The sequence below is a fragment of the Streptomyces sp. NPDC006610 genome, assembly GCF_040611575.1.
GTDB lineage: Bacteria > Actinomycetota > Actinomycetes > Streptomycetales > Streptomycetaceae > Streptomyces.
The window spans coordinates 1-56,566 of record NZ_JBEXOP010000037.1 but is presented as its reverse complement, the minus strand read 5'-3'; the positions used below and the strand labels follow the sequence as shown (position 1 = coordinate 56,566).

General features: G+C 69.3%; 46 protein-coding genes and 12 pseudogenes (1 of these 58 cut by a window edge). 29 read left to right on the top strand and 29 right to left on the bottom strand.

From position 1 onward, the window contains the following. Positions 1–786: the 3' portion of a hypothetical protein gene (locus ABZY13_RS25910; protein WP_356634752.1), read on the top strand. The gene continues 96 nt to the left of window position 1, outside the view; only the last 786 of its 882 coding nucleotides appear in the window; its start codon lies off the left edge, out of view; the stop codon is at positions 784–786. 82 nt (positions 787–868) lie between these two features. Here the strand turns inward: ABZY13_RS25910 and ABZY13_RS25905 are convergent, their stop codons facing one another. The 5 genes and pseudogenes from ABZY13_RS25905 to ABZY13_RS25885 form a co-directional block, all read right to left on the bottom strand. Beyond that, positions 869–1,087, bottom strand: a complete 219-nt coding sequence (locus tag ABZY13_RS25905) for a transposase family protein (protein WP_356634796.1) — start codon at positions 1,085–1,087, stop codon at positions 869–871. Then, positions 1,011–1,448 (bottom strand): annotated as a pseudogene (locus tag ABZY13_RS25900) (transposase family protein); the annotation flags it as partial. The pseudogene ABZY13_RS25900 and the gene ABZY13_RS25905, both read right to left, overlap by 77 nt. Next, positions 1,400–1,711, bottom strand: a complete 312-nt coding sequence (locus ABZY13_RS25895; RefSeq protein WP_356634750.1) for a hypothetical protein — start codon at positions 1,709–1,711, stop codon at positions 1,400–1,402. The pseudogene ABZY13_RS25900 and the gene ABZY13_RS25895, both read right to left, overlap by 49 nt. A 44-nt stretch (positions 1,712–1,755) precedes the next feature. Further along, complete coding sequence (locus ABZY13_RS25890; RefSeq protein ID WP_356634748.1) at positions 1,756–2,439, bottom strand: response regulator transcription factor; 684 nt, start codon at positions 2,437–2,439, stop codon at positions 1,756–1,758. Then, positions 2,436–4,781: a histidine kinase gene (locus ABZY13_RS25885; protein ID WP_356634746.1), complete on the bottom strand. Its 2,346-nt coding sequence runs from the start codon at positions 4,779–4,781 to the stop codon at positions 2,436–2,438. Before ABZY13_RS25885 ends, ABZY13_RS25890 begins: the two co-directional genes overlap by 4 nt. Before the next feature lie 242 nt (positions 4,782–5,023). Between ABZY13_RS25885 and ABZY13_RS25880 the strand changes: the two genes are divergently transcribed. From ABZY13_RS25880 to ABZY13_RS25865, 4 genes are all read left to right on the top strand, one after another. Continuing rightward, complete coding sequence (locus ABZY13_RS25880) at positions 5,024–5,473, top strand: DUF5707 domain-containing protein (RefSeq protein WP_356634744.1); 450 nt, start codon at positions 5,024–5,026, stop codon at positions 5,471–5,473. Positions 5,474–6,277: 804 nt separating this feature from the next. Next, entirely contained in the window at positions 6,278–7,117 is an 840-nt protein-coding gene (locus ABZY13_RS25875; protein ID WP_356634742.1) for an alpha/beta hydrolase, read from the top strand. 62 nt (positions 7,118–7,179) lie between these two features. Next, positions 7,180–8,013 (top strand): alpha/beta hydrolase, encoded by an 834-nt coding sequence (locus ABZY13_RS25870; protein ID WP_356634740.1) that lies wholly within the window; start codon positions 7,180–7,182, stop codon positions 8,011–8,013. Positions 8,014–8,222: 209 nt separating this feature from the next. Beyond that, the gene (locus ABZY13_RS25865) at positions 8,223–8,360 is read left to right on the top strand and encodes a hypothetical protein (protein ID WP_356634802.1); all 138 of its coding nucleotides are present in this window, start codon (positions 8,223–8,225) and stop codon (positions 8,358–8,360) included. 318 nt (positions 8,361–8,678) lie between these two features. Here the strand turns inward: ABZY13_RS25865 and ABZY13_RS25860 are convergent. Then, positions 8,679–9,016 (bottom strand): annotated as a pseudogene (locus ABZY13_RS25860) (helicase); the annotation flags it as partial. Positions 9,017–9,645: 629 nt separating this feature from the next. Here ABZY13_RS25860 and ABZY13_RS25855 point away from each other — a divergent pair. Continuing rightward, a complete protein-coding gene (locus tag ABZY13_RS25855; protein ID WP_356634737.1) occupies positions 9,646–9,984 on the top strand; it encodes a MerR family transcriptional regulator in 339 nt (112 codons plus the stop codon). 461 nt (positions 9,985–10,445) lie between these two features. Here the strand turns inward: ABZY13_RS25855 and ABZY13_RS25850 are convergent, their stop codons facing one another. Continuing rightward, a complete protein-coding gene (locus ABZY13_RS25850; RefSeq protein WP_356634735.1) occupies positions 10,446–11,150 on the bottom strand; it encodes a DUF4386 domain-containing protein in 705 nt (234 codons plus the stop codon). Positions 11,151–11,269: 119 nt separating this feature from the next. Between ABZY13_RS25850 and ABZY13_RS25845 the strand changes: the two genes are divergently transcribed. Further along, the gene (locus tag ABZY13_RS25845) at positions 11,270–11,950 is read left to right on the top strand and encodes a TetR/AcrR family transcriptional regulator C-terminal domain-containing protein (protein ID WP_356634733.1); all 681 of its coding nucleotides are present in this window, start codon (positions 11,270–11,272) and stop codon (positions 11,948–11,950) included. Positions 11,951–11,996: 46 nt separating this feature from the next. On the opposite strand, the pseudogene ABZY13_RS25840 reads toward ABZY13_RS25845, so the two are convergent. Beyond that, positions 11,997–12,187: pseudogene (locus ABZY13_RS25840) on the bottom strand (IS5/IS1182 family transposase); the annotation flags it as partial. A gap of 208 nt (positions 12,188–12,395) precedes the next feature. Further along, positions 12,396–13,301, bottom strand: coding sequence for a helix-turn-helix transcriptional regulator (locus ABZY13_RS25835; protein ID WP_356634731.1), 906 nt, complete (start codon positions 13,299–13,301; stop codon positions 12,396–12,398). Between the two features lie 158 nt (positions 13,302–13,459). On the opposite strand from ABZY13_RS25835, the gene ABZY13_RS25830 reads away from it, so the two are divergent. From ABZY13_RS25830 to ABZY13_RS25815, 4 genes and pseudogenes are all read left to right on the top strand, one after another. Continuing rightward, entirely contained in the window at positions 13,460–14,242 is a 783-nt protein-coding gene (locus tag ABZY13_RS25830; RefSeq protein ID WP_356634729.1) for an SDR family oxidoreductase, read from the top strand. A 43-nt stretch (positions 14,243–14,285) separates the two neighbouring features. Then, positions 14,286–15,208 (top strand): annotated as a pseudogene (locus ABZY13_RS25825) (SDR family NAD(P)-dependent oxidoreductase). A gap of 29 nt (positions 15,209–15,237) precedes the next feature. Further along, positions 15,238–15,468, top strand: coding sequence for a 4-oxalocrotonate tautomerase family protein (locus ABZY13_RS25820; protein ID WP_356634727.1), 231 nt, complete (start codon positions 15,238–15,240; stop codon positions 15,466–15,468). A gap of 1,246 nt (positions 15,469–16,714) precedes the next feature. Next, entirely contained in the window at positions 16,715–17,062 is a 348-nt protein-coding gene (locus ABZY13_RS25815) for a hypothetical protein (protein WP_356634724.1), read from the top strand. 1,179 nt (positions 17,063–18,241) lie between these two features. Here the strand turns inward: ABZY13_RS25815 and ABZY13_RS25810 are convergent. The 5 genes and pseudogenes from ABZY13_RS25810 to ABZY13_RS25790 form a co-directional block, all read right to left on the bottom strand. After that, a complete protein-coding gene (locus ABZY13_RS25810; RefSeq protein WP_356634722.1) occupies positions 18,242–18,496 on the bottom strand; it encodes a hypothetical protein in 255 nt (84 codons plus the stop codon). Positions 18,497–18,617: 121 nt separating this feature from the next. Beyond that, positions 18,618–19,838, bottom strand: coding sequence for a glycosyltransferase (locus ABZY13_RS25805; protein WP_356634720.1), 1,221 nt, complete (start codon positions 19,836–19,838; stop codon positions 18,618–18,620). 282 nt (positions 19,839–20,120) lie between these two features. After that, positions 20,121–20,363 (bottom strand): annotated as a pseudogene (locus ABZY13_RS25800) (hypothetical protein); the annotation flags it as partial. 54 nt (positions 20,364–20,417) lie between these two features. Then, on the bottom strand, positions 20,418–20,900 hold the full coding sequence (locus tag ABZY13_RS25795; RefSeq protein WP_356634718.1) for a hypothetical protein: 483 nt from the start codon (positions 20,898–20,900) through the stop codon (positions 20,418–20,420). Positions 20,901–21,747: 847 nt separating this feature from the next. Next, complete coding sequence (locus ABZY13_RS25790) at positions 21,748–23,151, bottom strand: FG-GAP and VCBS repeat-containing protein (RefSeq protein ID WP_356634716.1); 1,404 nt, start codon at positions 23,149–23,151, stop codon at positions 21,748–21,750. 614 nt (positions 23,152–23,765) lie between these two features. Here ABZY13_RS25790 and ABZY13_RS25785 point away from each other — a divergent pair. Further along, positions 23,766–24,012, top strand: a pseudogene (locus ABZY13_RS25785) (transposase family protein); the annotation flags it as partial. Here the strand turns inward: ABZY13_RS25785 and ABZY13_RS25780 are convergent. From ABZY13_RS25780 to ABZY13_RS25770, 3 genes and pseudogenes are all read right to left on the bottom strand, one after another. After that, a complete protein-coding gene (locus ABZY13_RS25780; protein WP_356634800.1) occupies positions 23,954–24,331 on the bottom strand; it encodes a hypothetical protein in 378 nt (125 codons plus the stop codon). The pseudogene ABZY13_RS25785 and the gene ABZY13_RS25780 overlap by 59 nt on opposite strands. 288 nt (positions 24,332–24,619) lie before the next feature. Then, positions 24,620–26,047 (bottom strand): hypothetical protein, encoded by a 1,428-nt coding sequence (locus ABZY13_RS25775; protein ID WP_356634714.1) that lies wholly within the window; start codon positions 26,045–26,047, stop codon positions 24,620–24,622. 618 nt (positions 26,048–26,665) lie between these two features. Then, a pseudogene (locus ABZY13_RS25770) lies at positions 26,666–26,993 on the bottom strand (RHS repeat-associated core domain-containing protein); the annotation flags it as partial. A gap of 221 nt (positions 26,994–27,214) precedes the next feature. Here ABZY13_RS25770 and ABZY13_RS25765 point away from each other — a divergent pair. Continuing rightward, complete coding sequence (locus ABZY13_RS25765; RefSeq protein WP_356634712.1) at positions 27,215–27,427, top strand: hypothetical protein; 213 nt, start codon at positions 27,215–27,217, stop codon at positions 27,425–27,427. Positions 27,428–27,444: 17 nt separating this feature from the next. Then, positions 27,445–27,795: a hypothetical protein gene (locus ABZY13_RS25760; RefSeq protein WP_356634710.1), complete on the top strand. Its 351-nt coding sequence runs from the start codon at positions 27,445–27,447 to the stop codon at positions 27,793–27,795. A gap of 200 nt (positions 27,796–27,995) precedes the next feature. Here the strand turns inward: ABZY13_RS25760 and ABZY13_RS25755 are convergent, their stop codons facing one another. Further along, entirely contained in the window at positions 27,996–28,535 is a 540-nt protein-coding gene (locus tag ABZY13_RS25755; RefSeq protein ID WP_356634708.1) for a GNAT family N-acetyltransferase, read from the bottom strand. 200 nt (positions 28,536–28,735) lie between these two features. On the opposite strand from ABZY13_RS25755, the gene ABZY13_RS25750 reads away from it, so the two are divergent. After that, on the top strand, positions 28,736–28,972 hold the full coding sequence (locus tag ABZY13_RS25750; RefSeq protein ID WP_356634706.1) for a hypothetical protein: 237 nt from the start codon (positions 28,736–28,738) through the stop codon (positions 28,970–28,972). A 19-nt stretch (positions 28,973–28,991) separates the two neighbouring features. On the opposite strand, the gene ABZY13_RS25745 is transcribed toward ABZY13_RS25750, so the two are convergent. After that, positions 28,992–29,495 carry a MarR family transcriptional regulator gene (locus ABZY13_RS25745; protein WP_356634704.1) on the bottom strand — a complete coding sequence of 168 codons (504 nt, stop codon included), beginning with the start codon at positions 29,493–29,495 and terminating at the stop codon, positions 28,992–28,994. A gap of 140 nt (positions 29,496–29,635) precedes the next feature. On the opposite strand from ABZY13_RS25745, the gene ABZY13_RS25740 reads away from it, so the two are divergent. Next, entirely contained in the window at positions 29,636–30,223 is a 588-nt protein-coding gene (locus tag ABZY13_RS25740; RefSeq protein ID WP_356634702.1) for an NADPH-dependent F420 reductase, read from the top strand. A gap of 225 nt (positions 30,224–30,448) precedes the next feature. Beyond that, positions 30,449–30,653 (top strand): annotated as a pseudogene (locus ABZY13_RS25735) (IS5/IS1182 family transposase); the annotation flags it as partial. Positions 30,654–30,801: 148 nt separating this feature from the next. Here ABZY13_RS25735 and ABZY13_RS25730 read toward each other — a convergent pair. After that, positions 30,802–33,444: a cellulosome protein gene (locus ABZY13_RS25730; protein WP_356634700.1), complete on the bottom strand. Its 2,643-nt coding sequence runs from the start codon at positions 33,442–33,444 to the stop codon at positions 30,802–30,804. A 472-nt stretch (positions 33,445–33,916) separates the two neighbouring features. On the opposite strand from ABZY13_RS25730, the gene ABZY13_RS25725 reads away from it, so the two are divergent. From ABZY13_RS25725 to ABZY13_RS25705, 5 genes are all read left to right on the top strand, one after another. Beyond that, complete coding sequence (locus ABZY13_RS25725) at positions 33,917–34,951, top strand: LacI family DNA-binding transcriptional regulator (protein ID WP_356634698.1); 1,035 nt, start codon at positions 33,917–33,919, stop codon at positions 34,949–34,951. Between the two features lie 142 nt (positions 34,952–35,093). Beyond that, entirely contained in the window at positions 35,094–36,335 is a 1,242-nt protein-coding gene (locus tag ABZY13_RS25720; protein ID WP_356634696.1) for an extracellular solute-binding protein, read from the top strand. A 21-nt stretch (positions 36,336–36,356) separates the two neighbouring features. Continuing rightward, positions 36,357–37,340 carry a sugar ABC transporter permease gene (locus ABZY13_RS25715; RefSeq protein ID WP_356634694.1) on the top strand — a complete coding sequence of 328 codons (984 nt, stop codon included), beginning with the start codon at positions 36,357–36,359 and terminating at the stop codon, positions 37,338–37,340. Next, positions 37,337–38,176, top strand: coding sequence for a carbohydrate ABC transporter permease (locus ABZY13_RS25710; protein ID WP_356634692.1), 840 nt, complete (start codon positions 37,337–37,339; stop codon positions 38,174–38,176). The genes ABZY13_RS25715 and ABZY13_RS25710 overlap by 4 nt, the downstream gene beginning before the upstream one ends. 61 nt (positions 38,177–38,237) lie before the next feature. After that, positions 38,238–39,995 carry a trehalase family glycosidase gene (locus ABZY13_RS25705; RefSeq protein WP_356634690.1) on the top strand — a complete coding sequence of 586 codons (1,758 nt, stop codon included), beginning with the start codon at positions 38,238–38,240 and terminating at the stop codon, positions 39,993–39,995. 2,148 nt (positions 39,996–42,143) lie between these two features. On the opposite strand, the gene ABZY13_RS25700 is transcribed toward ABZY13_RS25705, so the two are convergent. The 3 genes from ABZY13_RS25700 to ABZY13_RS25690 form a co-directional block, all read right to left on the bottom strand. Beyond that, complete coding sequence (locus ABZY13_RS25700; protein ID WP_356634688.1) at positions 42,144–43,181, bottom strand: SPFH domain-containing protein; 1,038 nt, start codon at positions 43,179–43,181, stop codon at positions 42,144–42,146. Positions 43,182–43,185: 4 nt separating this feature from the next. After that, on the bottom strand, positions 43,186–43,617 hold the full coding sequence (locus ABZY13_RS25695; protein ID WP_356634686.1) for an NfeD family protein: 432 nt from the start codon (positions 43,615–43,617) through the stop codon (positions 43,186–43,188). 246 nt (positions 43,618–43,863) lie between these two features. After that, a complete protein-coding gene (locus tag ABZY13_RS25690) occupies positions 43,864–44,364 on the bottom strand; it encodes a transposase (protein ID WP_356634684.1) in 501 nt (166 codons plus the stop codon). 333 nt (positions 44,365–44,697) lie between these two features. Between ABZY13_RS25690 and ABZY13_RS25685 the strand changes: the two are divergent. Beyond that, a pseudogene (locus tag ABZY13_RS25685) lies at positions 44,698–45,027 on the top strand (SNF2-related protein); the annotation flags it as partial. 174 nt (positions 45,028–45,201) lie between these two features. Here the strand turns inward: ABZY13_RS25685 and ABZY13_RS25680 are convergent. Beyond that, positions 45,202–45,783, bottom strand: a complete 582-nt coding sequence (locus ABZY13_RS25680) for a DUF488 domain-containing protein (protein WP_356634682.1) — start codon at positions 45,781–45,783, stop codon at positions 45,202–45,204. Between the two features lie 1,739 nt (positions 45,784–47,522). Here ABZY13_RS25680 and ABZY13_RS25675 point away from each other — a divergent pair. After that, positions 47,523–48,368, top strand: a complete 846-nt coding sequence (locus ABZY13_RS25675; RefSeq protein ID WP_356634680.1) for an EamA family transporter — start codon at positions 47,523–47,525, stop codon at positions 48,366–48,368. A gap of 89 nt (positions 48,369–48,457) precedes the next feature. On the opposite strand, the gene ABZY13_RS25670 is transcribed toward ABZY13_RS25675, so the two are convergent. Continuing rightward, positions 48,458–50,236 (bottom strand): radical SAM protein, encoded by a 1,779-nt coding sequence (locus tag ABZY13_RS25670; protein WP_356634678.1) that lies wholly within the window; start codon positions 50,234–50,236, stop codon positions 48,458–48,460. Positions 50,237–50,597: 361 nt separating this feature from the next. Between ABZY13_RS25670 and ABZY13_RS25665 the strand changes: the two genes are divergently transcribed. After that, entirely contained in the window at positions 50,598–50,969 is a 372-nt protein-coding gene (locus tag ABZY13_RS25665; RefSeq protein ID WP_356634675.1) for a hypothetical protein, read from the top strand. A gap of 285 nt (positions 50,970–51,254) precedes the next feature. Here ABZY13_RS25665 and ABZY13_RS25660 read toward each other — a convergent pair whose 3' ends face one another. Next, positions 51,255–52,004, bottom strand: coding sequence for an SDR family oxidoreductase (locus ABZY13_RS25660; protein WP_356634673.1), 750 nt, complete (start codon positions 52,002–52,004; stop codon positions 51,255–51,257). A gap of 124 nt (positions 52,005–52,128) precedes the next feature. Between ABZY13_RS25660 and ABZY13_RS25655 the strand changes: the two genes are divergently transcribed. Both ABZY13_RS25655 and ABZY13_RS25650 read left to right on the top strand, forming a co-directional pair. Beyond that, positions 52,129–52,563, top strand: coding sequence for an Rrf2 family transcriptional regulator (locus tag ABZY13_RS25655; protein WP_356634671.1), 435 nt, complete (start codon positions 52,129–52,131; stop codon positions 52,561–52,563). Positions 52,564–52,678: 115 nt separating this feature from the next. Next, a pseudogene (locus ABZY13_RS25650) lies at positions 52,679–53,615 on the top strand (IS5 family transposase). Here ABZY13_RS25650 and ABZY13_RS25645 read toward each other — a convergent pair. The 3 genes and pseudogenes from ABZY13_RS25645 to ABZY13_RS25635 form a co-directional block, all read right to left on the bottom strand. Beyond that, on the bottom strand, positions 53,569–54,060 hold the full coding sequence (locus tag ABZY13_RS25645) for a GNAT family N-acetyltransferase (RefSeq protein ID WP_356634669.1): 492 nt from the start codon (positions 54,058–54,060) through the stop codon (positions 53,569–53,571). The pseudogene ABZY13_RS25650 and the gene ABZY13_RS25645 overlap by 47 nt on opposite strands. Before the next feature lie 221 nt (positions 54,061–54,281). Further along, positions 54,282–54,647, bottom strand: a complete 366-nt coding sequence (locus ABZY13_RS25640; protein ID WP_356634667.1) for an NUDIX domain-containing protein — start codon at positions 54,645–54,647, stop codon at positions 54,282–54,284. 275 nt (positions 54,648–54,922) lie between these two features. Then, a pseudogene (locus tag ABZY13_RS25635) lies at positions 54,923–55,774 on the bottom strand (IS5 family transposase). Between ABZY13_RS25635 and ABZY13_RS25630 the strand changes: the two are divergent. Further along, positions 55,763–56,263 (top strand): DUF6193 family natural product biosynthesis protein, encoded by a 501-nt coding sequence (locus ABZY13_RS25630; RefSeq protein ID WP_356634665.1) that lies wholly within the window; start codon positions 55,763–55,765, stop codon positions 56,261–56,263. The pseudogene ABZY13_RS25635 and the gene ABZY13_RS25630 sit on opposite strands and share 12 nt — an antisense overlap. Before the next feature lie 152 nt (positions 56,264–56,415). After that, positions 56,416–56,566: pseudogene (locus tag ABZY13_RS25625) on the top strand (transposase); the annotation flags it as partial.

The following is a 56,566-nucleotide window of genomic DNA, read 5'->3' as shown; positions in this document are numbered from 1 at the left end:
ATCTGCCCCGATGCGGAACTCCAACCAAGTTCGTTTGGCAGGGCCTACCCCCAGCCACGCACCCGGCCCTACGATGCGCTCCTCGTCATCAATAGCGGCGGCACAGTCCGGGAACAGCTCCTGCGTGGTGTGAGCTTGCGGGTGACCCGGTTGGACGCGTTGCCCAATGACCGGTTGGTCCTGGAAGGCTCCGGTGACGCGAGGGAGCACAATGCTCAGATATACGGGCCTGACGGCCGACGCCGCCGAAGCTTCGCCATGGGGCGTGCGGTCGAGTACCTGATGGCGGACCGGCGGCACCATGTATGGAGTGCCTACTTCGACGAAGGCGTTTACGTCGACCCGATCAGCGCCGCCGGCCTGGTGCGCTGGGACAGCGGCGGCAACCAGCAGTGGGGGTACACGCCTCCGGAGGGCATCGAGTACATCGACACGGTCTATGCCTTCAATGTTGACGACGGTGTCGCGTGGGCCAGCTACTACCCGACTTTCCCGCTGCTTGAGGCCCGGACCGACGGTCAGATCCGGCTACGGAGGACTCCCGTGGTCGCTCCTGCGGGTATGGCTGTGCACGAGAAGCAGATCGTCATGCTCGGCGGCAACCGGCAACCAGACCGCCTGCATCGTTGCCGCATGACAGAGCATGAGGTTCTACTGATAGAGGAAGCCTGCCTCACCCTCCCCAACGGTGCACCGCTCAAGCGGTACGCACGCCCTATCGGACGAGGCCGGCACTTGTACCTGCGAGGCGCATCGCTCAGGCAGTGGTACGTGATGAGTATCTAGGCTGCTCCAAGTGCTCTCAGGTTTCGGACACTTGCATGATGTGGCAGCGCGCCTTTGTGTTCCCCAAGCCGTGGACCAGTGCTCAGCGGCTGACTTCGAGGTTCGTCAGAACGAGCAGGGCGCGCAGGAGTTGGGTGGCGTCGGCGGCGGCGGTGCGGGGCTTGGTGAGGATCCGCCAGTTCTTGAGGTGGGCGAAGCCGTGCTCGACCGGCGCGCGTCCGACGGCGAGTACGCGGTTGGCTTCCTTCTGGTCGGGAGTGAGCTTGTGAGTGCGGCTGGCGGAGAAGCCGGTGACGATCACGGGCAAGTACGTCGTTGTCCAGGCCGCGAAAGCCGAGGTCCGCGAGGGCGCCGAGGCCGACGGCGCGCAGGTGGGCCAGGATGTGGTCGTGGCGGGCGGCGGTGTTGTCGTAGGCGCGGCCGGGCCGAGTGTCGGATATCCAAACCAGGCGGCCCCTCTCGTCGGTGAGGGCGAGGAAGTGCAGACCGTGATGGCGGTGCTTGCCGGAGTAGTTCCTGCGGTCGACTCTCCCGGTGCGGCGCTGGGTATGGACAAGGGTGCCGTCAATCAGGACGACCTCCCCTCCGGGGCCGCCCCGCGCGGTGTCTGCCGTCAGGTGGCGGAGTCCAGGGTCTTCCCGCGGCGCAGGGCGCGGGCACACCAGCCGATGACCATGGCGTTGATCAGCGCTCCGGCAACGATGGAGAGCAGGAACATCGCGTCGCCCTCGGGCAGGAGCAACAGCAGTACGAGGCTGGACGGGATGGTGGCGAACATCGGGATGACGACTGCCATGGACCCGTCGGAGGCGGCCACCAGCGCCCATCCGAGCAGCAGGGCACAGCCCGTCAGGTAGATGCGGGCGGCGGCAGTACCGAGGACACGGCACACACCGCGTAGGACGGGCAGACCTGGGCCGGTCATGGTGAAGGACTCCTGGAGGGTGGTGGCCGGTGGCCGGTGGGCTGTTAGGCGGGGGAGTGGGGCGGGTTGGGGTGGGCCAGGCCGAGGTCGTAGGCGAGGATCGTCGCCTGGACCCGGTCGCGCAGTTCGAGTTTGCGGAGCAATGCGTTGACGTGGGACTTCACTGTGCCGACGGTGATGCCGAGGTGCTGGGCGATTTCGGTGTTGGTGAGCCCCGCGGCGATCAGTCCGAGGACGCCGCGCTCACGGCCGGTCAGGCTGTTCAGTTCGCGTGGGGTGCTGCTGTCCGGCATCCCGGTAGGGGTTCTGGACGCGTAGTGGCCGATGAGTCGGCGGGTGGCGGACGGGGCGAGGACGCTCTCGCCCGCGGCCACCACCCGGATGCCGTGCAGCAGTTCGCCGGGGTGCACGTCCTTGAGGAGGAATCCGGAGGCGCCTGCGCGTAGAGCGTCGAACACGTACGCGTCGAGGTCGAAGGTGGTCAGCACCAGGACACGGGGTGCGTCGGGACGGCCGGTGATGATCCGGGTGGCGGCGATGCCGTCGAGTTCGGGCATGCGGACGTCCATGAGGACCACGTCGGGGGCCAGTTCCCCGGCGAGCCGTACCGCTTCGGCGCCGTCGGCGGCCTCACCGACGACCGTCATGTCCTCCTCGGCGTCGATCACGGCGGCGAACCCCGCTCGTACGATGCCCTGGTCATCGACGACCAGCACCCTGAGGCTCATCGTTGTCCCTCCTCGTCATCCTGCTGCACAGTCGGCGCCGCGGTCAGCGGCAGCAGGACGCGGACCGGACCCGTCGGGTCGGCGGTGACCGTCCCGCCCGCCACCGCCGCCCGCGTCGACAGCCGTCGGCACAGGACGGAACGCACGGTGTCCGGGACTCCGATCACCGTGATCGTCAATGCGGTGTCGTCCGCGTCCAGTTCCACCGTCATCGGCTCCTCGCCGCCGGCCGCGAGTACCGTTTCGCAGGCATGGTAGGCAGCCAGGTCCACGACGGTGGGCAGCCGTCTCGGTATCCGGTCGGCCAGGCGTATCTCGACGTCGCGGCCGGTGGCCCGGATCTGACGGCCCAGGAGGTCGAGGGCCTGCAGGGTGGGCCGCGGCCGCAGCGCGGGCGTGGTCTCGGCGTCCCGGACCGTGTCGAGCAGGGTGCGCATCGCGGCGAGGGCCTCGCGGGCACGTTCGACGGTTTGGTCGAGCCGGCCCGACTCGGCCTGCGCGACCATGTCGGCGGTCCGCGCCAGCACGGTGGTCTCCAGCCCGGTGGCGATCCGGCGGCGTTCGGCCCAGGCGTCCCGCACCGCCTCCTCGGTCCAGGCCGCGAGCTCTCCGGCCTGCGCACTGCGCTCGGCCCGGCGGTGACGCCCGCGCAGGGTCCCGCCCCACCAGGCCGCGCCGACCAGCAGGGCCGCCAGCCCCGTCGACCCCGCGACGAGCGCCCAGAGAGGGAAGGAGGTGCCCCGGTGCACCAGTGCGGCGGTCGTGGCCGCCGCGTGCACCAGCACGGCCACGACCGGGCCGGCCCCCACGGGCGACAGGAGCGGGCGGCCTTCGGCGACGGGCGGTCCGGTGGCGGCCGTGCGCGCCGCGGCAGAGGCGATCACCGCGCAGGTGGCGGCCGTGCTCAGCAGGGACGGCAGGAGCACCCACCCGGTGTACGCACCCACGGCCGTCGCCATTGGCCAGAGCAGGGCCAGACCCAGGACGACGCCCTGGGCGGCGCGTGGCGCCCGGCGTCGCCACAGCAGTGCGAGCGCCTGTCCTGCGGCCAGCAGCGCGAAGAGCGCGCCTGCCGACGCCCCCGGACCGCTCGACGCGGATGCCGCCCGGATGATCAGTGAGGGCAGCAGCGGTTGCACGGCAAGGCCGACGGCGGCCGTCACCTGTGCCAGGCGGTACTGCCACGGCACCGACCGCTTCACCGAGGCGGCGGCGAGCCGGCCGGGCAGGACCGCGTTCACCTCCCAGCCGCCCTCCGCCGTCGGGCCGCTGGTCAGGGTGCCGCCGGCCTCCCGGGCTCGCGACCGCAGAAAGCTCTGGCCGCGCCCCGAGCCGAGGCCGGCGCCGTGCGCCGGCGAACCGGCCGGCGGTGCGGCGCTGGTGACGACGACCTCCGTGCGGGCGTCGCCGTAGCGGCAGGTCACGGTGGTGCGTGCACCGGGTGCGTGCCGTGCCACGTTGGTCAGCGCCTCGCGCACGATGCCGTACGCCGCGTCCCCGAGGGCACCGTCCGGCAGTGCGTCGATCTCGCACTCCACGTGCTGGCCGAGCTGGGAGAAGCCGGCGACCAGAGCCAGCATCCGCTCCCTGGGTGCTGGCTGCTGCTGGTCCGGTGAGGGTGCCGGCGCCCGCACGGCGCCGAGCGCACGGGTGACCTCACGGCCGGTCTCGGCGGCGAACCGGAGAGCCTCGTCGGCCAGTTCGGGGCGGCGGTCGCGCAGCCCGAGTGCCGCACCCGCCGTGACGACCACGGCCGTCAGATGGTGTGCGCTGACGTCGTGCAACTCCCGTTCCATCCGCCTGCGTTCGACCGCCGGGAGCCGGTGACGCTCGATCTCGGCCCGCTTCAACCGCTGTTCGGCGGCCTGCCGCGCGAGCCGGCTGCGCCGTGCCAGCATTCCGGCGGCGGACGCGGCGGTGTACAGCACGGCCGTCAGGACGAGGTCGAGCCCGTCGCGGTCGCTGAGCCCGTGCAGGCTGATGCCGTACAGGGACTGCCAGGAGACGAGCGTCATCACGCACAACAGGGCGGTGAAGGTGTCACGTTCGTCGGCCACGGTGAACAGGGCCAGGGCCACACCCGCCGTCCCCAGCACCGCCATGGCGCCGACGGGCAGGGGACCGGCGCCCAGCGCACAGGCGGCGGCGACCAGGACGAGGGTGGTCACCGGTCTCGAACGGCGCAGCGAGAGCGTGGCCGTCACCAGCCCGGCGACGAGGGCCGCCACGAAAAGGGCGGACCCCGCCGGGACGGTCCCGCGGATCACATCCGTTCCCGGCCACACCACGGCCTGGACGCCGAGCAGCACAGGGGGCAGAAGCCGGTCGTCGGTGTTCTTCATAAGGGATCAAGATTAGGACCGCAGGTGAGCGGCTGTCCTCGGGCTCGGGGCGGACGGTTCTCTCTACCCTGGGGTGCAGACCCTGCACCTGCGGTTCGACGCGGTGATCATCCCGCAGCGTGAGGATCCGGCCGGGTACCCGGCCATAGTCTCGATCACGTCGGGAAAGCAGCCGACCGAACACCGGTCCTTCCACGCTCTCCCGCCCGTCGACACTCCACTCACCAACAGAAGGATCCATCGTGTCCAAGCGCGTTCTGGTCCCGTCCGTCATCGGCGTCGTCGCCCTCGGCGCCATCGCCGTCGGCGGCTACGCCATGGCCTCCACCACCACGCAGCCGACCGTGAAGAACGGCTCCGCCAGCTACACCGCTCCGTCCCAGCAGGGCGAGGGCAAGCTCACGTACACCGCGGACGTGAGCGACGACTCGGGTGTCCGCGAGCTCAGGGTCATCGCGTGGCCGACCAGTTCCGAACTCGCGCCGACGAAGGCGGAGCTGCGGTACGTGGACAAGGCCACGTGCCACAGCACCTCGGACGAGACCTCCCGCTGCACCTACACGCTGAAGGTGACGCAGCAGGACGCGGCCGATCTCGCGGAAGGCGCATGGCATGTGTCGGTTCTGGCGACGGCGAAGGACGGCGACACCAAGTTCGTGTCCCGCGCGGCCACGCTCGACGTCACCCGCTGACCCGTCACCGGAGCCGGACACCCCGGGGGAGGACCGGCCCTGGTGACGCCCGTCCCCGCTGCCGCGTCGGCTCCGCATCCGAGGGTCGCTGCCACGAGCAGCCCGCCACCCCCTTCCTTCCCGCCGGGCGCCGTCCCCGTCCGTGTGCCGGCACCCCCGCCGCAGTGTCGCGCATCGGGCGGCCTGTCCGTCGGCACCTCGGTACGGGTGCCGCGCGTGGTCCGGTGAGAGGCCCGCGCCCGGCCGGTGGCGCTGTCGCCCGACGCCCGGCGCGTCGCGGAGACGGCGGCCCTGTTCGGCCCGGTCGAGGCGTGGTTCCTGGCTCGCCTGCGAGTTGCCCCTCACCACCGTACCGGTGGGGCTGGAGGACGCCGGCGACAGCGGCTGATGGTGACCCGGCTGCGGGCCGACGGCCCGTCGCCGCCTGCCGCGTACGCCTTTTCCTGCAAACTCGTCCGCGGCACGCTGCTCGCCGACATACCACCCTCCCGTCCTTACGCCGCCCGGACGGCGGTGGCTCGGGTGAAGAGCGGTCGGCGGAGCGGAGGGCCGACCGGGCCCCTTGCCGGTTGCCGCCGCATCACCCAGCAGGGCTGACGTCCGGTAAGGGCTTTCACGTACTCGAGCATCACTTTCTTGCGTGGAGTCCCGCGCGCCGGTTCAGGGGTGGTGGCATCCCAAAAAAGGGTAAAGGCAAGTGATTGCCCACAATTCAGTCGAACTATGTTTTTCCCTCGGAGTCGGGCCCGCCTTGCCGGCCCGACCCGATCAGGGCGACAACCCGCACACAGAAGGACGTTGAAGATGCGAATCACCCGATCGGCCCAGTCCGCTCGGCTGTTCACCCTGCTCGGTGTCGCGGCCGTGGGCCTGTCCGTCACGGCCGTGACCCTGCCCGGCGATGCCGACGCGGCACCCCGCCACCACCAGAGCCGGCCGACGATCGTGCTGGAGCACGGCGCGTTCGCCGACGCCTCCAGCTGGGACGGTGTCGTCCAGCGCCTGGAGCGCGCCGGTTACCCGGTGGTGGCCGCCGCCAATCCGCTGCGCGGCCCGGCGAACGACGCCGCCTACCTGCGCAGCGTCGTCCAGTACATCGACGGGCCCGTGGTCCTGGTCGGCCACTCCTACGGCGGCACCGTCATCAGCCAGGCCGCCGCAGGACTGGAGGACAAGGTCAAGGCCCTCGTCTACATCGCCGCGTTCCTGCCCGACACCGGCGAGAGCTCGCTCGGACTGACGAACAAGTTTCCCGGCAGCACCCTCGGCAACGTGATCGACCCGGTGAACTACACACTGCCGGACGGCAGCCAGGGCGCCGACGTCTACATCGAGCCGGACAAGTTCCACCGGCAGTTCGCCGCAGACGTGTCGGCCGGCCAGGCCCGGCTCATGGCCGCCGGCCAGCGTCCGATCGCCGCCGCCGCACTCGAGGAGAAGTCCACGAAGGCCGCCTGGAAGACCATCCCCTCCTGGTCCCTGGTCACCACCGAGGACCTCAACATCCCCGTGACCGCCCAGCGCTTCATGTCGCACCGCGCCCACTCCCGCACCACCGAGATCGACGCATCACACGCGGTGTCCGTCTCCCATCCCGACGCCGTGACCCGCATCGTCGAGACGGCCGCCCGCACGGTCCGCTGACCCCGGACCGCACCCGGCCTCACCTCCCACACCACAACCCGCACCGAAAGGCAGCCACCACCATGGCGTTCATCACCGTCGGCCAGGAGAACACCACCCCCATCGACCTCTACTACGAGGACCACGGCAGCGGGCAGCCGGTCGTGCTGATCCACGGCTATCCGCTCGACGGCCAGTCCTGGGAGAAGCAGGCCGCAGCCCTGCTGAAGGCCGGCTACCGCGTCATCACCTACGACCGGCGCGGCTTCGGCCGCTCCAGCCGGCCCACCACCGGCTACGACTACGACACCTTCGCAGCCGACTTGAACACCGTCCTGGAGACCCTCGACCTGAACGACGCCGTCCTCGTCGGCTTCTCCATGGGCACCGGCGAAGTCGGCCGCTACCTGGGCACCTACGGCGCGGCCCGGATCGCCAAGGCCGCCTTCCTCGCCTCCCTGGAGCCCTTCCTGCTCAAGACCGACGACAACCCCACGGGCGTCGACGCCGACGTCTTCGAGGGCATCGAGCAGGCCGTCACCACCGACCGCTATGCCTACTTCACCGCCTTCTACCAGGACTTCTACAACCTCGACGAGAACCTCGGCACCCGCATCAGCGAGGAGGCCCTGCGCAACAGCTGGAACGTCGCCGCCAACGCCTCCTGGTACGCCTCGCTGGCCTGCGTGGCCACCTGGACCACCGACTTCCGCGCCGACATCGCCAAGATCGACGTGCCGGCGCTGATCCTGCACGGCACCGCCGACCGGATCCTGCCGATCGGAGCCACCGGGGAGCCGTTCCACCGGGCGCTCCCGCAGGCCGAGTACGTAGTCGTCGAGGGCGCCCCGCACGGCCTGCTGTGGACCCACGCCCAGGAGGTCACCGACTCCCTGCTCGCCTTCCTGGCCAAGTGACCGGCGCCCGGCGGGCTTTGCTGCCGGGGGGGGGAGAACCACCCTGATCCTTGGAGCCGCCAGGAAGAGCAGCTCTTCGAGACGTGTCAACGAGATCGACAATCACGGAGAGTAGGCACACCACAGAAGTCGGCCAGTGCCCCGGTGCTGACAGCGCTGGGGTACTGGCCAGGACAGCATCGGGGTGCTCCTGGTGAAAGGTCCTGGTCATGCCGCAGATGTCCAAGGTCGAGTCGTACGCGGCGATCCGGCGTGGTCACCGTGCCGACATGAAGATGCGCGAGCTTGAGCGCAAGTACAACGGCGTGTCGTGGCGGACGGTGAAGAAGGTTGTGGACTCGGTCTGACCGATGCCGCAGAAGAAGCTTCCGCCGCGGCCGACTGCGCTGGATCCTGCCAAACCGGTGATCGACGAGATGCTGCGGACGGACCTCGACGCGCCACGCAAGCAGCGCCATACGAGCACGCGGATCTTCCATCGGCTCATCCAGGAGCACGACGCCGTGTGTCCTACCAGATGGTCCGGTGCTACGTCTTCGACCGGGAAGCCGGAGATCCTCGCGACCTCGGGCAAGGCCCCGGTCGAAAGCCTTCGTGCCGCAGACCCGCCTGGCCGGCCATGAGGCGGAGGTCGACTTCAGCGACGTGCCCGTGCGCCTGGCCGGCGAGCCGTCCCGGTTCGGGTGGAGCGCGCGGCCGATGTTCTGCACGATCTCGACCTGCGAGCCGCGGGTGTCGGCGAAGCGGACGGCCTCCTCACCCCGCTCGCCGCAGATGTCGACCCCTTCCCCAGAACGCGGCAGCTGGCCAGGAACGCCCGGTGCACCCGCCGGCCGTCGGCGGCGCCTGCGAACTGCCGCAGCACCTCACGCCGCTCGGCGACGAGGTGGTCGCCGCACAGCCACGCCGCCCACACCCGCTCCGGCGGCACCTGCCGCCCGGCCTCCAGCTCGTAGAACCGGGCGCCGATCGACGACGCCGACAACCGGTCCGCGGCCGCCAGAGGGCAAGCCGGGCGATGCGAACGGCCCGTACCGGCGAGCTGCGGACGTCTCAATCGCACGGCACCCCTGAGGGGGGACGCTCTTCTCTGCACCGCTCGAAATCTACTCTCGCCACGATAGACATTCGCTGCTCGGATGGTTATGGTTTCTCTCATCGCCGAGATCGAAGAAAGGCCCGGTAGACACGAACTGCCGGGCCGCAGTACCCGCATGACGGTGCGGTGGTGGAATCCCGAAGCCGGAGTCGCACGGTGGCGACGGGATTGGCTACCGGACCGGGCGGCCCGAAGTGATGAGGGGCCGCCGCGAAGAGGACCGCAGTGACGTGGCCGCAAGACAGATCGGGCGGTCACGTCCCGGCAAGTGATCGGTTCAGGAAGAACGGAGGAGTCGAGCGCCATCAGGATCGCCCGGGCGGCGGAAGCGAGCCCGGGTACCGCAGGACATCGATAGGCAGGTGGTCTCCGGTCACGCATCCGCGATCCCCGCACCCCCGTCGGAGTACCGGGCGGTCGTGCGGAAACAGAAGGCCGGCGCAGCACTAGGGCCGGCAGATGGTTGCAGTTCCTTCGGGGCCTTGGTGCCGTACGGCGCCAAGGCCCCTCCATACGTTCTCCAGAGAGGTGAGATGACAGCAGACGAGGCGCTGAGCCGTCTCGACGACGACGACTACCCCGCCTACACGATGGGCCGGGCCGCAGAACTGCTCGGCACCACTCCCGGCTTCCTGCGCGCCATCGGCGAAGCGCGACTGATCACGCCCTTGCGCTCCAAGGGCGGACACCGCCGCTACTCCCGCTACCAGCTGCGCATCGCGGCCCGCGCACGTGAGCTCGTCGACCAGGGCATGCCGATCGAAGCCGCATGCCGCATCGTCATCCTCGAAGACCAGCTCGAAGAAGCCAAGCGTCTCAACGCCGCATACCGTCGCACCGGCTCCCCGCTCCACCCGCCAACCGCGGCCTGAGACTGCGTCGTGAGCACGAGGCGGCCTGCCGCGGCACGGTGCGCGGCCGGGCGGGACAACGTTCTCGTCCAGATGTTCACGTGGGAGCCAGACGTTCATGTGGGAGTCCCACCGCAGCGCGCACAGCACCTGAACCGTAACCGCGGTTTTCCGGGCCGGGGAGGAGCGACCGTCCCCGGCCCGGTCCACGACGGTGGCCGCCTCAGCGGTACGTAGGGACCCAGCCGACGGAACCCGGCTCACGGCATTCCACAGGCGCCGCCGACCGGTCGACCGGCAACTGCCCGACTGGACCACCAGCTGACCCCGTGCGGGGCTCCTCGCACTCCAGCAAGAACGGGGCACGGGGGAGCGGCCGCTGATGCCGTTCGAGCGCGCGCGTCGTTGCTTCTCGCAGATGACGGTCCGCGCCGGGCTGGTGCGTTCCCCCGGACGGCTCTGTCGTCAAGCTCGGGCCGACCTCACCGACGGACACCTGCCGGCTCAGCCACCTCTCTGTCCGCCCGGGACGCGGCGCCTGAGCCGGGCCCGAACCCCTTGACGATCAGCCACCCGGCCAGCCCCAGCTCCCACGCGAACACCGGGAGTGCGGCGGCCGCTCCCGCCACGGAGAGCTGCGCGTAGGTCCCGAACATCACGGCGACGGCCGAGGCGCAGATCAGTGGCCCGCCGACCAGGCCGAGCAGGGCGATGAAGCGCGGCACGAGCCGTGTGCGGTACGCAAGGTAGGCAAGCAGGACGCTGTTCAGGCCGAGGGCGATGTTGGGCCCGAGCAGGAACGTCCAGTCGTGTACGGCCACCAGCGCGATGTCGGCGCCTGCCGCCGCCTCCGTGTCCCGCCGCAGGGTGACGAGCGCCAGGACGGCGACGATCCCGAGAGCGATGACGGCGGCTTCCAGCAGCCGCCCGAAGGCGTAGCCGAGCGCGAGCCCTTCGCCGTGGCGCCGCAGGACGGGGAACAGCGCAGCCCCGGTACCTGCCACCGCCACCACAAGCACCACCTCGCAGAGCACCCCGAGCAGCGCCCGCGTGTCGGCGCCCTGCGCGAGCCGGCCGTCCGCCGCTTCGAGCAGGGGGCGGTACAAAACGGCTCCGGCTATCGCGGCGGCTTCGGTCAACAGGAACAGCGACCCGGCGGCCACCGCGGTTCTCCGGTCCGGACTCATCTTCTCGGTACCTCTCGCTCGGTGGCGGTGTACGCCGTACACCTGGCGGTGAGCATAGGTGTACGGCGTACACTCGTCAAGGAGAGGGCGCCGTCAAGGAGGGAAGGGGCCTAACCGGAATGACCCGGCAGAAAGCCACGCACACGCATCGGACCCCCCTGAACAGGGACCGCGTCCTGCGCGCCGCCGTCGCGCTCGCCGACGCCACCGGCATCGACGCGCTCAGCATGCGCAGGCTCGCGCAGGAGCTGGACGTCGTACCGATGGCCCTCTACAAGCACGTGGCCAACAAGGAGGAGCTGCTCGACGGCATGGTCGACACAGTGGTCGGCGAGATCGACCCGCCGGCTGCAGGCCCCTGGCAGAGCGCGGTCCGCGGGCGGATCCTCTCGGCCCGGCGGGTCCTGCTGCGCCACCCCTGGGCGGCCCGGGTCATCGAGTCGCGGACCGGCCCCACCCCGGCCGTGCTGGCGTATCTGGACTCCATGGCCGGGAGCTTCCGGGACGGCGGCCTCTCCGCCGATCTCACGCACCACGTCATGCACGCGATGGGCAGCCGCCTGCTCGGCTTCAGCCAGGAACTGTTCGACACCTCGGGCCCCTCCGGCCCGCCGAACCCCGAACTGGCGGCACGCTACCCGCACATCGCGGAACTGGCCGCGACGGCCGCACACGACGAGGGCTCCTCGGTCGGGGGCGGCTGTGACGACCAGTTCGAGTTCGAATTCGCCCTCGACCTCCTCCTGGACGGCTTCGAAAGCCTCCGCCGCCAAGGCTGGACGTCCGCACGGAAGGCGTAGCGGTGCAGAGGGCTCATCCGGCGTCGAAGGGGTCAGGGACGCCCAGGCGGCGGTACTGGTCGAAGTCGTGCCCCGGTCGGCGTACAGACGCCGGGGCTTGCGGCGGGGGCGTCCACGCAGGTCCCGGATCGGCGGGACGGCGTCCAGCAGTAGCAGGAGCCGGGTGACGTTGTAGCGGTTGCCGCCGGTGAGTGTGACGGCGAACGGGGTTCCGTGGCGGTCGACGATCAGGTGGTGCCCGCCCCGGCTCCGTTGAGGGCCTCCCGTGCGTTCGTGCCGCCGGCGCAGGAGGGCGAGCGGCTGCGTCAGCCCCTGGGGCTGATGAGGAGGACGTGGCTGCCCATGGAAGGTGCGCCGGACAACGGAGTCGGGCTGGGAGTCGGTGAAGAAGACGGTCGAGCCGCCACGCCTTGCTGGGAAGGCGGTCCTCCCTCTGCGGTGCGGGTCAGCGCTGCGATTCGGATTCCGCCGCGGACAACCTCTCCGGTGCCACGCCCTCCGCGACGTTCAGCTCCTGGGTCCCTACGACGGACAGCAGTTCCAGCTGCTCGGCTCCCGGGCTTCCGGGCGGGGCGGTGAACCACAGCAGGCGTTGCCGTCCGTCCTCGCTGAGGAGGTTGTAGCAGTCGAGTTCGATGACGCCGAGCATGGGGTGGATGATCCTCTTGTGGTCCATGCGGCGCACCGCGACGTCGTGGGTGTCCCAGAGGGCTGCGAACTCATGGCTGCGGCGGCGTAGCACGGCGACCATCTTCGTGACCTCCTCGTCCCGGCCGCGTCGGGCGGCCGCTGCTTGGAGGTCGGCCACGAATACCCGGGAGTGCTGGGGGTGGTCCTCGGGCGGGTAGATCTCGCGCGCCTGCGGGTCGGTGAACCAGCGGTACACGAAGCTCGCCGCCGGGCCGCGGCGTGCCGGGGACTTGCCGAGCAGGGTCAGGGCCAGGTCGTTTTCCACCAAGGTTTCGTGCAGGTCGGTGATGACGCGTGCGGGAGTGTTGGACAGCCGGTCCAGGAGTCCGAGGAGGGCGGGCTGCACGTGCGCCGATGGTCCGCGGACGGACGGAGGGATCGGCCGTTCGGCCAGGTGAAACAGGTGGTCGCGCTCGTCGCCGTTCAGGCGCAGGGCTCGGGCGAGGGCGGGCAGGGTCTGGGCCGACGGCTGCACCCTGTTCTTCGTGCTGCCGCGTTCCAGCTCGGTGTAGTAGTCGGCTGACAACCCCGCCAGCTGCGCGACTTCCTCGCGGCGCAGCCCGGGGACGCGCCGGCGCGGGCCGTGGGGGAGACCGACCTCGGCGGGACGGATGCGGTCGCGGCGTGTCCTGAGGAAGGCACCGAGTTCTGAAAGGTTCACCCCTCCATGGTTGCTCGTACACCAGTGCACAGCCAGGGGGTGGCATCCCCTGGGTGGACGCAGCCCTGGCTGGGGAGGGGGGGCCGGCCGATCGTGGAGGACGCAGCAGGGCGACGGCAAGGCCGCGGCCCGACCCCCATCCACCACAGGAGTCAGCCATGCCCATCCCTACTCCCCTCGACGGGACCGTTGCCTCGGCCCAGCCCTCCGCCTCACCCCGTGTCGCGATCGTCACCGGTGGCTCGCGCGGCATCGGCCGCCGGACCGTCGGTCGACTGGCCGCCGACGGGTACGCCGTCGTGGTCGGCTACGCCGGCAACCGGGACGAGGCCGAAGCCGCCGTGAAGGAGGCCGTCACCAGCGGTGGCCGGGCGATCGCAGTGCGCGCAGACGTCGCCGACGAACATGCAGTCGCAGCCCTGTTCGACGCGGCCGAAGCAGAGTTCGGCGGTGTCGACGTCGTTGTACACGCGGCCGGGCGGATGCACCTGGCACCGATCGCCGAGCTGGACCTGGCCGTCCTGGACGACCTGCACCGCACCAACATCCGCGGCACGTTCGTCGTCGTCCAGCAGGCCGCCCGTCGGGTGCGCCCCGGCGGCGCGATCGTGACGTTCTCCACGTCCGTGGTGGAGCTGGCTTTTCCGGGCTACGGCGCGTACGCCGCAAGCAAGGGCGCGGTCGAGGCGCTGACGCTGATCCTGGCTCGGGAGCTGCGGGGCCGGGACGTCACCGCCAACACCGTCGCGCCCGGCCCCACGGCCACCGACCTGTTCCTGGACGGCAAGGACGAGGAGACCATCGCCCGCCTGGCCGCCCAACCCCCGCTGGAGCGCCTCGGTGCCCCGGACGACATCGCCGAGGTGGTCGCGTTCCTAGCCGCACCGGCCGGCCACTGGGTCAACGGACAGGTCATCCACGCCAACGGCGGAATCATCTGAGCCGCCCGCAGCCTTCCCCAATCGATCAACGAACGGCCTTGTCATGACGAACGACGAAACAGGGAAGGTCATTCTCGTCACTGGGGCCTCCAGCGGCATCGGGGCGCTGTCCGTGCGTGCTCTGGCCCTCGCCGGTCACACCGTGTACGCGGGCATCCGCCAGACCACGACCCGCAACGCGACCACGGTGGCCGACCTGACGCGCTACGGCACCGACCACCGGGTCGACGTGCACGCCGTCGAGCTGGACGCCACCTCCCAGGACTCCGCCGACGTTGCAGTCGACCGGATCCTCGCCGAGCGCGGCCGGCTGGACGTGGTCGTGCACAACGCCGGGCACATGGCCCTGGGCGCCGCCGAGGCGTTCACCCCCGAGCAGTTCGCGGACCTGTACGACGTGAACGTCCTGGGCACGCAGCGCGTCAACCGCGCCGCCCTGCCGAAGCTGCGGGAGCAGGGCTCGGGGCTGCTGATCTGGATCGGCAGCTCCAGCACTCGCGGCGGCTGCCCCCCATTCCTGGCCCCCTACTTCGCGGCAAAAGCCGCAATGGACGCTCTGGCCGTCAGCTACGCCGCCGAGGTACTCCCGTTCGGCATCGACACCGCGATCGTGGTGCCCGCGCGTTCACCACCGGCACCCACCACTTCGCCAACGCAGGCGCCCCCGCCGACACCGACCGTGCGGAACTCTACGATCGGCCTCACCGACCCCTGACGGACGATCCGGGCAAGCGCCTGGCCGCGCTCGCCCCTTCGGACGCCGATGTGGCCGAGGTCGCTGAAGCCGTCGCGCGCCTGGTCGCGATGGAGCAAGGAACCCGGCCCAGAACCCGGCCCCTGCGCACCCACATAGACCCCAGCCGGGACGGCGGCGAAGTCGTCTCCGCGGTCGCCGACCGCGTCCGCGCCGACTTCTTCCGCCGCATCGGACTGGACAGCCTGCTCACCGCAGGCAGCTCCCTGTAACGCCTCACTGAGAAAAGGAACGACCCGCCATGCCTTTCGCGAACTTCAAGGTCCCCGAGAAGACCCTCACCCCGAAGCAGAAGGAGGAGATCGTCACCCGCACCACCGAGTTGTACGTCGAGCTCTACGGTGAGCGCGCCCGCAGCAACACCATGGTGCTGATCGAGGAGGTCGCCGACGGCGGCTGGGGCATCTCCGGCAACGTGCTGACCCTCGCCATGCTCGGCGAGGCGACACCGACCGACACCAGCGACGCCTGACCGCACCCACCGGTCGTCATTCGGCCGGACAGCACCTTGAACCGAGGGCCGCCGGGGCGAGCGTCCGCCAACACGGCCTCGTTGATCCGGGGGCCTGTGAGATCAGCGAAGCCCTTCATTGCGTCCCCGTACTCGATCGGTCCGCGGTGTCCGCCGGGTGCGGGGACGGGCACGGCAGCCGTCAGCCCCAAGTCGAGCCGCTCAGAGGGCTGCCCTCTTCCACTGAACCCGTGACGTGTATCACCTGAACATGGACAACGCGGCGGTGCCGGTGTTGCGGGTCCGGCGGCGGGGTCGCGGTAGGCGTTGAGGGTTCGGTGAAGGGGGTGCCGCGATGGTCGATGTCGCTGCCGGGGCTCGGCCGGTCAGGTAGGCGTCGCCGGCGGCGTCAGCCAGGTGGCCAGGGCACGCGGCGTAGCCGGCAACGTGGATCCCGCGGCAGCCGACGGGGTCGGCAGCAGGGTTGGCGCCGTGCGCGTAGTGCGGCCAAGCTAGCAATGCGGCGGTCGTGCTCATGGCGCGGCGGCTTCAGGGTGCCAGGCGCTTGTATGGGCGGCTGGACCGGCTCCGCGTACGCGGCGTCCGGTGACGTGGCGTGGTGCGGCCTCGGCGGCCGGGAGCGGGCAGGCGTTCGGCGGCGAGTTGGGGGCGTGGCACCGGGCTGGTGCCGCGCGCGGGAGGTGTCGGCGTGGCCGGGTGGTGCCCAGCGGGCGGCGTTCGGTCAACGCCCGATTCTCCCGGCCCGCACCGCTCCCGCGCCCCGGGACAACCATGGAGAGCACGCGCGACGCGGGCACCGAGTGGTCCTCAACTCTCGTGTGCCGGACTTGTACCGGCAGTACTCGAGGGCCAGAGTCGGCGTCGTCGCAGCACCGCGCCGCTCGCCCGGCCTGCGATGGGGATTGTGGTGACTGGTCCCTGCTGGTCCCTGCTGGTCCTCTGGGGATTGCGGGGCTAACTCGCGCGCCCTGCATTCTCACGCCGTCCTGCCCCATAGACCTCTCATGCCCGGTGGTTCGCCGGTAGGACCGCAGGGGCGGCCAGCTTGGCTCCCAGGCTTCCTCTGCCGGCCCCCAGAGCACCCGGCGCCCGGCGCGTCCAGCAGCAGCTTGCGCCGCTCCATCAGCTCCCCGGCCCGCATCGCCGTCCGCTGTTCACATGTGCCGCAGCGCGGCGGCATGACCGTCTCTGCCACCGCCCGCGTCGCGGCCGTCCGCTGGGCGATGGGCGACGGCGCCATGGTGACGTGCACCGGCCCCGGCACCCCTACCGGGCGAGTGCCGACGCGGCCGCGTCCCCGGACTGCGGGCACCGCTGCACCCGCACCTCCGCAGACCGGCCCGGCGCCCGCTGCGCCGTGCCCGCCACCTCCGCCTGGACCGTCACCTGGCGCGTCGAGGGTGCCGAGACGAACGCCGGCGGGTGGACGGAAACCCGCACCAGCACGCGACCTGTCGTCGTCGGCGAGGCCCAGCAGGTCCTCAACTGGACTCGCGCGGAGTCGTCCGAGTGCGCGGTGCCGGCCTGGTCACGGCGGCTGCTGCTGGAGAGGGCTTTGTGCCGGTGGTGGAAATGGCTTTTGAGTGCGTCGTGAGCCGTCGGTGAAGCTGTGGTGGAGACTCGCCTGCTGAGGCCGCTGGGTTGGTTGCTGCGGGTGTGGGCGGGCTGGTGTGGGTGACTGGGCGCGGGAGGGTTGGGAAACAGCCCTGGGGGTTCTTCGCCGTCGAGTGGTCGGCGGAGAACCCTTTGACGCGTCCGGTGCGGGGACTTGGTCCAGTGCGGGCAGGTGCTGGGTGCCTGGTCGCGGGCAGCTGTAGTCGAAGGGCAGGACAACCGGCCGGGCCGGCGCCGACCAGGCGCTCATCCAGCGCGACCAACTGCCGATGGGGGTGCGGGGCGTGGCCATGTGAAGGATGTCCGGCCGGGCCAGCCGGGCGGGGTGCGAGACGGCTGTCTCCGCCAGCAGCAACGCCGCGTCGACGGCCTTGGTCGTACTCGGGCACGGCACGGCGCGGGTGGCGACGTCGATGGAGGTGGTGAGTTTCGGGCCGAGTCAAGCGCCTGTCGTTGAAGGGCGCGAGAACGTCCAAGCAGGCGGCGTCGACCTGGACTTGTTCGCCGGGCCACAAGGCCGTGGCGGGGGTGAAGTCACGCCCGTCGACGCTCGCTGGCACCTGCCTTACGGGCCCGGCAGCGAACGACCAGTGCGGCCGCAGTACGACCTGGGTGCGGCACACGCAGGCCGAGCGGGAACAGGATCGGGGCCGGCAGCCTGCGGCGCATCGACGCCGATGACGGTTTAGCCGGGGCCGGAGGACAGGCGCCCGGCGAGCTGGCCCGGACAGCGGGGGCCCGCCGCCGCTGTCCGGGCCGACGAGCCGGATCTCCTGGCCGGAGAGGGCGACCACCTGCCATGTCACGCCGCTGAACCGGACGCGCGCACCGACCTTCACGGCCGGTCGGGCACCGCGTGCAGTCACCGGGCGCCCTCTCCGTGACCGGGCTGCCGTTCCGGCCCCGCAGCCCGACGAGGGCCCGTTCGTGCAGCGGCGTCGTGAGGTCGGCCGTCAGTTGTCCGTGCCAGCGGAGGACACCTCGGCCTGCACCCGGCACATCAGAACAGGCACATAGCCACCGGCGCCCCGGACGTTTGCGCCCGCCCCGCCCGAGTGGCGCCGTTCAAACCGAATAGATGCTGCGCTTTTGCGCGCGCCAGGGAACCAGGTCCGCGCCGGCGCGGGCGGGCTCGATGGAGCGTTCGGGGCTCCGGTGGTTACTGGCCGGGGTGAACGGCCTGGACGCCGGTGCCCTCGTACGCCTTCGGTGTCAGGGTGAGCAGGAACCGTCCGCGGGGGTGGGCAGGGGAGGGCCGTGCGGCGTGGATGGCGTGGACGGCGGCCCAGGAGTGCCCGAAGCGCAGCAGCTCGGTGGCGGTGACCGCGGCATCGGTGTCGAACGCCTCGATCCGGATGAACCGCAGCGCTGGGACATGGGCGACGGCGCCACGGTGACGTGCACTGAAGATCAACAGTTTTGGAGCGTTGATGCACCGCAGAAGTTGAGCGAATCCGTTGTTTCGGCAGCACCGGATACGGCGGAGTGCCCGGGACGGCCTCGCACCGCAACACGGTGGTGGGGATTCCTCGGATTCACCTGGCGTCCCCTGAGCCGATATGGGTGAGCACCGCGGCGGCACCGTCTTCTGCTGCGATGCGGTGGCCGAGTTCGGTCGCGCGGCGTCGGTGGGCCGGCTCGGACAGGCAAACCGTGATCGCGTCCCCGAGGGCTTCGGCGGTCAGGTCCTGGAACGGCACGGGTCGGGGGGCGACCCCCAACTCGTACAACCGGGACGCCCAGAACGGCTGGTCGGCCATGACGGGAACGGCCACAGCGGGCACTCCTGCCCGTAGTCCGGCTCCGGTCGTACCCGCCCCGGCGTGATGGACGACGGCGGCGGTACGAGGGAAGAGCCAGTCGTGCGGGACGTCGCCGATGGCCAGAACGTCGTCGCCCCAGCCACTCAGTTCGGCCCACCCCGCCTGCACCACCGCACGTACCCCCGCCTGCCGTACAGCCGCCGTCACCAGCTCACTGAGCCGTTCCCCCTGTCCTGGCGCCATGCTGCCGAACCCGATGAACACCGGCGGCGGACCGGCCTCGAGGAAGTCGACCAGCTCGGCCGGGGGTTGCCACCCGTCCGGCCGCGCGGGCCACCAGTAGCCCGATACTTCCGCCCGCGACGGCCAGTCCCCGGGGCGCGGCACCACCAGCGGGCTGAAGCCGTGGAAGACGGGTCGGATGTCCTCCGATGAGGACGACGCGCCGGCGCGGGGCAGCTCGAGGAGGGCGCGCAGCCGGGTCACGGCGCCCGCGAAGGCTTCTTCCGCGCGTCTCACCACGTCCCGACCTGCGGCGAGGTTGCCCTCCGGCCCCGGGCCGCCGACGGTGCTGCGTGCGTTGGGCAGCGCGAATGCTCCGGTGGCGAAGGCCGGTATGAGGTACGTGCCGATGACAGGGATGCCAAGCGCTTCGCCGACCGCCTGGCCGAGCGGCGCCGGGCCGGAGGCCGTGAGCAGCAGGTCGGCCCCACCCGCAACGGCTTCCGCCACCCCGTCGGCGAGCCCGTCCGCGTACGCCCTCGTCAGCGCTTGGGCCTCCTCCCGCGACGCCGCCTGGGACCAGTCCCGAATCAGCCCCTGCGGGTCTCCCGGCACAGGCCGGTAATCGAGACCACACCCCTCGATGAGTGCGGCGAAGGATGTGTGAGCGGCCACAGCGACCTGATGGCCGGCGTCCAGCAAGCGCCGTCCCAGGCCAGTAAAGGGCGCGACGTCTCCACGTGAACCGGCAGTGATGATCAGAATCCGCATGCAGCGATTCTCCTTGGCGGATGGCGCCCAGCTACCTCGCCGGCCAAAAGGACTCTCTGCGCACCCACCCCGGCCGTGCGTTGCGCAGCGGGGGCGCGCGTAGTGCGCAGCCGGGCGTCCGCGGCGTCTGGGGCTGCTGTCCGGGTTCCGGGTGCCGGCGTGTGCGGCTGCGCGACGGGTCTGCGCATTGTGGTGCTGGCCTGCATGGCCAGGGTTCATGGTTGGGGTTGGGCAGGGTCATGGTCGGGCGTCGCCATGGGACTGCTAACGCCGCTGCTCTTCCTACTGGTGCTGGGCACCGGCCCGGACTCGGCGACAGCAGGAACGCAGGGCTACCGCACCCACCTTTTCCCCGGGGTGATGCCGATGGCCGTGCAGACGCCGGCGACGGCCGTAGGCGCCTCCATCATTGGCTTCGGAGCGATGGGGGTGGGCTTCGTAGTCGCGAGCGAGGCGGCGATGGTGCATGAGCCAGCCGAAGGTCCGTTCGACCACCCAGCGTCGCGGGATCACCTTGCAGCCTTTGAAAAATGCTCCTTGAGGGGTCTCGTACGACCCACGCCACGCTGCCAACAAGGGTCACCTGTCCTCGCCACCGCAGTCATAGTTCTCCACGGCCTCGAAGGCGGGACGGTTGCGCTCGCCGTACACCGGATCCAGGACATCATGCGCGTTGGCACCCGATTCTAAACTGCTCACCGAGGTATCGATCGCCTTGAGTACCGTATGGAACTCTTCGGCGATGTCCGGCGGCGCGCTCGCCTGCATCGGCTCACCGGTATCGGCGATCAAGGCGGCCTTCCTCCGCAGCTCTTCGAAGTCCAGCGGCTCCCCATCAATCGCCGCACCCACTTCGGCGCTGTAGGCAATGACACCCATCTGAAAGAGCGACAGATTAAGGCAGAAGGGCGAGGCCGACGTGGCGCTCGCGCGTGGGGTGGATGCGCTGGGCGATGGGCTGACCGGGGCCGATGTCGGTGGCGCAGCGTCCGGGGAACTGGAGCAGCCCGCCGTCATCAGCGCGGCGGCCATCGCGAGGATCCATCTGCGTGCGGCGGTCATGGGCGGAGAGTAGGCGACGGAGTCCGGGAGGGGTCCCAGCAGACAAACGTCATGCTTCATGAGTGGCTGGCGACGACTCTCTCGTCTGACATCGCAGGTATTCCTCCGACCTCATCACCGGGTCCTCTCGTACCTCTCGCTGTCGCCCGTAGCGATGAGCGGCATTGCTGCGCCTTGGTCGCCGTAGCGTTTGTTGCGTTCCTCATAGCGCTGTTCGAGGTCGACACGGTGGAGTTCACCCGGCAGCAGGTGTTTCTGATCAGCAGGATCCGTACTCGCACAAGGGAGGTAGCCGACCTGGTGTCGGTAAAGGTGGTGCACCCGGGCTCCGCAGGGAGGGTCTACACCCGACGGGATCCCCGACCCCGACCTCCACCACTTCACCGTCGACGGGCCAGGCCGTCGTCCCGGACGCGCTGCTCCGCTACCGGACCGGTCAGGACGGGCAAGGAGCAGCGTTGGAGGTGTTCGTCGACGTCGATCACGCCATCACAGACCCCGCGCGCCGGGCGCGCGGCTGGGTGCCTAGGCGCGTCTGCACGGCCGCGCGCCGCATTCCCGCCCGGGCCTCGGCAGCCGGCGCCCCCAAGGAGGTCGCGGCTGGAACGGCGGGGGCGTCAGGGGTGCGGGGGCCGTTCGTGGTGCCGCGCGGGACGGTGACCGTGCCGGGGCCGTGCTCGCCGCCCGCGGTGACGACGTACGACCGGGTCCGTCCTGTTCGGGCAAGGTCGAGGCAGGGGGCGATCGGCTGGGCGGGGCATCGCTCCCGGCGGCCCCTGTGCCCCCGGCGGTACGCCGGCGCCGACGCCGGGGGCGCCGGCGCCGGGCCGCGGGTCCCGCCGAGGGCTCAGCCCGCCAGTTCCCGGCCGAACGCGCCACCCTGCGCCGAGGACAGGCCCAACTTCGTCGGGGCGAAGGTGAAGGAGCCCGTCGCCGCGGCCGCCGGCAGGTACCAGGCCGCGCCCGCCGGGCTGTTCTCCCCGACCCCGACGGCGGTAAGGTCGGCGCGGCCGTCGCGGTCGATGTCGGAGGCCAGGAGGGCGGAGCCGAAGCCGTCGCCCCACTCGTCCATGTCCGGGATGCCGGCGCTGTCCTGCGTCAGGCGGACGGCCCCCTTGGTGGTGATGCCGGACGAGGAGCCCTTGAGCAGGGTGATCGAGCCGGGGTCGGCGTCGCCCGGCGCGCCGACCGCGAGGTCGTTGTGGCCGTTGCCGTTGAAATCGCCGATCGTCAGGGCGCCGCCGAACTCGTCGCCGTATGCGGCGGAGCCGGGGATGCCGGAGGTGTTCTGGGTGTACGTGACCCGGCGGGTCGAGCTCGGGCCAGAACCGGTCCCGTAGATTACGTGGATCTTGCCGCCGGTGGACGCGGACGGCTCGCTGTCGGGTTCAGCGGGGTTGCCGAGGACGATGTCGCCGTGCCCGTCCTTGTCGAGGTCGCCGATCGCCGCCGTCGAAGCGGCCCGCAGGCTCGCGGCCTTGGCCAGACCGTCCGAGGTGCCCCGGTAGTACACGGCGGTGGCCCGGTGAGCGTCGTGGGAGGGCTTGCTGCCGGTCACGACGAGGTCGGCCTTGGTGTCGCCGCTGACTCGTCCCGCAGTCAGGTCGGGCCAGTCGATGCCGGGCGCGTAGGCGGAGACCTTGCCCGTGGTGCCGGACCTGGTGAACGGGCCGCGGATCAGCCGGATCTTGAACGGCGAGGTACCCGAGTCGCCCTGGGCGGCCACCGCGAGGTCGGGCCGGCCGTCGCCGGTGAAGTCGGCGGCGGCGATGCCCAAGCCGAAGTAACTGCCGGTGAGGGGGTAGGGGTTCCTCACCGTGGTGCCGCCGGACAGGCCGGTGCGCGAACCCCAGATCACGACGACCGTACCCGCGGCCTCCAGCTCGCCGGTCTTCTCGTACCGCGCGCCGACGATCAGGTCGCAGTAGCCGTCGCGGTCGAGGTCGGCGGCGGCGATCCGGTCGCCGAACATGTCGTCCGTCTCGGCGCTGCCGGGGACGCCGGGCGAGTTCTGGCTGATGAGCGTGCGCCTGGCGGTGTTCAGTCCATTCGCGTCGCCGTACACCACGGCCACCTGGCCCGCCCAGGACTTGCCGGCCACGGTGGCGGCCGGCGCCGCGACGGCCACATCCCGGTAGCCGTCACCGTCGAAGTCGCCCTGCAGGCCCGAAGGGCCGGCGGACGCCGGGGCGGTGGTGAGGGGGGTCAATGCCGCGGCGGCCAGGGCGGCGGCCATGAGGCTTGTACGCATGCGCAAGAGGGGGCTCCTGAGGGCGGTGTCGTCCGATGACACGAAGACTCCTCGGGCATGCCGCGGGTTGTACGGATGCCGGGGATTCCCAGATGTCGGGCCGGCTGGGGCCGGTTCCCGTAGTCCCCGCCGGGCGGCGACGCCCGGCTCACTGTCCTGCGAGGGCAAGGCACCCGTGTCCCTTCCGCAGGCCGGCTCTCTGCGCTTTCTCCGGACCTCGCTGGATATGCCAGCCTCACGACCATGAGCGGCGGTGGATGGAACGGCAACGCCGAGAGCCCTCCGGACGACTGACGCAATCGCGGCTGGAGAAGCTCATCGCAGACGATCTGGCACCCCCTCACCAGCCCTTGTTCCGAACCTCCTCAGGGTTGGCGCCACAGCCGCCAGCCGTTCTGGGCGTCCCGGTTGTACGAGTTGGGGGTCACTCCCCGACCTGTTCCGTTCCAGGACTTGACCGCCGAAGCCCTCGGGGACGCGATCACAGTTCGCCTGTCCGAGCCGGCCCACCGACGCCGCGCGACCGAACTCGGCCACCGCATCGCAGCAGAAGACGGTGCCGCCGCGGTGCTCACCCATATCGGCTCAGCGGTCTCCACCCGTCGGGCGTCGACGTGTCCAGCTCTGGCCTCCGCTTCCTCACGCAGCAGTTGCGGCGCCACCGGCGCGCGATCTGCTCCTGGTGGCGGCGTCTGACCGCCGGCCGCCAGGCCCTGCACCCTCGCCCATCTGCGGATGGGACACCCCTATGTCCAGCTCGCCGCCGGATTCGGCGTCGGCACCACGACGGCCTACCGCTACATCACCGAATCGGTCGAGCTGCTGGCCACTCTCGCCCCCAGCCTGGCCGATGCGGTGCGTCGGCGTAGAGGGACAGGGCGCGGGCCGCTCGCGCGTCGGCTACCAGGGCAGCGAGCTCCCGGAACTGGGTCTCATCGACGGTCACGTCTCTGATCGTTCCGTCCTTCGTCTCCCAGACGAACTCGAGGTGCCATTCGGACAGCAGTGCGGTCAGGACCGCGCCGACGTCGGGTTGCAGGTCGGGCCAGACGGTCAGCAGGGCACGCGGGCCCAGACCGGCGCGCACTGCGTTGAGGTTTTCCTTGGTGAGACGGTGCCAGCGTGTGGCGTTTACGATATGGGTTTCCTCCAGGAGCAGGCCTTGTCGCGCCACCAGCACGGAGCACACCGACGCCCAGGAGCCTGCGTCGGCGGCTTTGAGCTTCGGCTAATGCGCATGCATCTCCTGGTCCTCGTGCGCATGCCGTCCGCCGGTGCGCCTGGCCGCGCCGGGGGTGTTCGGGATCGCTCGGTGGTGTTGGCCGAGCACCACCGGACATCGCTGAATACCGCCGAAGCGCCCCCGTCCCACGCCCGTTGCGGCCCGGTCGCCCTGCGGCCTGCGCTCGGAGCGCGGCCGGAACGCGGAACGGGCCCGCCCCGAGGGGCGGGCCCGCACTGCCGTCGATCAGAGCCGGCCCCTCGGGTTCAGCACGATGGCGCCGGAGTCGTTCGCCGGATTGCCCTCGTTGGGCATCGTGTACGCGAAGAACGCCCGGCCGGTGGCGTTCCTGATCACCTCGCCGACGCGGAGGCCGAAGGTGAAGGTGCGGGAGGCGTCCTCCAGGATCGGGGTGTCGACGAAGCAGAGGTAGTCACCCTCGGCGCCCTCCCAGTCGGCGGCCTGGCAGCCCTCGGGGACCGTGGTGGCCGTGGTCCCCGGGGGAAGGTCGACCCAGAAGAAGATCGGCTCGCCGCCGGAGCGCAGCAGGGCGAGCCAGGCGGGGCCGTGGTTGGCGAAGCCGACGTCGACCGACACCGTCTCGCCCTTGCGGGCCCACAGCCGCTCACCGGTCAGATCGAGATCGAAGGTGTTCGTCGTCGGGAAGTCCGTCTCCGCGTACCGGGTGTAGCCCGCGGGGTCGGCGTCCGGCAGCCGCACCAGTTCCAGGTCGGGCCCGGCACCGGCCTGGTAGTCGCCCTCGGCCAGCAGGTCGGCCACCTGGTCGGCGGGCACCGCGCTGAAGGTGTAGGACATCGAGTCGTAGAGCGCGAAGCCGGCCGTCCCGATCGGGAACGGGGCGTTCAGCCCGTAGGCCGCGCCGCCGGCGAACTCGGTGTCGAAGACGCAGAGGGCCGTGGAGCGATCGAGCAGCTTGTCGGGGTCACGCGGGTCGTACCAGCAGTTGCCGTAGGTGCTGGGAAAGGAGAGGCCCCGGGTGCCGGAGATCTGCAGCACGACGCCCTTGCCACCGAGGCCGCCCAGGTTGCGGAAGCCCAGCGGCGCCTGGAAGGTGTCGCCGGCCCGGAAGCCCTCGGGCTCGGTCAGCTGCTTCATCCGCAGCTCGGGGCCGCCGACCAGCACGTCCACCGTGTGCCCGGTGAAGGCCAGGCCCTCGCCCGCGGCCGTGACCTCGATGGTGCCGAAGTCGCCCGCGGCGCTCTCGTCGGTCACGTCGAGTCTGATGCCGCCCAGGTCGTTGTAGTCCTGGCCGGCATAGATCTCGTAGTCGCTGCAGGTCGCGACCAGCCCGTCGACGGAGCAGCCCTGCCCCCCGCCCAGGCGGGAGAAGTCGACGGCGGCGACACCGGCCAGGGAGCTCACGTCCACCGTGACCGTGTAGTCGCCCTGGTGGATCGGATAGATGACTCCGTTCTCGTCCGGCACCGGCTCGCCGGGTGCCCGGAGTCCGAGCTCGATCTGCGGCTCACCCGGCTCGCCCGGCTCACCGGACTCCGGTTGCAGCGACAGGTTCACGCTGTCGGGGCCGGTCACGGAGACCGGCAGCGGTTCCTCCTGGGCACTGGCACTGGCCGGAACAGCGAGCGCCGTACCGGCCAGGGCGGCCAGCGCGAACGCTGAGATGGTGTGCCGCACCGCGGCAAGAGACGTCATGGGACCCCCGTGAGTCGGACATGCGGCGCACCGGATCGGTGACGCCGTATGCATGACCTATGAGCCCGCTGTGAGGTTGCCCTGCTTTTCCGCCGACAACGCGAACGCCGGCAACACCGCCGCGCGACAGCGCCGACACCGACGCCCAACCCCCACGCCCGACAACGCGAACGGGCCCGCCCCCGAGGGGCGGGCCCGTCACGACGCGGAAGCGTCAGGCGTCCCTGGCGGCAGATCCCTGGCAGCACTGCTACGACGTCGTGCCGCGGCCGTCGGCGGCGGTTGCCAGGTAGTCCCTTGAGGCCAGCGCGCTGCATGAGCAGCAGTGACAAGAAGCCCGATCACGACCCACATCGGGGCTCCACCCAGGCCCTTGTATGCCAGTACAGTCCAGTCCTTGCTCTGTCGCATCGGAGTCACTCCACTCCTTCGGTTGGGATCGGCTGCGCTTCTGACTACTTCGTGGCTCTGTCGTACACGGCCCCAGTCACCTCGCCCGCTGCCGTTTCCCGCCAGTGCGCAACCACCTGAACCCACTCCCACGGTCAGATAGAGACACCCAGCGGTCACTCCCTTGTCGACGGCGAAACTCAGCGCCGTTCCGAAGGCCTCCTCGTACGGGTCGCCTTCGGCGTACAGGTAGGGGTTCTTCTCCTGGCCGGAGGGGTCGGGCTGGGTGAAGCGGCCGATGTTGGCGTCGTAGCAGCGGGCCTCGAAGTGGTAGAGGCCGGTAGAGGCCGGTGGGGTCCTGGTAGCCGCAGGCGAAGCGGTAGGGCTGGACGACCGGTTCGTACGACTGGGCCACCAGGCGCACGCCGCGGGGGCTGTACGCGTAGCTGTTGACCTTGTTGCCGTCCGCGTCCGCCAGGGCGACCACGCTGCCGATGGCGTCCGTGAGGTAGAAGTACGTCCTGCCCCCGGTCGTCATGGAGTTCAGCGCGCCCCCACGGCGGGATCTCGGTCGTGGAAGGCCAGTGTTGCTGCCGGTGATCGCCGGGCACCTGCCCATGCTCCGTTCTGTCCGAGCTGTCCGGGGCCACGGCGGCGTGTCCTTGCGGCTTCGGTCCGTCGGGAAGGGTGAATCGATACGGCATTCGGCCGAAGGAACGCCACCACCTGGGACTGAAGGGTCTACAACGTCTGAAGACCGCGAGGAAAGGCGAGTGGGTGCAGGTCGACGACCTCTGGGGCTACGGCCGCTCCCTGGAGTGGACCACCTCCTGCCCTGCGCCCCGGCACGAACTTCATGTGCCGCCGCGCATCCGCTCCGCGTCACCCGCCTTCCTGCACCACCCGAACCTCGCTCAACCGGAGCAGCAGCCGAACGCCGGGCAACGGGACGTCGTCGGCACCGACGATCACAAGGGGGAACCGGGATGAGGGGCGACGGAGAGCACGTGTCGCACGATGATGCGGCGGCACTGGTCAACTCGGTCGAGGGATACCTTCTCGCCCGCGCCCACGAGGAGGACGCACGCCGAGAGGCGGCGGAAATCTGCGCGCGGATGTCCTGGCTGACCAGCGCCCAGGCCGAGGACGTCACCCGTCAATACGTCCGTCAGCGCATGGTCGTCACCCGTCGCATGCTGCAGACGACGGCTGACCGGGCCATTGAACTGCGCGGCGAGTACGAGGCCCGCTATGCCGCCCTGCGCCGTAAGTTGCTCAAACGCCACGTCGCCTGCGCATGCGTCGTCCTCGCCGGTACGAGCGCGGTGGGCTGCCTGGCGGGTGTGCTCGGCCGTTGACCCTCCCTGTAGGAGGTGGAGGCGATGCGCGGCAGGTCCGACAGCAGCCCTCGCGCCAAGTCCCGCAGCGATGCCGGGGTTCGTCCGCGCGAACCGGCTCGCTGTCCGGGACATCACGGCCCCGAATGCCTCCTGCCAGCGGGCAGGTCTACGCTGCCCAGCGGCCACCGCGTGATCGTTGGGTCTTCACACACCGATGATCAGCGGTGGCTGCGGCCTTCCCGCAGCCGGTTCCCCGGCAAGATGGTGTGCACCAGGTCGCGCTGATACCAGGTGCCTGGCGCACCGCCGAGATGAGCCGGGTCGGCGGGGCCGACGGGGACGAACCCCGCTTTGGTCAGAACCCTTTGGGACGCGGCATTCTGGCGGACAGCGGCCGCCCGCAGTGTGCGCAACCGGTACTGGAACGCCGCCAGTTGGCACAGTTCCCGGACGGTTGCGGTCGCCACGCCTCGGCCGGCGACATGCTGCGCGACCCGGTAGCCGACTTCCGCAGTGTGGTCCTCGATGTCGACCAGGTTGAACCTGCCGAGTACCGAGCCTTCCTCGGCGACGAGCACATGGAAGGCGCAGACGCCGGCCTCCTGCTCAGCGAGCAAAGCGTTGTACCGGTCGGTGAACTGGTCGAAGAAGTCATCGCCGCGGTCGGGGACCGAGGCAGCGAAGTAGGCGCGGTTCGCCAATTCGAAGGCCAAGACCGCCGGGGCATGGCCAGCATGCAGCCGCTGCAACTCGGGCATTGCCCGACCTTACCCGGGCGGTCCGGCCAAGGTCACCTGGTTTCCTCCAGCGACGGACAGTCCCAAGCAAGGCACATGGCCGGCGGCTGCCTGTCTCAGAACGTTGAGTACGAGCCGGCCTCGTAGGCAGCTGCACCGTCGAGGCCACGCGAGGTGGCAGCAGCCGGCTTCGGGCCTCACAGCTGTGATCGGAGTTCCTGGTGGACATCGAGGTAGCAACGCAGCCGACAAGGGCAAAGTCAGTGCGGCGGTTGATCAAGTCGGTCAACGACACCCTCAAGGGCGCCAGCTCGACTCGCGGAACACGCCACGGTGGCCGGACCGTCGAGGTCGCCGTCCGCGTCGCCCAGCGCATCCTTGCGATGGCCGCCGCCATCCGGCACAACCGCGAGACCGGCGCGCCGGCCCTGCGGTCACTGACCGCTTTCGAGCACTGATCACATCGGAAGGGCTCGATTAGGACGTGCTCGCGCTCCTGCGGGGCGGGGTGACGGGGACGGTGGCGCGCAGGTGGGCGCTGGTGATGTCCATGATGTCGGCGAGCTGGGAGATCTGCTCGGGACTGAGGATGTCGAGGAAGCCCTGGCGGACGGTGGCGAGGTGGCCCGGGGCGGCGGCTTCGAGGACCCGCTGCCCTTCGTCGGTGAGGATCGCGAGCACTCCGCGCTCGTCCTCGGGGTCGGTCTCGCGGCGCAGGAGGCCGGCCTTTTCGAGTTGGGCGACCTGGTAGGTCATTCCGCTGCGCGAGAAGACCATGCTCTCGGCGAGCTCGGTCATCCGGTGCCGCTGCCCCGGGCTGGCGTGGATGCGGGTGAGGATCTCGTACTGGACGCGGCTGACTCCGCCTGCCTCGCTGAGCTGGGCGTCGACCACCCGGGCGATCAGGCTCGCGGTCACGAGGAAGCCGTTCCAGGCGCGCATCTCGGTTTCGTCCAGCCAGCGGGGCTCGGATTGGGTCATGGCGTCACCCTACCCTTTTGTTTCGAACTCGAAGCACTTGCTTCGAGTTCGAAGCAGGGCTATGGTCGTCGACATCGCTTCGGAGCTTCGAGTTCGAAGCATTCGCATGTCGGGCGTGCTCATTCATACCGGGAGTAGCAGTGAAGATCAGCATCATCGGAGCGGGCAACGTCGGTTCCGTTCTGGCCCGGCGCTTCGCCGGGAACGGACACGAAGTCACCACGGCCGACTCCGCCACCGGCCCGTCCCGGCTCGCCGCCGACATCGAGGCCGCCGACGTCACGGTGCTGGCCGTGCCCTTCGACGCGGTCGCGCGACTGGACCCGCGGGTGAAGCGCGCCCTGTCCGGCAAGATCGTCGTCGACGCCACCAACCCCCTGGCAGCCGATTTCATGTCGCTGACCGTGGGCCACACCACCTCGGGCGGCGAGCAGAACGCCGCGACACTGCCCGGCGCTCGCGTGGTCAAGGCATTCAACACAGCCATGGCCACCACCATGGAGACCGGCCGGATCGGCGGCTCCCCGCTTTTGCTGCCCGTCGCCGCAGACGACGACGAAGCCAGGAAGACCGTCCTCCAGCTCGCCGCCGAGCTGGGCTTCGATGCCGTCGATGCGGGCCCGCTGAGCAACGCCCGTTACACCGAACCCGCCGTCGAGCTGCTGATCCAGCTCGCTTTCGGTCAGGGCCTCGGTCCGGGCATCGGATACGTGCTGGCCCGCGCCTGACCCGGTACGCACCGAGACGGGCAGCGGACCTTCAACCACCCGCGCGCCGATGCCTGATACGGGCAGCTTCTTGAACACGCCTTACAGCCGACAGCTGTCCAGGACGGCCACTCCATGACCGGCTCAGGCGCGCGTCATGAGCGTGATGGTACCGATCGCCCCGCTGATTGATGCGCTTCAATCAGGTCGGCGGACGGCACTCGCCTACTCCCTGCGGGTCGTCACGTCGACTGGGCCGTCTCGGTCGACTCCACGATCGTGCGGGCCCACCAACACGCGGCCGGAGCCCGCAAGAAGGGCCCCGGCTGGCGAACCCGGTGACCACGCCCTCGGCCGCTCCCGCGGCGGACTGACCACACAGATCCACCTCGCCGCCGACGACCGCTGCCGGCCACTGGCCTTCCACCTCACCGCCGGACAGGCCGGTGACGCACCCGCCTTCACCGACCTGTCACGCGAGCCCGGCGGGCGAGTGCAACTTGCTGCCCCGTTCTTCGTCGGTGTCAGGTTCCGGTGCAGCTGAGGCGGGGCACCGTGGGACGTCGGTGCCCCGCCTCAGCGGTCAGGGGAGGGGGGTGTCACCCCGCGGCCAGCGGCGTGACAGCGACTTGGTCGATCACTGGTGCGTAGGGGGAGCGCTGGTCGTACTGGTTGTAGGTGTCGCCGTTGAAGTCCGGCAGTTCCTCGGCTGTGAAGGTGAGACGGTTCGTGCCCTCCTTGAGTGTGACCGGCACGGTCAGCTGCCAGAAGTTGTTGAAGTGGAAGGTGGTCGGGAACAGGATGCGGCGGGCCGCTTCTCCGTTGACGGACAGGTCTGCGTGGCGGGCGACGGGGTCGGGGTTGTAGTGGGTGGCGGGTGCTTGTTCGGCGTTGGAGTAGCGGATGGTGAGTGCGTGCCGACCGGTCTTGGTGGCCGTCACGTCGAGTGTGAGGGCGTTGCTCTTCCCGTCGCCGATGCTCGTGACGGCCTTGCCGCCGTTGGCGAAGGTGTAGTCGTCGGTGGTCTTGGCGGCGCCGGAGAGCGATCCGTTCTCGGCCTGGTAGGTGTTGGGCGTGAGTGCACCTCGTGACGGGGCGACGCGCAGCCGGTCGAGGATCAGCCCGTCGGAGGTGCCGGTCAAGGTGATCTTGTTGATGCCGCCGGAGAGGAACAGCTTGACTTCGTGCGTGCCCTTCTGAGCACCCCCGATCGTGGGCAGGTCGAGCTTCTCGCCGTTGAGGGCGAGAGTTGCCCCGCCGCCGCCCAGGTGATCGACGGAAATGGTGGATTCTCCGTCGGTGGCGGAGTGGATCCAGAAGGTCGTGGAGGCGCCGTTGGCCAGCGTCACCGTGCCGGGGCCGGACACGCCGGAGCGGGTGTAGGAGGGCTGGGTCCTAGTGAGCGCGGCGTACTCGGCTTCGTAGATCGCAGGCTGCGTGACGAGACTGTCGCGCAGACTGAGGTCGATCTTGTCGATGATCGCGTCGCCCTTGGTGACACCCAGGTCGGAGTCCTGCGCGGCGAGCGTGATCCGGTGCTTGCCGGCGGTGAGCCGGACCGTCGTGTCAGTGTGGCCCCACACCACCCACTTGTAGCCCAGCGGCAGCCGCAGCTCCTGCGGGTTCTTGCCGTCGACGCGCAGGAAGACGTTGGTCGGCCCCTGCTCTTTCACCAGGTCGTACAGGTTGTAGGAGTTGGCAAAGACGCTCAGGTCGTAGGTGCCGTCCTTGGGAACGTCGACGTCGAAGGCGAGGACCCCGTCGGAGCCGGTGCGCAGACCGCCCACGTTGTAGGTGCCGGAGGTGGCGAACTTGCCGACGTCCGAGGGCGTGCCCTCCGGTCCGTTCTTGGAATAGCCCGAGCCGGTGTACGCGGCGTTTTCCGCCTCGTACGACTTGCGCCAGCTCACCGAGGGCGAAGCCGGCACGCCACCGCCGCCGCCGGGGGAGAGGATGACCTGGTAGGCGGACATGTCGTTCATGCCCCGCATCGGCAGGGTCACGGTGCCGTCCGCGCCGACGTCGACCTTCTGGTCGGCCAGCCGCAGTGGCTGTGCCGAGCCGCCGACCTGGCCGGTCCAGGGAATCTCCTGCACCGTGACGTGCACGGTCTTCCCGAACAGTCCAGTGTCGACGTTGCGGAAGACGACGTCCGCGTCGCCGCTCTTGCCGCCGAAGAGGGCCCGGGACTGCTTCTTGTCCTTGTCGAGGGTGGCCACGCCTTGGAGGGTGTACTGCACGTTCGGATGCGGTGCGGTCACCTGCACTGTGTGTCCGGACATGTGGCCGTAGGCGTTGAACAGCCACCATTGGCCGTTGCCCTTGTTGGCCTCCACGGCGGAGTCGTTGAGGTTGCCGTCGATGTTCCAGTACGCCAGGTCGGCGTCGATCTTCGACTCCTCGATGGCGGAGACCCACTGGATGACCTGGCCGGGCACCGACAGGTGGTAGTTGTGTCCGTACTCGTTGACGTTGATCGGCAGCGGGCCGATCCCGATCTCCTTCTCCCATACCCGGTACTTGGCCACACTCGTGCGGACGGCGGCGGGCGAGGACAGCTCGTGCCAGGTCATCACGTCAGGGACGACGTTGTTGTCCTTGGCGTACTGGAGGAAGCCCTTGTTCTGGTCGAACAGGAGGGACGTATTGGGGCCTGCGATCCGGGCGCCCGGGTCGAGGCTCTTGATCAGGTGGTAGACCTCCTTCCAGGCCGCGAAGAAGTACTGGGGGTCGTCCAGCCAGGACACCTTGTTGTAGGACCATGTGCCCGTACCGAACATGTTCCCTTCGGGTTCATTGAAGGGGACGTAGACGACGTGGCCCTTGTAGTCGCCGATCGTCTTGACCTGGGCGACCTGCTTCTTGATCTTCTCCTTGAAGTCCGCGAGCCGGGCGGGACCGTTGTCGCCCGGCCACTGGTAGGGGAAGCCGCGATAGATGTCCGTCATGTAGATGTAGACATCCTTGCCGCCTGAGTCCACGAAGGGCGGCAGCATCTCCAGGGCGTCCGCGCCCGGGTGCTGCGGTCCGTCCTGCGCTTTCGTGGACACCGTGCGCAGCTTCATGCCTTCGATGAGGTTGCGGCTCGGCACGCCGTCCCCGTAGACGCCGTAAAGGGAGCCGGAGGCGCCGCCGTGGAAGGCGCCGGTGTTGGTGGCGAGGTCGATGACGAGTCGTTCCGGTTCCGCGGCACTGGCCGTTCCGGTCGAGGGGCCGGCGAGCAAGGCGGCCAGGACCGACACGGCCGCAGCACCGGCAGCCGTCGTTCTTGATCTTCGCACTGAGCTCTCCAGAGGTATGCGCTGACTGGGATGATTCCGAACCGGTTCGACGCACCGTCGCTGAAGGTGGCGCGGCCTCCGCGGGAAGGCGCGTGAAGTTCCTGTTGCGAGTGTTGCGGGGACTGCGGCAAGGACGCGGACTCCTGGGCAGCCAGGGCTCAGCCAGCTGCGGTCGAATCGGTTCGACGGAAGCTAGCACCGCCGAAACTGGTCAGCAATACTCGCGACACAACAAGTCGCCTCAGGAACGGCGGGAGTCGAGGCCGTTACGGGACGCTCTGGCAAAGGTGTTGACAGCCGCGCAGGCCCTTCCTACCGTCCTCGTAGCGAACCGGTTCGACAGCCGATCGCCGTTCCCATTCATCTCCGTTCTCATGTGACTCGGTGCGACTGCTCTCCATGGCAGCGAACCAGTTCGGCTAGGAGTGTCGCCGTGAACATCGGTGAGATCGCCAAGCGTGCCGGTGTTTCACGGAGCACCGTTTCCTACGCCCTCAGTGGCAAGCGCACCGTCTCGGAGGAGACCCGCCGGAAGATCCAGAGGGTCATCGATGAGATGGGGTACCGGCCCAACGCGAGCGCGCGAGCTCTCGCCAACGGCCGGACCAGCACGATCGGCCTGGTGTTCCCGCCGGCCGGCAACCACTACACCGGGATGCAGTTGGACTTCATCGGCAGCGTGGTGGAGGCTGCCACGGCGCACGACTACGACGTCCTGATGTCACCGAGCGGCGTGGACAGCGACCGCTCGTTCCAGCGGCTGCTGGGCGAGCGGCGGGTGGACGGAGCCATCCTGATGGAGATCAGGCTGGAGGACGACCGCGTTGATCACATGACCGCGCTGGACTTTCCGTGCGTCGCCATCGGCCGTACTGCGCGACCGGAGGACGGCTGGTGGGTCGGTCTGGATCACACCGGTCTGGTGAAGTCCTGCGTGCATCATCTCGCCGACCTGGGTCACCGCACGATCGCCTTCGTCAACCGGCCGGATCACATGCTGCGGGCGGGATACGAGTCCGCACACCGAGGGCTGGAGGGGTTCACCAAGGCGGCTGCCGAGCGCGGGCTGACCGTGCGGACGTACTGCTGCGGGGACGACGCGGCGTCGGGCGAGGCGTGCATTGAGCAGATCCTCCGGGACGACCCGACCACAACGGCCGTGGTGACGCTGAACGAGGCTGCCCTGGGCGGCATCTACCGGGGACTCGCGCAGGCGGGCCGTCATGTGCCGCACGATTTCTCCGTCACCGGAGTGGTGGCCAGCCGATGGGCGGAAACGGTGACTCCTCAGCTCACCGCAGCGGATGTGCCGGCGGAGGAGATGGGCCGACGCGCTGTCGAACTACTCGTGGAACGCCTCGATCACCCCGGCGCGGCCCCCCGGCACCACCTCCTCGCCCCACCCATCTCCCTGCGGTCCAGCACGGGACCCGCGACCCCGACTTCCTTTGCCGGTTTCGCCCCGTAGTCCTGCATGCCGACATCGGTCCTCGGCCCGCATCACCCCCCCCCGCAGCGCCACGAGCCTGTTGCCATTGGCGCGCCGACGTTCCCTCGCACGTCCGCACGATCTCTCACGCACATTTGCTCCAAGAACTAAGGAATCCGCAATGCGCAACATGTCGAGGAGCCGTCTCATCGCGACGGCCGCTCTGCTGACCGTCGTCTCCGTGACCGGTACCGCCTGTTCCTCGGACTCGGGCAGCACGAGTGCCGGGGATGACAGCGGTACCTACACCGTCTGGGACCCCTACCCGCAGTTCGACAAGTCGTCCGACTGGGCCAAGCTCCTCGACGACTGCGGCACTGAGGCCGGCGTGAAGATCAAGAGAACGGCCTACGACACGAGCGACCTGTCCAACAAGGCGCTGCTGGCGGCGCAGCAGGACAACTCCGCGGACGTACTCATAGTCGACAACCCGGTGGTGTCGACTCTGGCCGAAGCTGGTGTTCTCACCACGACCGACGAGAACAAGCTGGACACCTCCGCGGTGGACGCCAACCTGCTTGCGGCCGGCCAGTCGGAGGGGAAGACCTACGGCACGCCGATCGGCGCCAACACCCTGGCCCTCTACTACAACAAGGGCGTGCTCGAGCAGGCTGGGGTGGACATCTCATCGGTCAAGGACTGGAAGTCGCTGACCGCGGCCCTGGAGAAGGTCACGAAGGCCGGCAAGAAGGGCATCACGTTCTCCGCCATCGGCACGGAAGAAGGCAGCTTCCAGTTCCTGCCGTGGTTCTGGGGCTCGGGCGCCGAGTTGACCGACCTCGGCTCCGACCGGGCAGTGTCCGCGCTCTCCCTGTGGCGGGACTGGCTGGAGAAGGGCTTCGCCCCGAACTCGGTCATCAACAACACCCAGACGACCAGCTGGCAGGAGTTCGCTAGCGGCGACTACGCCTTCGCGGAGAACGGCACATGGCAGCTTGCCAACGCCGAGAAGGTGGGATTCGACTACGGTGTGCTGCCCATTCCCGGTGTCAACGGTGGTAGCGCCGCGGCCCCGACCGGGGGTGAGTTCGTCACCGTCCCGGTACAGGGTGACACCGGCCGCTACGCCACTTCGCGGAAACTGGTCTCCTGCCTGACCAGTACGAAGAACCTCTACTCCACCGCCACCACCCTGTCGTACGTGGCGCCGACCGGCGACGTACAGGGCCGGCAGGTGGCGCAGGACCCCGGGTTGAAGCCCTGGGTCGACGCGGTGAAGGCTGCCAAGGGACGCACCAGTGACGATCTGGGCACTCGTTACCCCACGATATCCGAGCAGCTGTGGAAGGCCGTTCAGTCCGCTCTCAGCGGTGCCCAGTCGCCCAAGGACGCACTGGCCAAGGCTCAGTCCGCCGTCAAGTAGCCGGGAAGCGCGGGCCGTAAGATGAATCAAACGACGCAGCTGCCGGACCGCCGGCCTGCGCGTGCCGGGAGCGGGGCGACCGTGATCACCCCGCCCCCCGTGCGCACGCGAGCACGGCGTGGCCCGTCCTCTCAGCAATGGGCCGCCTGGGGCTTTCTCACCCCGGTGACGCTCTATCTCGTCCTCTTCTACGCCTACCCGCTGTGGCGCAACATCGACCTGAGCCTGCGGAACTACACCGTCCGTTCCTTTGTCCATGGCGATGCGCCGTTCACCGGCCTGGAGAACTACCTCACCGTCCTCGACGATCCGGTCTTCGCCCAAGCTCTGCTGCACACCGCGGTGTTCACCGTCGCGTGCCTCGTCTTCCAGTACGCCTTCGGCCTGGTTCTGGCGGTCTTCTTCAAGCAGCACTTCCCTCTGTCGGCGACCCTGCGCGCCCTGTTCCTCGTGCCATGGCTGCTGCCGCTCATCGTGTCGGCCTCCACCTGGTCGTGGATGCTCAACAGCGACTCCGGCATCGTCAACGCGGCCCTGCACGCGGTCGGCATCGATCCGGTGAACTGGCTGACCTCTCCGTCGTGGTCGCTCATCTCGGTGATCATCGCCAACATCTGGATCGGCGTGCCGTTCAACCTGGTCGTCCTCTACAGCGGCCTGCAGTCCATCCCGACCGCCCTGTACGAGGCAGCGGCCCTGGACGGAGCGAACGCCTGGCAGCGGTTCTGGCGCATCACCTTCCCCCTGCTGCGTCCGGTGTCCGCGATCACGCTGCTTCTGGGCCTGGTCTACACGCTCAAGGTCTTCGACATCATCTGGATCATGACCAAGGGCGGGCCGGCCGATTCGTCCACCACCTTCGCCACATGGTCCTACCAGCTTGGCTTCGGCAACGCCCTGCCCGCCTTCGGACCGGGGGCGGCCGTCGGAAACCTCCTCGTCGTCGCCGCCCTGGTCTTCGGTCTGATCTACCTGAAGGTCCAGCGAAAGCAGAACGCCTCATGACCGTCGTGTCCACGTCCCGACCGCGCCCGAGCCGCTGGTGGAAGACGGCCACAGGCACCGCGCTCACGGCGGTGATGCTCTTCCCGGTCTACTGGATGCTCAACGTGTCCTTCACCCGCGACCAGGACATGCGCAAGAACCCGCCGGACCTCTTCCCCACGCGGGGCACGCTGAGCGGCTACCGCATGGTCCTCGACGAGCAGTTGCCCTACCTCGGCACCAGCCTCCTCGTCGGCCTGAGTACCGTCGCCCTGACGATAACCCTCGCCGCACCCGCCGGATACGCCCTGGCCAAACTCCACCCCCGAGGCGGCGGCGTCCTCAGCTTCGCACTGCTGGCCGCGCAGATGATCCCCGGCATCATCATGGCGATGGGTTTCTACGCCATCTATCTCCAACTCGGCCTGCTCCAGTCCGTGCCCGGCCTGATCGTTGCCGACTCCACCCTGGCCGTGCCCTTCGCGGTACTCATCTTCACGGCCTTCATGTCCGGCATACCGAAGGAACTGATCCAGGCCGCCACCATGGACGGAGCCGGAACCCTGCGCACCTTCTGGTCCGTCATCCTGCCGATCAGCCGCAACTCCGTCGTCACGGTGTCCCTGTTCGCGTTCCTGTGGTCCTGGTCGGACTTCATCTTCGCCAGCACCCTCGTCAACGGCGGCACTCACGAACCGATCACCCTCGGCATCTATCACTACATCGGCAACAACAACCAGGAATGGAACGCCATCATGGCCACCGCCGTCGTGGCCTCCCTGCCGGCCGCCGTCATCCTCGTGCTCGCCCAGCGCTACGTCGCCGCGGGCGTCACCGCCGGCGCCGTCAAGGACTGACCTCCCCGGCACAACTCTCCCTTCGCCACATGACGACATCGAGGAAACGAGTTCCCACCCCATGACCGCCCCCCGTTCCGGCACGTCCTTCTCCGTCCACGACATTCCGTTCAGCACCTACGGATCCTGGTTCGACATCTCACCCGTGGTGGCGGAGAACACCTATGCCGAGGACCTTCACCTCGTTTCGCACCAGACCGGCATGCACGCGGTCCTGCGCCTGATTCCGCTGAACCCGGCGACCGGCGAGCGCGTCGACACGCGAATCGAGGCGAAACCGGACCTGCTCAGCTGGATCAGCACGGCCGGACGGATCGACCTCGCTTACGAGACGCCGGACACCGTACGACTGCGGGGACACGGCCTGGGCCTCGGCATTGCCGCAGCCGAGCAGGCCCTGACCCCGTTCAGCGGCACCTACTTCTACCGGGAGCCGCAAACCGAAGCACATGTTTTCACCTCCTACGAGACCGGGCGGCGCTACCGGATCACGCTCCTTTCCGGGGTCCTGGCAGAAGCAACTGGCGCCCAGGCTCTGGGGGCCGCTGATCGCGGTGTGGCCATCGGCACCGACGGCGACGGACACTGGGAGATCGCGGTCGAGGAGTACGAGACCGCTCGCCGCCCTTACGCGCCCTCCACGTCATTCGACGGGATCGTCGAAGCGGCACAGACCGCCTTCACCGCCTTCACCGACGACGTAGCGCCGTGGCGCTCCACCGGGACTTCCGCCGCGGAACTCGCCGCCTACGTGGTGTGGTCTGCGACCGTGCGCCCGGCGGGCTTCCTGACCCGACCGGCGGTGCTGATGTCGAAGCACTGGATGGACAAGGTGTGGAGCTGGGACCACTGCTTCAATGCCCTTGCCCTGGCCCCAGGACACCCCGGACTGGCCTGGGACCAATTCTTCCTGCCCTTCGACCACCAGGACGAAAGCGGGGCCCTGCCGGACTCGATCACCCACTCCGAGATCCTGCACAACTTCGTGAAGCCCCCCATCCACGGCTGGGCCTTCGGACACCTGCGCCGACGGCTCCCCACCCCGCTCACCCGGTCGCAACTGACCGACGCCTACGCCCGGCTCTCACACTGGACCGACTTCTGGCTCACGGCACGCCGTGCACCCGGTGCTGTCCTGCCCCACTATCAGCACGGCAATGACAGCGGCTGGGACAACGCCACCACATTCGACCCCGAACGTGTCGTCGTCACCGCCGACCTGGCGGCCTTCCTCATCCTGCAGCTGCGCGAACTGGCAGAACTCGCCGCCGAACTGGGGCTTGAAGCCGACGCGCACCGATGGGCACGGACGGCCGGTACCATCCAAGCGGCCACCTTCGCAGAGCTGTGGACGGGGGAGAGGTTCGCCACCCGTGCCGCCGACGGCACCGACACCTGGACCAGTGCCAGCCTTCTCGACCTGATGCCGATCGTGCTGGGCGAGTACCTGCCCGACGACATCAGTGCCCTACTGGCCGGAAGGATTCAGTCCCATCTGACCCCCCACGGTCTGGCCACCGAACAGCCCGCTTCACCGCACTACCTCTCGGACGGCTACTGGCGTGGTCCCGTATGGGCCCCGTCCACCGTGCTGATCGAGGACGGCTTGCGCCGTGCCGGGCATCACCGCCTCGCGGACGACATCAGCGCCCGGTTCCGTGCTCTGTGCGAGGTGTCCGGTTTCGCGGAGAACTTCGACGCCCTCACGGGCACGGGCCTGCGTGACCGCGCGTACACTTGGACCGCGAGCAGCTACCTCCTGCTGGCCGAAGCACACGAACGGCGCCGCGCCGAGTCGGCACGGAGGGCGGGGGTGTGACCAGCCATCATGGCTGAACGTGTTCAGGCTGTAGCGGTTGTGCGCTCCGGGTCGGACGGCGCGGCTGTCCTACTCCATGTCTCGTGTGGGCGGCCGTCTTGGGGTAATGATGCGTCGTGGCGGGTGCCGGCCGTGAAAATGGGCATCGTGCACGCCCACGCGCACCACTGTGAACTCAAGCACGCTGCAGTCTGCGAGGTCTCATCGCTCACCGGGACGAACTCGTCAGACGGGGCGGTCGGCGGCGATGGAAAGGTTTTTGAGGCGTAGGTGGTGCCGTCGAAGTTCGGCAGTTCCTCTGAGCGGAGGGTGAGCTTGTTCTCTCCCTTCTTGAGCTGCACCGGGACGGTCAGCCCCCAGAAGTCGTTGTGGTGGAAGGTGTGCGGGAAGCCGACGTGCCGCGGCTCGCCGCCGTTGACGGTGAGGTCGGCATGGCGGGCCAGCGGGTCCGGGTTGTAGTGGGTGGCCGGGGACTGTTCGGGGTTGGAGTAGCGAAAACGCAGCGCGTACAGGCCTGCCTTGCCCGCGGCGACGGTGAACGTGGCCGTGTTGCCGTTGCCGGGTCACCGCCGATGCCGGTGATCGCGTTGCCGTCCGTGGCCAGCGACAACGGGCTGAGCTTGGCCGAACCGGCGAGGATGGAGTCCTGCGCCTCGTACGTACTCGTCGTGAGGGTTCCCTCGGTCGGGGCAACCGTCAGGCGGTCAACGAGGGTGGTCGAGCAACCCCCCGTCACCGTCACCTTGTTGACGCCGCCGGACAGGGATGCGCGACGCTGTTCCCGCCCCTGTGCAGGCGCAGGACGCTCTGGTCGTTGACGGAGACGAGGGCTCCCGTGCCGCCGAGGGTGCCGATCTTGAGAGTGGCTTCGCGATCGGCCGGGGAGTAGACTCAGAAGGTAGCGGTCCCCTTCTTCGGGAGTCGGACAGTGTCCGAGCAACAACGTGAGGTTGGCCGCTCCAGTCCGTGACTCCGCAGTGACAGCGCACCGCAGGATACGGGACCGGCTGCAGCGACGGCGTTAGGGCGGGAACGGGATCGCCGCCACAGCCGGTCTGCGTCATCAGGTGCCCCACCCCCGTGCGTGCAGTCGCCAAACCACCCTTACCGGCATTCCTGCGTCCGGCCCGCGTTGGCAGCAATTGTCCTGGGCATACAGTGCCCTGGTGGTGCGTGAGAGACGCATTCTGTCTGCGCTGGTACCTTCGATGTATGGGTTATCTCGAGGTGCGGCAGCTTCGATCTTCGTCGCGGTCGCGGAGGAACTGCACTTCGGGCGCGCCGCCGGCCGATTGGGCATGAAGGCAGGCTGAGCGCGGCGGCCGCCGGATGGCTGCTCTCTTTGCCGCAGCCACCTCGGTGACGTCGGCTATCCTGCCGCAGCAAAGTGCCCTCGCCGGCGGCCTCGGAAAACCGCCACCGCCCGCCCGCACCCGCAGTCTCCCCGTCTTGACGCCACCGTCATACCGGTCGCCGCCCGGCCCGACGGTGCTCTGTACCTGCCGAAGGACGCCCGCACAGGTGGACGGGGCGCTGGGCATCTCCCGACGGATGCGGAGGCCGACACGGTGCGGTCTCCCTGCTCTGCGCCCGTGCGGCGCCGGTCCCCGATGGTGGCAACCGTGCCGGCAAAGCCGGTGCTCCCGGCGCGGCCACTTCTCGGGGTGGGTCTTGGGTAGGGCCTGAGTACCGCATGGCGCGCCGGCACGCACCCTGCGGCGGCCCTCCTGGTCGGCGGCGCCCCTGTAGCCAGGCGCCGACCGTGTCACGGGACAGCGGTGGTTCGGTGACCTTGGACAGGTCGGGGAAGTCCTGCTGCGGTGAGGAGGTCGAGCAGGACGGGCAGGGCGAGGCCGGTGGACATCACACAGGCCGCGAGACCGCTGAGGATGCCGATTGCCGTGATCAAAACGTCCGTCACGGTGTGCCCTCGGCCGGGCCGCAGGCGGCCTTGTGCTGTCCTGGCTGAGTGGCGGACACATCGGCGCGTGCTGGGCGATCTCCCGTACCAGGAAGAATGTCACCGCGGTCCGAGGCACGGGCGCGGCGGTCCCGGCCGGTGCGCAACGAGATGGGCGATAGCGGCTCTCACAGGAAGGCCGGCGCCCGACCACGCCGAAGTCGGATGCCGGGCGATTGTCGCCGGAGTCAGCGTGGGGGAGTGGGCGGGACGGCGTCGGGAACGGCGCGGTCGGCCTTGGCTGCGTCGGCGAGGGCGGCGGCAGCGGCTTCCGCGGCCTGAGCCGTGTCGCTGGCGGCCTGCGCAGCCATGTCGTCCGAGGGTTTTTCGCGGGTGGCCGGCGACTGCGGCAGCACCTCACTGAAGGCACGCGACACACCCTGGAGCGCAGAGGTCATCTCGCTCGGGATCACCCAGAACGTGCTGCCCGGGCCCTGCGCGAGCTGGGGCAGCATCTGGAGGTACTGGTAGGCGAGCAGTTTGGGATCGGGGTCGTTGCGGTGCACGGCCTGGAAGACGTCGTCGATGGCCCGGGACTGGCCCTCGGCCTGGAGGATCGCAGCGGTGCGGTTGCCCTCCGCTCGCAGGACGGCGGCCTGCTTGTCGCCCTCGGCGGTGAGGATCTGCGACTGGCGCTGCCCCTCGGCGTTGAGGATCGCGGCTCGTTTGTCCCGCTCGGCCCGCATCTGCTTCTGCATCGCGTCCTTGATGGACTGCGGAGGGTCGATGGCCTTGATCTCCACCCGGTTGACCCTCAGCCCCCATTTGCCGGTCGCTTCGTCCAGCACGCCGCGGAGCTGGCTGTTGATGGTGTCCCGGGAGGTGAGGGTCTTTTCCAGGTCCATGGATCCCACGACGTTGCGAAGGGTAGTGACGGTGAGCTGCTCGACCGCCTGGAGGAAATTCGCGATCTCGTAGAACGCCGCTCGCGGATCGGTGACCTGAAAGTACAGGACGGTGTCGATCTCGACGACCAGGTTGTCCTCGGTGATGACCGGCTGCGGTTTGAAGGAGACGACTTGTTCCCGCAGGTCGATCAGCGGGTGCACGCGATCGATGTAAGGAATGACGAGATTGAGGCCTGGATTCAAGGTCCGGTGATACCGGCCCAAACGCTCGACATTACGGGCGCGCGCCTGGGGCACGATACGGACCGCCCGCACCACGGTGAAAACGGCGATCAGTGCGACGATCACGCCGGCGATGAGGAGAGCCGAAGTTTCCATGATCTCAGTCCCTGGGGTAGACGATCGCGGTGGCGCCCTTGATCTCTATGACATCGACGGTCTTTCCGGAAGGAATCACCAGCGTCTCGTCGTAGGCGCGTGCCGTCCACTCCTCGCCGTCTATGCGGACCCTGCCGTCCAGGCCCGTCACGTCGGAGACCACGTAGGCAGCCCTGCCGACCAGCGCATCCACACCGAATCGCTCCACTTGCGGCTGGAGCACGTGGCGCAGCGCAATGGGGCGCACGAAAAGCACGGTGACCGTGGCGACAAGAGCGAACACCAGGAACTGGAAAGACGGCGGCAGGCCGATCGCGGCGGCTCCCGCCGTGACCAGCGCCGCCGCGCTCAGCATTCCCAGGAAAGCGGTAAGAGCGAACACTTCCGCCAGCGCCAGCATGGCTGCGACGATCAACCAAATCAGCCATGGATCCATTGCATGCCTGCTCTCACCAGTGCGGGTGTGAAAGAGCCCCTCTGTAACCATTGCACATTGCTGGGGGACAGTCGCGGCACTTCACCTGAGGTTCCCCGAGATGCGGAAGGTGGTGACAGACAGTCGCACATCACTCGCAGAGAGGAGCCCGGCCGATGCCTGCCCCGAGGGAAATACCCGCTGGGGTTGCGTGAGCGTGTGGTGCGGATATGTCGACGGCGCTTGTATCGTGGTTCTGGATCAATTTCAGTGCCAGGGCCATGGAGGGTCACCGAAACCGCGATCGTGAACGGTCTCGCGCGGCGAGGGGACGCGTTCGCGGACCAGGTCGAAGTCGGCGCGGCCGAACATCTGCCTCTTCAGCATCTCGATCTTGTTGTTGTGGCCGTCAACGGCGCCGGAGCTGTAGCGGAGGCTGAGGTCGGCGACGACGGCGTCGATGTCCTGGCCGAGGCCGGTGACGAAGGCCTGCAGGGAGGGCAGGTCATCGACCTGGACGCTGGCGATCCACCGGCCAAGGTGTTTGCCCTGGCGGTTGTTCGTGAACTCGGCGAATGCGCGGACGTGGTGGGAGGTTCGGTCGAGCGCGGGGCAGCGGGTCGGGATCGTTTCGAGCTGCTGGGCCTGATCGTCGGTGAGGCGGTCGGGGTTGCGGGTGAGCCAGCTGGTCACTTCCCGCACCGACGGTGCTCTGCGAGGCGGGTCATGCGGGAAGCTTTCGCGGAGCTTGGCCACGTACTTCTTCACGACGCTCTCGCCGCCGGTGTAGCCGCGCTCGCGGACTTCCTTGAACAGGTGGCGGGCAACGGTGCAGCCCTGTGCTCACCGCTGGTGCAGGTGAGGCTTGTAGGGGTCGAGGATGCTCGTGCGGTCGGCCCACCGGCCGACCAGGAGCTCGTCCGCGTCCGCGGCGCCTGCGAAGCGGCGGACCGTGTTGCGGGCCAGCCCGAGCCGGCGGGCAATCGCACGCAGTCCGACGCCTTGGTCGAGGGGAGCATGGACGGCCGTGTGCTGTTCACGGACGCGGTCGGAAAGCCGGCAGGTTGTCCGCGGCCCGGTGGGAGGGGGTGGTTCGAGGTGGCCATCTTGCGCGGGTACCAGCCGCGTGGCCTGGCCTGGCTGGACCGGCTCACCCGTCTCGGCCTGGGTGCTTGTCTCGCGGACGACACAGGGCTCGGCAAGACCATCACCGCCATCGCCCTCCACCTGCGCCGACAGGAGGATCCGAGAACGGCCTGCGGCCCCACCCTGGTGGTATGTCCCGCCGCGCTGCTGGGCAATTGGGGGCGGGAGATCGACAGGTTCGCACCCGGTACGCCCTGGCGCCGCCATCACGGACCCGCACGCGACCTCGGTGACCTCCGGCCCGGGGAGATCGTCCTCACCACCTACGGCACACTCCGCCGTGACCTGTCCGACCTTTGCATGGCCCGCGAACGACTCCTGACCCGGCCGCTTCCTGGCCTGTCCGGCTCACCCCTGCTGCGCCGCACCGGCGGCCGCCACCGTCCGGCCCGTACCGCATTCGACGTCCCGACCCACCAGTTGGAGCCGTCCGGGCATCGGGCTGACCGAGGCGAGCCGTCATGAGAGCGCCTGGTCCGCGTCGTCGTACACAAGGAGGTGGTCGTCGCGAAGGCGCACCCCTGGTGTCGGATGGTGCGCTGTGAGGCGTCCGTCGTGCATCAGGTGGTGGACGGGGATTCCGCGGGCCAGGACGGCGAAGTCGGCGATCAGGCGCCGGTGGCATCGCCACCACACCGCTTCGCTACACATCACCGCGGTGCGCTCCCGACCCGCTTGGTGCATGAGGGCGTCCATGGCGGCGACGAACTCCGGGCTGCGGGTATGAGCGGCGTAGCCGCGGAAGGACGCGTTGCGCCATACCGTGTCGGGCGAGCCCGGCACCGGTTTGCGAAAGCCGCCCAGTCGCGGTTCCCACCGGTAGGCGATGCCCTCTTCGGGCATCCACTGGGCGAGCCGCTGCCGTGACAGGTCCGGGTCACGTCGGCTGCCGGGCGCGGTCCTGACATCCACGACGGCGGCAACGCCGGCTTCCCTGAGGAGTCCTGCCAGCGTTCCCCGGTCCGCCGTGCTGTGGCCGAAAGTGATCAGTTCGAGCGGGGGCGACGGGAACCCCCCGTCAACGGTGCGATCGTCGGTCATGCATTGAGTGCAGCAGCTCCCGGCCAGCGTCGCACTGTCCGATCCAGCCATCGCCGCCGGTCCGTGATGGAGGGACGGGTTCCGCCGGCCTGCTCATCACGTTGGTGCGCCTGCTAGACAGGTGCTGCAGCGTGCTGAATGCTCAGCGACTCCTCCAGCGAAGGCGGCGACCGGCGATGTCGGCAGGTACACGCCAGCGCGAGAGTGCCGGCCGGAAGCCAGGCGAAGTTCCACAGCCCTGCGCGGTATGGGCATCCCGTCGCGTGTCCGGCATCGCGGTGACAGGGGCCGTCTCCCCGCACAGCCATCGGGCGTCGGGATAGCGGGAGGAACCGTGCAGCCGGCAGCCGAATCGGGCGGAGAACTGGGTGGGGCCGAGGCCGTACGTGGTCATGATCGGCTGTAGCCCAGTCGTCCGCCTCTCCCGGCACGACAAATACGCATCCCCCTTGTCTTCTGCTGTGACGGCGGGATCCTGGTCGTGGAAGGCCGGTCGTCGCTGCCGGTGATCGCCGGGCACCTGCCCGTGCTCCGTCTGTCCGGGCTGTCCGGGCTGTCCGGCGTCCGGGGCCAGGTGGCGTGTCCTTGCGGCTGGTCGTCACCCGTCGCATGCTGCAGACGACGGCTGACAGGGTCATTGACCTGCGCGGCGAGTACGAGGCCCGTTATGCCGCCCTGCGCCGTGAGTTTTCAAACGCCATGTCGCCTGCGCATGTGTCGTCCTCGCCGGTACGAGTGCGGTGGGCTGCCTGGCTGGTGTGCTCGGCCGTTGACCCTCTCTGTAGGAGGCGGAGGCGAATACCGACGCAGGAAGCTGAACGGCTGTACCGCGCCGCGGCCGGCACCGCGGCTGCGCGCCGTTCTGCGGCCGATCGGAAGTCGGCCGGGTGTCCTGCGGCAGCGTGCCGCTGGGCATCGGCTTGCGCAGGCAGTCGCGATGGGCGGCGACGCAGGTCAGCAGCGGGCGTTCCTTGCACTCACTCATGCCGCAGCCTCTCGCTCACGCTCGGCAAGGACACCGCCTTCGTGGGGCGTCGTGTGACCCACCGAATCCTCTGACCAGACCATCACCAGTGTCTCGACACGGACCGCACTCCGTGTCGGGGCGCTGCGCCATGCCCGGCCTTGCGGCCTTACCCCGCAACCGGCCACCGTTCGCGGCGTCCGCCTGCGGCCGCGGCGCCGACGTCGCCCACTACCGCTCGGCAGGCCTGGAGGCCGAGGGCTTCGACCACACGACGACCTCGGCTGGCCCCGCCCCGAGCGGAGAGGGTTCGACCTGGTCACCTCGATGTTCGTCGTGCAGGGTGTCGCGTACAGGCTGGGCAGCGGCGCCGTGACGCTGCCCAGCCTGTGGTGGGAGACCCGCCGCTGATCTCGCTGTGGGCCCGCACTCGGCTGCGGGCCCACAGCTCAGCACTGTCGCCGCGGCCCAGGGCACGCGCGACGGCGCTCCAGCCGAAGCGGAAGCCGATCCGGACACCTGCTCATCGGCCTGCGCCAGGAGGGATGAGGCGGCGGCGTGCCCACCCCGTGTCCGGAAAACGCGGGGGCGGGCGGGCCTTCCCCTACGATGCCCCGGTAGTCGTCGCGACTGACCGAGCCATCACCGAACGGGGCCGACTGGGGGACACATGGACGCACAGGATGGGCACGCGCCGGGAACACACGCACCGGATGGCGCCCGTCCCGGCGGCCCCCTCCCGGACCGGAGCCTCCGCGCGACGGGCATCGGGGCGGTGGCGATCGCGCTGTGGGCGTCGCTCGCGCTCTTCACGACCCTCACCGGACGGATCCCGCCCTTCCAGCTCACCGCGATGGCTTTCGCGGTCGGCGGCGTCATCGGACTGCCCCGCGCCCTCCGGGGCGGCGCGGCGCTCGCGCGCGGACTTCCGGCGGGCGCCTGGGCCCTCGGCGTCGGTGGCCTCTTCGGCTACCACTTCTTCTACTTCCTGGCCCTGCGCAATGCGCCTCCCGTCGACGCCGGGCTCATCGCCTACCTGTGGCCGCTGCTGATCGTCGTGTTCTCCGCGCTCCTCCCCGGCGAGCGGCTGCGCTGGTGGCACACGGCCGGCGCGGTCCTCGGGCTCGGCGGCACCTTCCTCTTGGTCACCGGCGGGCAGGGCGTGCACTTCCGGGGCGAGTACGCGCTGGGGTACGCGGCGGCCGGGGTCTGCGCCCTGGTGTGGTCCGCGTACTCGGTGGCCAACCGCCGCTACCCGCAGGTCCCCACGGACGTCGTCGCGTTCTTCTGCCTGGCCACGGCCTTGCTCGCGGCCATGTGCCACCTGCTGTTCGAGACCACGGTCCGCCCCGACGGCTGGCAGTGGGCCGCCGTGCTCGTCCTGGGCCTCGGCCCGGTCGGCGGCGCCTTCTACGTCTGGGACCACGGCACCAAGCGCGGTGACATCCGCCTCCTGGGCACCCTTTCCTACTTCGCCCCCCTGCTCTCCACCGCCCTGCTGGTCGCGACCGGACGCGCCGCCGCCACCTGGGCCGTCGGCGCCGCCTGCGTCCTCATCACCGGCGGAGCGATGCTGGCCTCCTCGGACGCGCTGCGCCGCTCGGCGCGCCGCGGAAGCTGAGCCGTACGCCCGGCCCGTGCCACCGTACGAGCCCTATCGGCGCGCGAGCCGCGCACCCGGCCACGCGGGGCGAAGGCCGGGACCCGGCGTCAGGCGTCCACCGGCCAGGTGCCCCGGCGGACCATCTCGGTGACCCGCTCGGCACCGTTGGCCCGCACCAGCAGTTCGAGCCGCATCCGCTCGATGTCCTCGGCCGTCCACTCGTCCGTGGCCATGGTCGCCTTCTCGTGCGACCAGCCGTTGTCGTAGTGGCGCACGACGTAGTCCTTCTGGAAGTCCCACATCTTGGTGCCCGGCAGCGGGGTCACGATGAACGGGTTGGCGTACGCCATGCCGTGGCCCATGAGCGTGACCGCGTAGTCGATGGTCTTCTCAATCTGCTCCAGGGACTCGATGTATGGGGCCCGGCCGGGCGCCTCCGGCGGGTTGACGAAGCCGAGCATGAAACCCCCGGTCACCTGGATCCCGTACTCGGTGAACATCTCCACGATCTCGCCCGTGGCCTGCTGGATCGCGTTGAGGCGGGACTTGCCGGACTGTTTCAGGCTGTCCTCGTTGGCGCTCTCCACGGCAAGGTAGACGCTGTAGCAGCCGCCGTCCGCCATCGCCTTGATCAGGTCGCGGCAGGTCAGCCCGGACCGCATCGCCGCGAGGACGTTGCGGAAGTTGGGGTCGCGCCGCTCGCTCTCGTCCATCGTGTCCGCGAACGCGGCCCCCAGGTGCAGCAGCACGAGGTTGAACAGGCTCAGGCCGCCCTCCTCCACCCACGGCAGGTCGTGCTTGCGCAGCAGCTTGAAGACCCGCATCGCGTACAAAGGATCGTGCAGCAGGTGGTCGTCCTCGATGAGGACCTCGGTCACGCCCTGCTTGGTGATCTCGGCGAGGTGGAGGTCGAACCAGTCGGTCCCGAGCGCCCGCCACGGCCCGTTCACCATCGGTATGTAGCAGAAGTCGCAGCCGACGTTGCAGCCGATCGTCGAGAAGATCTGCGCCCAGGAGCCGTGTGCGCGTACCCGCTTGCCCGAGGAGTGGTACGGCTGCTCGTACTGGCTCATGTCCAGGAGCCCGAAGTCCGGCAGGGGCATCATGCCGAGCCGTTGGTCGAGCCCCTGCCGCTTGGGCAGGATCCGCATGTACGGGGACCCGGCGGTCGTGCGGACCACGGCCCCGTCCGGGCGCCGGTAGGCGATGCCGGGCACGGCGTCGATGTCGCCGCCCTCTTCGGTCAGCGCCCGCAGGAGCGCAGTGAAGGTCTGGTCGGCCTCGTTGATGACCACGTGGTCGAAGGGGGAGTCCGGCACGGCGTTGCGCCAGTCGCCGCTGGGGTGGGAGCCGCCGGTGACGGTCACGATCGAGGGGTCGATCTCCTTGACCAGGTCGGCGAGGGCGCGGGCGTTGCCCCACTGGACGGTGTAGATGCACTGCACGCCGACGACGTCCGGCTCGAACTCCTCGATGACCGCCCGGAGCTGGGCGTCGTCGAGGCCGTAGCGGACCAGGGCGCTGCCCTGCCCGAGATCGATGAGCCGGCGCTCCTGCTCCCAGCCGGCGAACGGCGAGTCCACGATGTGCACGTCGAATCCGGCGAGGCGGGCGTTGGTCGCGATGCGCAGCAGCCCGATCGGCGTGCCGGCCCGCTTCATGACCTCGAAGGTGTCGAGACCGAGCGCCTGGAAGCTGCTGCCCTCCGGAGAGGGCTCCACGACCCGGGTGTACGAGGGCACGAGGAGCAGCACCCGGGGGGCCTCCCCGCGCGCCCGGCGCCGCGCGCCCGACGGTGAGGTGCGCAAGGAGGGCCGGTCGAGGTGGCGCAGCGGGGCTCGCTGCGGGGCACTGGAGAAGGTGATGGTGGGATTCTCGATGAGCATGGGCGCATGGGACCCGGTACGCGTCATGAGCACTCCAAATGCCGGGACTGCAGGGAGAGTTCACTCAGATCGTGGCCTCTGCACCTCTCGACGGCCGCTGCTTCGGCGGAAATGGCGGGAATGCGTATGCTCCGGCTCGCCCACAGGACGTCCGCACGTCACCTGTTGGGAGCCTGTGCCGTGATGGTCAGGGGCTGGCCGCCGGACGGCGGTGCCCGTATTCGTTCAGAAGACGACGTATGTGGGGGCCAGAGATGGCGACGACGACCCACCGGTACGGCCACGTCCGGTGCGAGGGCACGCCGGAGGGAGCGGCACATCCGGACCGGGCCGTCGAGGCCCTGCTCTTCTTCAGACCGAGGTGAACCCGGCCGTCGCTGACCTCGTCGCGCCCGTCGCACAGGCCCTCGCCGCCTACCTGGGGACACTGGGCACCGAACCGGCCGGCGCCGCCGCGGCCCGGCGCCGCTTCACCGCCTTCGCCGCCAGCCTGGACCGCACGCCCCTGCCGCCCCGCGAGCGCCTGCAGACGGCCGCCGCCGGGGCCCTCCTCGCGGGCGACCTTCGGGAAGCGAGCGCACTTCTGGAGGAGCTCACCCTCATCCACCCGCGCGGCGCGCTTGCCCTCTCCGTGGGGCACCAGCTTGCGCGGAGTCGTCCGAGTGCGCGGTGCCGGCCTGGTCACGGCGGCTGCTGGAGAGGGCTTTGTGCCGGTGGTGAAAATGGCTTTTGAGTGCCTCGTGAGCCGTCGGTGAAGCCGTGGTGGAGACTCGCCTGCTGAGATTACCGGGTCGGTTGCTGCGGGTGTGGGCGGGCCTGTGCGGGCGACTTGGCGGGGGAGGGTTGGGAAACAGCCCTCGGGGTTCTTCGCCGTCGAGTGGTCGGCGGAGAACCCCTTAGAGCTCGTAACACGATCACGATCCGGGCTTCTTGAGGCGTGTCCACGCGCACACGGGCCGTTGGCAGTGCGCGCCCCGTAGACGCGATGTCCTTCGGGGCGCGCGGGAGGGGTTCGGGTTCAGGCGTTGTAGCCGCCGTGGGCATCCAGCACCGCGCCCGTGACGTACGATGCGGCGGGGCTCGCCAGGAAGGCGATCGCCGCGGCAATTTCGTCGGGGTGCCCCATGCGTTGCAAGGACAGCGAGCTGAGCAGGGCCTTGAGGGTGTCGGGGTCCGGCGGTTGCATGCGGCTGTCCATCAGCCCGGCTTCCACGACGTTGGCCGTGATGTCGCGAGGCCCGAGGTCCCGTGCGACCCCCATGGTGTACCTCTCGATGCCTGACTTGGTCGCCGCGTAGTCGGCGACGCCCGGGACGCCGACCCGGGAGCCCAGTCCGGAACTCACCGTGATGATGCGGCCGCCCGTGCGCAGCACTCGGGAGGCGGCCCGGATGACGGCGATCACGCCGAGGTAGTTGGTGGCGTGCATCCGGTCCAGTGCGGCGGTGTCGGCGTCCGGGTCGTCCACTGTGCCGGCGACGGAGATCGCCGCGTTGTTCACGAGGATGTCCAGGCCGCCGAAGTGAGCGACCACGTCGTCGATCAGCGCCGGCGCCCGGCTCGTGTCCGCCTGGTCGGACTTGAAGGCGACGGCCTTGGCTCCCTTGCCGTGCACCTCGTCGACGACGGCCTGCGCCTGCTCTTGGGAGCTGACGTAGGTGAAGGCGACGTCGGCGCCTTGCTCGGCCAGCAGCCGTACGGTCGCGGCTCCCAGTCCGCGCGATCCCCCTGTGACCAGGGCGACTTTGCCCGTGAGTGGCTTGCTCATTCTTCTCACCTCGTTGATTGATCTCTTCCGGCAGTCGCAACATTAATTGTTACGACAGGCTGTCGCAACATTTATCGTTACGACTGCCGTAACATGAAGCGCTGTGGCTGAGAGGAGGAGCCCCATGAGCGCCAACAGCAGGCTGACCATCGCCGCCCACGCGCTGGCCTGGATCGGCCTCTACCAGCGCCAAGGCCATGAGGTCGCCACCTCCGAGCAGATCGCGACCAGCGCGAACACCAATCCCGTGGTGATCAGACGGCTGCTCGGCGAGCTGCGCAGGGCCGGGCTAGTGGAGTCCCGGCGGGGCGTGGGCGCGGGCTGGTCGCTGGCACGCGAACTGGAGTCGATGACCCTGCTCGACGTGTACGAGGCAGTGGAATACGGCCCGCTGTTCGCAATGCACCGCACCACCCCGGACCAGGGATGCGTGGTGGGTCATGGCATCCAGCCGGCCATGCAGAGCATCTACGAGGGTATCGAGGAGACCGTGAGACACGAGCTGGCCCGCGTCACGCTCGCGGACGTACTCCGGGACGTACTCGCGGCACCTCGCTAGCCTCTCCGTTACGCCCTGACATCACCAAGATCCCCATCTAAGCCCTTTCCAGCGAACAGCCTGGCAACCGTCACGCCGAAGACCGTTGCAGTATCAGACTGTGTCCTGCGAGCTCATGACTTGGTCTCGTCGCAGTGCTCTGGTCCGGCGTGACCGATGTGACGATGTCGCCGTTCGGGAGGATGTGAGGACCCGGCCATGGATCGTGGACGACTACTTGTGGGCGCTGATCGAGCCGCTGCTGCCGCCCTGGGAGAAGTCGCCGGGCCCACGGCCGGTGGCGGACCGGCTGTGCCTGCAGGGCATCCTGTACGTTCTGCACAACGACATAGCCAGGCAACACCTGCCGCTGGAACTGGGATTCGGTTCCGGGCAGACCTGTTGGCGGCGCCTGGAGCGGTGGCAGCAGGCCGAGGTCTTCGACCAACTGCACCGCATCCTGCTCGCCGAACTGAACGCGGCCGGCGAACTCGACTGGTCCCGCGCGTGCGTGGACAGCTCCCACTTCCGCGCGAAATGAGACGGCGCCGACACTGGTCCGTCGCCGGTCGACCGACGGAAGACGGGTAGCAAGCACCACCTGATCTGCGACGGACGCGGCACCCCGCTCAAGGTCATCCCACCGCGGCCAACGTCAACGACGTCACCCAGACCCTCGCCCTGGTCGACGGCTTCCCGCCCGTGGCCGGACGACGCGGACGCCCGCGCCGCCGCCCTGACTCGCTCCCCGGTGACAAGGGCTACGACTCCGACCCCAACCGCCGAGAGCTGCGCATGCGGCGGATCTTGCCGGTCATCTCCCGCGAGGGCGCCCTGAACATCAAGGGTTTGGGCGAGCTCCGCTACGTCGTCGAGCACACTTTCGCCCTGCTCCACCAGTTCAAACGCCTTGCCGGCGTTGGGAACACCGAACCGAACTCCACGATGCCTTCGTTACCGTGAACGCCAAGCTCAGGAGTACGGCCCTTGTCCCGGCGGCAGGGTCGGACCGTGCGAGGACTTCAATCAGCCAGCGATGCTGGTGCGTGCCGTCGCGTTGTCGCGGTGCATGATGTGGCCGGTGGCGGTGAACGCCTCATTGCCGACCAGCGGGCCCGTCCGGGTCTCCGTGACGGTGAATCCCTCGCCAGCGTAGAGCGCCTCGGCGGCTGGGTTGCCGTCGAGCACGGTGACTTCAACCCTCGGTCCGGCAGCGGCAACGGCGTGGCGCAGCAGTGCCCTACCGATCCCCTGCCGGTAACACTGCGGGTCGACGTACAGCCAGGTGACCTCGTCGTCGTCGAGCGCGACGAAACCGGCTACTCTCCCCTCGGTCTCCGCCACCCACAACTGGCCGTCGAACAGCCCTTCCTGCTCAGCAGTCTGCGCGAGCGTCAGGAATGCTTGGACGCCGACGGAGTTGCGCAACTCGTCAAGGCGCGCGGTATCGTGAATTCGCGCGATCGCGTCCCAGTCATCGTCGGTATATGGCCGAATGTCAATCTTCACGGGCGGCATGCGCGCAATTCTCACGGTCCACCCACAGCCGGTGCAACGCGTTTATGCCGCCACCGTGGCGGGAGCGGGACGGGCGGAGGTCCACCGCGTCTGCATCACCGTTCCAGCAGCCCGAGTAGACCACGATGGACACCGCCCAGGCCGTCGACGCTGGTGGCCTTCTCCACGACGTACGGCGTCAGGCTGACCGCTTCGAGCCCAAGGACGGGCCTTGTCGTGGATCAGGGCGCTGGCGTTGATGGGCTCAGGCTGTCCGTCGAGGCCCTCCGCCTCGACGTCCAGGAGTTTGGCCCGCAGCGTAGGGGGGCGCACATCGGCGAACGGGAGCCACTGCGCGTCGGCGACGTCTTCATCCTGCAGTGCCGGCGTCGGCGGCTGTGCGGCCTTGAGGTAGAAGACGAAGCGGAAATCGAACTGCTGGTGGCGGGCTCGCCATTGGCCGGGTTGGCGTTGATGTCGTGGAGGTCCACGTCGATCGGCGCGTCGAGGAACTGCGGGATCAGGCAGAGGTCGCCGGGGCGGATCCCGGCCTCTTCGCACACTTCTCGCACGGCCGCGGCGAGGAGCGTACGGTCGCCCGCCTCCACATGACCGCTGGGGGTGAGGTGCAGCCCGGTCGCCCGGTGGCGGCACGCGACGATCGCGGTCGATGATTACCGCACTGCAGGTGACGTGCGCGGGCAGCATGTCGCGGCTGAACGGCTTGCCGGCACCGTCGAGGGCGGCCAGCAGCCCGCCAGTGCCTCGCGTTGGAACCACAAGCAGGCTCTCCTCGCCCTGGCACGCGAACGGCCGCCCGCCGACCCGCCCCGGCTACCCGGGCCGCGGCGAGTGCACGGCGGCACCGGGCTAGGGTCCGTCTTCAAACGGATCTTGCCCAGAGCAGGATCGATGCGAGGGTGACCGCCGCTTCGTAGGAAGTGGCGGTCTTTTCGTATCTCGCGGCGACCCCGCGGAAGCCTTTGAGCCGGTTGAAACAGCGCTCGATTGTGTTGCGTCGTCGGTAGGTCTCCCGGTCGAACCCTGGCGGTCGGCCGCCGTGGCTCCCGCGCCTCAGCCGGTGCCGTCGCTGGTCGGTCTTCTCGGGGATGGTGTGCGCAATGCCGCGTTTTCGCAGGTAGGCACGGAAGCCGCGGGAGCTGTGAGCCTTGTCCGCGATGACCTGGTCGGGCCTGCAGCGCGGCCGGCCCGGGCCGGTGCGGGAAACGGATCCGTTTCAGAAGAGGCCGTGCGCAGACACTGTCGTGGCGCTGGCCGGGCGTCACCAGGATTGCGAGCGGGCGGCCCTTGCCGTCACAGGGGAGGTGGATTTTGGTGGTCAGTCCGCCCCGGGATCGGCCGAGGGCGTGATCGACCGGTTCGTCCGGCCGGTGCCGCCCCCTTTTCGGCCGGCGGCGTGCTGGTGAGCTCGCACGATGGTGGAGTCGATCTGGACGACCCAGTCGATGTCGCCGGCCGCATCAGTCTGGGCCTGATTCTGCTGGAGGTCCTGGGTGAGGACACCGCTCAACGCGTAGCGACGGCAGCGGGTGTAGACCGTTTGCCATGGCCCGTAGCGGTCGGGCAGGTCACGCCACGGCATGCCGGTGCGGATCTTGTAGATCATCCCGTTGACGACCCGCCGGTCATCCGCCCTCGGTCGGCCAGTCACGGCCCGCGGTATGAGCGGAGCGAGTAAATCCCACTCCTGATCGCTGAGTTCATGTCGGTGCATCCGACCATGATCTGCCAGGAGGTGATCTTTGATGACGTGGCAGGACCTGCACAGGACCTGCACAATTACGGCATGACCAATACCGCCGAAGCAGCCTGGCACAAGATCCTGACCACTGCGGGCGAGCCTCGCCGACAGGAAGATTTCCCGCTTGCCGCTCCGTTTGCCGAGCTGGTGCTGGTGGCGCATGCCGAGCCGCTGCTTCGTCAGCTCTACCCCTGGACCGGTATGTGGGAGCTGCACTTCAGCAGGTGCACGGAGAACCGCCACACCTGGGACATCCCCTACATCGGCACACTGGGAGACGGCCGGTACTACGTCGAAGGGCCGAGCCGGACCAGCCCGCGGATCGCCGAGACGGACAGTGCGCAAGCTGCAGTAGCGATGGTCATTGATCGCCTGCCACCGCACTGCGGCCCGGCCTTCATCGGCAATGCAGAGGAACTGGCCGCCGACGAGAGGGCGCGGGACAGCAGGTACAACGTCTGAAGACGGGCCCCAGCTTGGCCTTTAACGTCTAGCGTCGAATGGCGCCTCGAACTTGATCACTCGGTTCGGTATCCGGCGGACGCAGAAGCGGCCTTCGTCTGAACATGTGCTCCGACCAAGGAACACACACGTCCAGCACGAAGGCCGTGAGGATGAGTCTGCTGCAACGCGACGTCGGGCAAGAGGCTTTGACGCAGCTGTCACGCTTCCGGGGCGAGTTCTACTCCTGTCTCACCGCTCGTTCGGATGCGTTGTTCGAGCTGGCCGACGCTGTTCTGTGCGGCGACGGGCCGGTCAGGTCGC

Coding starts and splice junctions, on each gene's coding strand:
- ABZY13_RS25805 (WP_356634720.1), bottom strand. CDS start 19,838: ATGCGGATTCTGATCATCACTGCCGGTTCACGTGGAGACGTCGCGCCC.
- ABZY13_RS25865 (WP_356634802.1), top strand. CDS start 8,223: ATGCCGCAGATGTCCAAGGTCGAGTCGTACGCGGCGATCCGGCGTGGT.
- ABZY13_RS25670 (WP_356634678.1), bottom strand. CDS start 50,236: ATGCTCATCGAGAATCCCACCATCACCTTCTCCAGTGCCCCGCAGCGA.
- ABZY13_RS25755 (WP_356634708.1), bottom strand. CDS start 28,535: ATGCCCGAGTTGCAGCGGCTGCATGCTGGCCATGCCCCGGCGGTCTTG.
- ABZY13_RS25715 (WP_356634694.1), top strand. CDS start 36,357: ATGAATCAAACGACGCAGCTGCCGGACCGCCGGCCTGCGCGTGCCGGG.
- ABZY13_RS25710 (WP_356634692.1), top strand. CDS start 37,337: ATGACCGTCGTGTCCACGTCCCGACCGCGCCCGAGCCGCTGGTGGAAG.
- ABZY13_RS25700 (WP_356634688.1), bottom strand. CDS start 43,181: ATGGAAACTTCGGCTCTCCTCATCGCCGGCGTGATCGTCGCACTGATC.
- ABZY13_RS25855 (WP_356634737.1), top strand. CDS start 9,646: ATGACAGCAGACGAGGCGCTGAGCCGTCTCGACGACGACGACTACCCC.
- ABZY13_RS25820 (WP_356634727.1), top strand. CDS start 15,238: ATGCCTTTCGCGAACTTCAAGGTCCCCGAGAAGACCCTCACCCCGAAG.
- ABZY13_RS25830 (WP_356634729.1), top strand. CDS start 13,460: ATGCCCATCCCTACTCCCCTCGACGGGACCGTTGCCTCGGCCCAGCCC.
- ABZY13_RS25630 (WP_356634665.1), top strand. CDS start 55,763: ATGTCGGTGCATCCGACCATGATCTGCCAGGAGGTGATCTTTGATGAC.
- ABZY13_RS25720 (WP_356634696.1), top strand. CDS start 35,094: ATGCGCAACATGTCGAGGAGCCGTCTCATCGCGACGGCCGCTCTGCTG.
- ABZY13_RS25850 (WP_356634735.1), bottom strand. CDS start 11,150: ATGAGTCCGGACCGGAGAACCGCGGTGGCCGCCGGGTCGCTGTTCCTG.
- ABZY13_RS25645 (WP_356634669.1), bottom strand. CDS start 54,060: ATGCCGCCCGTGAAGATTGACATTCGGCCATATACCGACGATGACTGG.
- ABZY13_RS25895 (WP_356634750.1), bottom strand. CDS start 1,711: ATGACCGGCCCAGGTCTGCCCGTCCTACGCGGTGTGTGCCGTGTCCTC.
- ABZY13_RS25870 (WP_356634740.1), top strand. CDS start 7,180: ATGGCGTTCATCACCGTCGGCCAGGAGAACACCACCCCCATCGACCTC.
- ABZY13_RS25795 (WP_356634718.1), bottom strand. CDS start 20,900: ATGACCGCCGCACGCAGATGGATCCTCGCGATGGCCGCCGCGCTGATG.
- ABZY13_RS25845 (WP_356634733.1), top strand. CDS start 11,270: ATGACCCGGCAGAAAGCCACGCACACGCATCGGACCCCCCTGAACAGG.
- ABZY13_RS25745 (WP_356634704.1), bottom strand. CDS start 29,495: ATGACCCAATCCGAGCCCCGCTGGCTGGACGAAACCGAGATGCGCGCC.
- ABZY13_RS25885 (WP_356634746.1), bottom strand. CDS start 4,781: ATGAAGAACACCGACGACCGGCTTCTGCCCCCTGTGCTGCTCGGCGTC.
- ABZY13_RS25890 (WP_356634748.1), bottom strand. CDS start 2,439: ATGAGCCTCAGGGTGCTGGTCGTCGATGACCAGGGCATCGTACGAGCG.
- ABZY13_RS25790 (WP_356634716.1), bottom strand. CDS start 23,151: ATGCGTACAAGCCTCATGGCCGCCGCCCTGGCCGCCGCGGCATTGACC.
- ABZY13_RS25680 (WP_356634682.1), bottom strand. CDS start 45,783: ATGACCGACGATCGCACCGTTGACGGGGGGTTCCCGTCGCCCCCGCTC.
- ABZY13_RS25875 (WP_356634742.1), top strand. CDS start 6,278: ATGCGAATCACCCGATCGGCCCAGTCCGCTCGGCTGTTCACCCTGCTC.
- ABZY13_RS25705 (WP_356634690.1), top strand. CDS start 38,238: ATGACCGCCCCCCGTTCCGGCACGTCCTTCTCCGTCCACGACATTCCG.
- ABZY13_RS25655 (WP_356634671.1), top strand. CDS start 52,129: ATGAGCGCCAACAGCAGGCTGACCATCGCCGCCCACGCGCTGGCCTGG.
- ABZY13_RS25775 (WP_356634714.1), bottom strand. CDS start 26,047: ATGACGTCTCTTGCCGCGGTGCGGCACACCATCTCAGCGTTCGCGCTG.
- ABZY13_RS25660 (WP_356634673.1), bottom strand. CDS start 52,004: ATGAGCAAGCCACTCACGGGCAAAGTCGCCCTGGTCACAGGGGGATCG.
- ABZY13_RS25695 (WP_356634686.1), bottom strand. CDS start 43,617: ATGGATCCATGGCTGATTTGGTTGATCGTCGCAGCCATGCTGGCGCTG.